Genomic DNA, 55,915 nt, shown 5'->3' with positions numbered 1-55,915 from the left:
AGAAGTCGCGACCGGCGCCGTCTCCCGCTGCGAAGGCCGCATAGATCTGCTGCGCGAGGCGGCCCATCTGCGCATCCGTCGACGTCTGCTCGATGGCCTGCAGCGCGAGCCCGAGGTCCTTCGCCATCAGGGCGCCGGCGAAACCAGGCTGGTAGTCGCGGTTCGCCGGGCTGGTCGGCACAGGACCGGGGACGGGGCAGTTCGTCGTGATCGACCAGCACTGGCCGGATGCCTGCGACACGACGTCGTACAGCGCCTGGTGCTCGAGTCCCAGCCGCTCGCCGAGCACGAAGGCCTCGGCGACCGCGATCTGCGAGACCGCGAGGACCATGTTGTTGCACACCTTCGCCGCCTGGCCGAGGCCGGGTCCGCCGCAGTGCACGATCCTCTTGCCCATCGCTTCGAGCAGCGGCAGCGCCGCGGCGAAGTCCTCGTCTGATGCACCGACCATGAATGCGAGCGTGCCGTTCTCGGCCCCGACGACGCCGCCGGACACCGGCGCATCGATGTTGCGGTGCCCCGCGGCGGTCGCGAGCTCGTGCGCCGTGCGCGCCTCGTCGACCGCGATCGTCGAGGACTCGATGAACAGCGTGCCGGGCCGGGCCGCCGCGAGCAGTTCGGTGCGATACGCCTCGATCACGTGCTTCCCGGCGGGGAACATCGTGATGACGACATCCGCATCGGTGACGGCATCCGCACCGCTCGCCGCGACGGGGATGCCGGCGGCCTCCGCCGCGAGGATCGCCGCCGGGACGAGATCGAATCCGCGCACCTCGTGCCCTGCCCGCAGCAGGTTGACGGCCATCGGCAGCCCCATGTGCCCGAGGCCGAGGAACGCGACGACCGCCCGTGCGGGTGCCGCGCTCATGACGCGCTCCGCATCGACGCGGAGCCGGCCGGCCGCAGCATCTCGCGTCCGACGATCAGCCGCATGATCTCGTTCGTGCCCTCGAGGATCTGGTGCACCCGCAGATCGCGGACCACCTTCTCGATGCCGTAGTCCTGCAGGTAGCCGTAGCCGCCGTGCAGCTGCAGTGCGCGGTTGGCGACGTCGAACCCGGCATCCGTCGCGAAGCGCTTGGCCATCGCGCAGCGCATCGTCGCATCCGGCGCGTGCTCGTCGACCGCCTGCGCGCCGTCGCGGACCATGAGCCGCGCGGCCTGCAGGTCGGTGCGCATGTCGGCGATCGCGAACATGATCGACTGCTTCTCGGCGAGCGGCTCTCCGAAGGCGAGGCGCTCGTGCACGTACTGCACTGCGCGGTCGAGCGCCCACTGCGCCCCGCCGATCGAGCAGGCGGCGATGTTCAGGCGTCCGCCGTTGAGCGCCGACATCGCGATCGCGAACCCCTTGCCCTCGTCTCCGAGCATGGCGGATGCCGGGACCCGCACCCCATCGAGCACGACCTGGCGGGTGGGCTGCGCGTGCCAGCCCATCTTCTTCTCCAGTGCGCCGAAGCTCAGGTGCTCGGCGTCGCCCGGCACGAGGAAGGCGCTGATGCCGCGGGCGCCGGGCTCGCCCGTTCTGGCCATGACCACATAGACGGCCGCCTCGCCGGCTCCGGAGATGAACTGCTTGACGCCGGTGAGCACGAAGTCGTCGCCGTCGCGCACGGCGCTCGTGGAGATGTTCGCGGCATCGGATCCTGCACCCGGCTCGGTGAGGCAGTAGCCGCCGAACTGCTCCATGCTGGTGAGCGTCGGCAGCCATTCCTCGCGCTGCGTGTCGTCTCCGTAGGTGTCGATCATCCACACCACCATGTTGTGGATCGAGATGTACGCGGCGACCGCGGGGTCTCCCTTCGCGAGCTCCTCGAAGATCGCGACGGTGTCGGAGCGGCTGAGGCCGGTGCCGCCGAACTCCTCGCGCACGTAGATGCCGCCGAGCCCCAGCTCGCCGGCTCGGCCGAGGGACTCGCGCGGGAAGATGTGCTGCTCGTCGCGCTCGGCGGCGAAGGGGGCGAGCTCGGCATCCGCGAACTCCCGGACCGCGTCGAGGATGGCCTCGCGCTCTTCGGCGGTGGTGGTGATGGTGGTCATTGTCATCGTCTCTGGGTCCCTGAGCGTGTCGAAGAGTGGGTCAGTGCATGGTGGGGATCACGAAGCTCGCGCCCTCGCGGATGCCCGCCGAGGGCCAGCGGCTCGTCACGGTCTTCGTCTTCGTGTAGAAGCGGAAGGCGTCGGCGCCGTGCTGGTTGAGGTCGCCGAAGCCGCTCTTCTTCCAGCCGCCGAAGGTGTAGTACGCGATCGGGACGGGGATCGGCACGTTCACCCCGACCATGCCGACCTCGACGCGGGCAGCGAAGTCGCGGGCCGCGTCGCCGTCTCGTGTGAAGATCGCGACGCCGTTGCCGTACTCGTGCTCTGAGGCCATCCGCAGTGCCTCGTCGTAGTCGGCGGCACGGGCGATCACGAGCACCGGCCCGAAGATCTCCTCGCGGTAGATCGCCATGTCGGTCGTGACGTGGTCGAACAGCGTCGGTCCGAGGTAGAAGCCCTCCTCGTACCCCTCGACCGAGAATCCGCGACCGTCGGCGAGCAGCGTCGCACCCTCGTCGATGCCCTGCTGGATGTAGCCCTTGACGCGTTCGACGGCGGCGCTGCTGACGAGCGGACCGTAGTCGACGTCGGCGGCGAGCGCTGGGCCGATCCGCAGCCGGGCGACGCGCTCCGAGAGCTTGGCCGCGAGGGCGTCCGCCGTCTCCTGACCGACCGGCACCGCGACCGAGATCGCCATGCACCGCTCGCCGGCCGAGCCGTAGCCTGCGCCGATCAGCGCGTCGACGGCCTGGTCGAGGTCGGCGTCCGGCATCACGATCATGTGGTTCTTCGCGCCGCCGAAGCACTGCGCCCGCTTGCCGTGTGCGGCGGCCGTGGCGTAGATGTACTCGGCGATGGGCGTCGACCCGACGAAGCCGACGGCGCGGATGCGGTCGTCGGTGAGCAGCGTGTCGACGGCCTCCTTGTCTCCGTGCACGACGTTGAGGACGCCGGCGGGAAGCCCGGCCTCGAGGAACAGCTCGGCGAGGCGCACCGGCACCGAGGGGTCGCGTTCACTCGGCTTGAGCACGACGGCGTTGCCTGCGGCGAGCGCGGGCCCCGCCTTCCACAGCGGGATCATGGCCGGGAAGTTGAACGGGGTGATCGCTGCGACGACGCCGAGGGGCTGACGCATCGAGTACACGTCGATGCCCGCTCCGGCTCCGGTGGAGTACTCGCCCTTCAGCAGGTGCGGGGCCCCGGCTGCGAACTCGATGACCTCGAGGCCGCGCTGGATGTCGCCCTTCGCGTCGTCGACGGTCTTGCCGTGCTCGCTGGCGAGGAGTTCGGCGAGCGACTGCATCTCGCGCTGGACGAGGTCGAGGAAGCGCAGCAGCACACGAGCACGCTTCTGCGGGTTGGTCGCCGCCCACTCCAGCTGCGCGGCTGCAGCGTTCGCGATCACCTCGCGGACCTCGTCGGCGGATGCCAGCGGCACACGGGCCTGGACGGCGCCGGAGCTGGGGTCGAACACGTCGGCGAAGCGTCCGGCATCTGGGGTGCGGTGCGTTCCGCCCACGAAGTGCGGGATCGTACGAGTCATTTTGCGACTTCCCTCCGTGCCATCGTTGGCACATTGGGGAGTTTACTTCGCCCTCCGCAGAATTACTAGGACATCCACGTAAATCCCTCTCCGGCGATCTCGCGTGTTCCATGGGCGTTCACCGTCCGGTCACCTTCGTCGATTACAACTGCAGGTGCGCGGAAGACTCAGACCGGAACGGGTAGTCACGGATTTCCGCGCCGCGGAGAGCGGATCCCGCTCCCGCCGCGGTGCCCACACCGCAGGACCCCCGCCGAATCGGGTCGGCGGGGGTCTTCTCCGTCTGCGCTGGTTCCGTCTGCGCTGGTTCCGTCTGCACGGGCCTCAGAGTCGTTCGATGATCGTGGCGTTCGCCATGCCGCCACCCTCGCACATCACCTGCAGGCCGAGGCGTCCGCCGGTCGCCTCCAGGTGATCGACGAGCGTGCCGAGCAGGCGGGTGCCTGACGAGCCGAGCGCGTGCCCGAGGGCGATCGCGCCCCCGCGAGGGTTGAGCTTCGCGGCATCCGCTCCGAGCTCTGCCGCCCACGCCAGTGGCACCGATGCGAATGCCTCATTCACCTCGTAGGCGTCGAGGTCGTCGATCGAGAGGCCGGCGCGCTCCAGGATGCGCTTCGTCGCCGGGATCGGCCCCGTCAGCATCATGAGCGGGTCGTCGCCGACCACCGCGAAGGAATGGAAGCGGGCGCGCGGCGTCAGGCCGAGCTGCGCAGCACGCTCGGCGCTCATCAGCAGTGCGGCGGATGCTCCGTCGGTGAGCGGCGAGGAGTTGCCGGCAGTGATCCGCCAGTCGAGTTCGGGGAACCGGGCAGCGAGCTCCTCGGTGCGGAACGCCGACGGCAGTCCGGCGAGTCGCTCGGCCGTCGTTCCGGCGCGCACGGTCTCGTCGGCACCCGCATCCGGCGCCTCATCGACGGCGATCACGGTGCGGTCGAAGAACCCCGACTCCCAGGCATCGCTCGCGCGACGGTGCGACTCGGCGGCGTAGGCGTCGAGCTGCTCGCGGGTCAGCCCCCACCGCGCGGCGATGAGTTCGGCGGAGACCCCCTGATTCACCAGCCCATCGGGGTACCTGGCGCGCAGGCGGGGCGACATCGGCGACCCGCCGACGCCCGACGAACCGAGCGGCACCCGGCTCATCGACTCGACCCCGCCGGCGATCACCACGTCGTAGGCGCCGGCCATGATGCCCTGGGCAGCGATGTGCACGGCCTGCTGGCTCGAGCCGCACTGCCGGTCGATGGATGCCGCCGGCACGGTCTCGTCGAAGCCGGCGGCGAGCACGGCCTGTCGCGCGATGTTCGTCGACTGCTCACCGACCTGGCTCACGCAGCCGAGCAGCACGTCGTCGATCTGCCTGGACTCCAGTCCGGTGCGTGCGAGCAGGGCCGCGAGCGTGCCGGCGGCGAGGTCGACCGGATGCACCTCCGACAGCGCTCCCCCCGGCTTGCCGCGCCCGACGGGCGTGCGGACGACATCGACCAGAACCGCTGCAGTGCGTGTGCTCATGCCACCATTGTGCGCCAGCGCAGGGGCGGGAAGGCTCATGGGTGGGGCTGAATGTACCCGTCTTCCACTGCGCGGCGGTAGAGGTCGACCTTGGTCACCGCGGGTCGACCGGCGGCGGCATACTTGCTGCGCACACGGCGGACGTGATCGAGCACGGTCTCACGCGTGATGAAGAGCGCCTGCGCCACGTTGTCGGCCGTCGCACCGGCCGCGTAGCGGCTGAACACCTCGGACTCCCGCGCCGACAGTGCGATGCGGGCGGGTGTCGAGGGGACTCGCGCGATCGACGCGGTCCAGTCCCCCCGCGGGAGTTCACCGCGGACAGCGGCCCGCAGCGCGACCATCAGGCGCGGCACCTCGTCGGCCTTGTCGACCATGCCGACCGCGCCGGCTCTGGCTGCCGCCCGGATCACGGCGAGCGGCTCCAGCGACGCGTGCACGAGCACGCGCGCACCGGCGCCGACCAGCGCTGCGACATTGCGAGCCGGCGTCGAGCCGTCGGAGAGCGTCAGATCGAGGAGGATCACATCCGTCCGCACCTTGGCGGCGAGCAGTTCGGCGACGGACCGCCCTGCGGCGACCACCTGGAATCCCGGATGGCTCTGGATGATCGCCGTCACCCCCACCAGCATCGCTCGATGATCATCGATGACTCCGACCCGCACGACCATTCGTTCCCCGTTCCCCCGGTGACGGACCGGGGCGAGCTGACATGGTGGGCTCGCCCCGGTCCACGGGACGCACGAAGAGGCACCCCAGAGCATGACTTCGAAGCGGCGAGTTCGTGACGCCGATTCTGCACTCGTGTCGGTCACGCCGAATAGAATCGATGTCGCGCCGCGACCCTGGCGCAGCCCCCGTTCGGCGTGTCCGCGATCCGGCCGCCCCGTCACCCGAGGACCCGCCATGTCCAGCGATTCCATCACCGTCTCCATCCGCCGCGAGGTCGATCCCGACCGCATCAACGAGGCGACCGCCTGGGTGCAGCGCGGCGTGAACAAGGCCAACCAGTACCCGGGATTCCTCGGCTCCGGGTGGGTGCGCGCCGGCGCAGACTCGCACGTCTGGCACATGCTGTACCGCTTCGCCGACGAGGAGACCCTGGTCGCCTGGGAGGACTCGGCGGAACGCGCATCCTGGTTGGAGACGGGTCAGGGACTCGTGCTGAGCGAGCGCTCGCGACGACGCAGCGGGATCGAGGGATGGTTCGACGATCCGGCCACCGGCACGATCACGGTGCCGACCGGCGACGGCACCGACTCCGTCTCGGTCGGCAGCGCACCGCCCCGGTGGAAGCAGGCCGTCACGATCTGGCTCGGCTTCTTCCCGGTGAACCTCGCGTTCACCGCCGCGATGAGCCCGGTCCCCGGGTGGGATTCGCTGCCGTTCTGGCTGCGCGTGCTGGCGACGACCCTCGTGCTGACGCCGATCATGACGTACTGGGTGCTCCCCTTCGTCACGCGCTCCCTGCGCACCTGGCTCGCGCGCTGAGCCTTCCGCTCAGATCACGCCGACCGCGGTGAAGGCCAGCTCGGCAGCGCCGAGCAGCAGCCGGTCGGCCGCGAGGGATGCCGGCAGGATGCGCAGCTCCTCGGCGTTCTCCGCCATCGCGGCTGCGCTGACCTGTTCGGCGAAGCCATCGGGATCGAGCTCGACGAGCAGCGCCAGGAATCCGCCGAGCACGACGACCGCCGGATCGAGGATGTTCACGGCATCCGCGAGCGCCTGCGCGAGGATGCCGCGCTGGCGCCGGCACTCCGCACCGACAGCCTCGTCCGTGGAGGCGGCGATGGCTGCAGCGAGCCCCGCGTCATCCGCGCCGGTCAGCCCGAGCACGTCGAGGAGGCGGGCCCTGCTGACCTCGTCCTCGAGGGTCGCCGCGTCGTCGGTCCGCACCCGGTTCTGTCCGAACTCGCCCGCGTAGCCGCCGACGCCGCCGACCGCGATGCCGTGCACGATGATCCCGCCGCCGATGCCGGAGGGGCCGCCGTTGAGGTAGACGACGTCATCGGCTCCTCGTGCGGCGCCGAACAGGTGCTCGGCCAGCGCGCCGAGACTCGCGTCGTTGCCCACGGCGACCGGGAGTCCCGTCGCCGCGGCGATCGAGGCGCGCACCGGGGCATCCACCCAGCCGAGGTGCGGGGCATTGCGGACGAGACCGTCGGCCTGACGCACCAGACCGGGAACCGCGACGCCGATGCCGACCACACGCGACCCGCGCAGCTCACCGTGCGACCAGCGCGCGATCACCTCGGCGACCAGCGCGGTGACGGCCTCGGCCGACGGCAGCTCGATCTCGATCCGTTCACGCGCCGAGATGCCGCGGGCGAGGTCGATCGCGGCGATCTCGACGGCGTCGACCTCCGGGTTCACGGCGATCACGACCGTCTGCGGGGCCGCCTCGACCACGGGAGACGGCCGACCGACGCGTCCGGCGGGGTCGGGGTCGCGCTCGACGACCCACCCGTCCGCGACGAGTTCGGCGACGAGATCTGCCACGGTCGAGCGGTTCAGCCCGGTCGCCGCGGTGAGCTGGGCGCGCGATCGCGGGCCTTCGAGGTGCACCCGCCGCAGTAGGCGGGCGAGGTTGCGTGCGCGGACGCCGTCGCCGGCATCCTTCACGGCAGCGATTCCGCTGGGCTCCGTCGAAGCATCCGTCGCCACGTGCCCTCCTTCTCGTCCGGCGTCCCAGTCTAGGAGGCTGGACATCCCGGCCCTCAGCCTATATGTTGTTGCTCACAACAATTGAGAGCGGTCGCCGCCGCGCCCCCATGCGAAGGAGCATCATGAGCCTCACCCCGACCCGCGCCGACAAGTTCTCGTTCGGACTCTGGACGATCGGCTACAACGGCACCGATCCCTTCGGCGGACCCACGCGACCCGCACTCGACGTCGTGCACGCGGTCGAGAAGCTCTCCGAGCTCGGCGCCTACGGACTCACCTTCCACGACGACGACCTGTTCGCCTTCGGTTCGACGGATGCCGAGCGGCAGACCCAGATCGACCGCCTGAAGGGCGCGCTCGCCGACACCGGCCTCGTCGTGCCGATGGTCACCACCAACCTCTTCAGCGCCCCGGTCTTCAAGGACGGCGGCTTCACCTCGAACGACCGTCAGGTTCGTCGCTTCGCGCTGCGCAAGGTGCTGCGCAACCTCGACCTCGCCGCCGAACTCGGCGCCAAGACGTTCGTGATGTGGGGCGGCCGCGAGGGTGCGGAGTACGACTCCGCGAAAGACGTCCGCGCCGCACTCGAGCGCTACCGCGAGGCCGTGAACCTGCTCGGCGACTACGTGACCGACAAGGGCTACGACATCCGCTTCGCGATCGAGCCGAAGCCGAACGAGCCCCGCGGCGACATCCTGCTGCCGACGCTCGGCCACGCGATCGCGTTCATCGACTCCCTCGAGCGGCCTGAGCTGGTCGGCGTGAACCCGGAGGTCGGGCACGAGCAGATGGCCGGACTCAACTTCACCGCCGGTATCGCGCAGGCGCTCTTCCACGGCAAGCTGTTCCACATCGACCTCAACGGGCAGCGCGGCATCAAGTACGACCAGGACCTCGTGTTCGGGCACGGCGACCTGCACAACGCGTTCTCACTCGTCGACCTGCTCGAGAACGGCGGCCCGTCGACAGGCTCAGGGACCCAGCCGGTGCCGGCCTACGACGGCCCCCGCCACTTCGACTACAAGCCCTCGCGCACCGAGGACGAGACCGGGGTCTGGGACTCGGCCGCCGCCAACATGCGCACCTATCTGCTGCTGAAGGAGCGCGCTGCCGCCTTCCGCGCCGATCCGGAGGTGCAGGAGGCGCTGGCCGCCGCGAAGGTCGCCGAGCTCACGACCCCCACCCTGAACGAGGGCGAGTCCTACGACGACCTGCTCGCCGACCGCACTGCCTACGAGGACTTCGACACCGACGCGTACCTCGGCGGCAAGGGCTTCGGCTTCGTGCGTCTGCAGCAGCTCGCGACCGAGCACCTGCTCGGCGCCCGGTGATCCGCTGATGGCACTCGTCCTCGGCGTCGACTCCTCGACGCAATCGTGCAAGGTCGTCGTGGTCGACGCCGAGACGGCTGCAGTGGTGCGCAGCGGTCGTGCCGCACACCCCGACGGCACCTCCGTCGACCCGAACGCGTGGTGGACCGCGCTGAACGCGGCGATCGCCGGGGCGGGCGGACTCGACGGCATCGGCGCGTGGGCCATCGGCGGACAGCAGCACGGCATGGTGGCGCTCGATGCGTCGGGCACCGTCATCCGTGACGCACTGCTCTGGAACGACACCAGGTCGGCGGATGCCGCGGCCGACCTGGTCGCGGAGTTCGGCGCGCAGGAACTGGCCGACCGCACCGGTGTGGTGCCGGTGGCATCGTTCACGATCTCGAAGCTGCGCTGGTTGCGCGACCACGAACCCGAGCACGCAGAGCGGGTCGCGGCGGTCGCGCTCCCCCACGACTGGCTGACCTGGCGACTGCGGGGGTACGGGCCTGCAGGGGCGGATGCTGCGCCGCTCGGCCCGGTGCTCGAGGAACTCGTGACCGACCGATCCGATGCATCCGGCACCGGATACTGGAGCGCCGCGACCGGGGAATACGACCGGGAGCTGCTGGTCGCCGCACTCGGGCACGATGCGGTGCTGCCGCGCGTGCTCGGCGCCGAGGAGTCGGTGCAGGATGCGGCCGGACGCGCGGTCGCTCCCGGTGCCGGCGACAACGCCGCTGCCGCGCTCGGCCTCGGCGCGGATCCCGGTGACGTCGTCGTGTCGATCGGCACGAGCGGCACGGTCTTCGCGGTGAGCCAGGAGCCGTCGGCGGATCCGTCCGGCATCATCGCCGGCTTCGCGTCTGCCGACGGCCACTTCCTCCCGCTCGTGTGCACGCTGAACGCGGCGCGGGTGCTCGACGTCACGGCGACACTGCTCGGCGTGGATCACGAGGAGCTCAGCCGACTCGCACTCGCGGCACCTGCCGGATCGCACGGCCTGACGCTGGTGCCGTACTTCGAGGGAGAGCGCACTCCGAACCTGCCGGATGCGACCGCGACGCTCAGCGGCATGACGCTCGCCTCGACCACGCGCGAGAACCTGGCACGGGCCGCGGTCGAGGGGATGCTGTCAGGACTCGGCGCCGGGCTCGATGCGCTGCGTGCGGCAGGGGTGCCGCTGCGGCGGGCCCTGCTGATCGGCGGCGGCGCGCAGTCGGCTGCCGTGCGGGAGATCGCACCGCTGGTGCTCGGCATCCCGGTCGAGGTTCCGGCTGCGGGCGAATACGTCGCGCTCGGCGCTGCGCGACAGGCCGCCGGGCTGGTCTAGGCAGGGCGCGGGCCGCCGCCGCGGTTCCGGTCGCAGTTGCTGCCGCCTCGGCATCCGACTCCCCTGTTCCGGTCGCGATTGCTGCCGCCTCGACATCCGAGGAGCGGCAGCAATCGCGACCGGAACAGCGGCAGTGCCGTCAGATGCCGAAGATCCGCCAGGATGCCGCGTGCGTCGCACCGGGAGCGAGCGTCACGAGGTCGACACCGGAGTTGAAGGCGTCGGGCGGGCACGTCATGGGCTCGACCGCGAGGCCGATGCGGTGCGTCTCCTGACGTGCCGGGGTGTCGGCCGTGTGCACCTGCACCCACGGGCAGCGCTCGTCCCACGCCATGCCGACACCCTGACCGTCGGCGGCAGTCAGGCGCACCTCGGCGACCCCGTCTGCACGGCTCAGCTCGGTGAAGGCGTGATCGATGAAGACGTCGGCGATCGGGCGCGGCGTGCGGAAGTCCCACTCCGGATGCTCCGTCACGGGCTCGACCGCGACGGGGCTCAGCCGGTCAGGGGTGACGGTGAGGACCTCGGATGCCGGAAGGGTGAGCGTCCAGTCGTCCACCCGCCCGGAGGGTCCAGCCACGAGGTACGGGTGCGGCCCGGTCCCCCAGGGCGCAGCATCAGCCCCGACGTTGTGCGCCGTCACCGTCTGGTGCAGACCATCGGTGTCGAGCCGGTATTCGACCTCGACCTCGACGCGGAACGGATACCCGGTCTGCGGCAGGATCACCGCCGCCAGCACGACCCGGTCGTCGAGCACGAGCCGGTCTTCGAACTCGGCCCAGGCGAGCAGTCCATGCAGCGCGTGGCTGCGTTCGGGCTCGGTCAGCGGCAGCTGAAGCTCCTCGCCCTCGAAACGGTACCGGCCGTCGACGATGCGGTTCGGCCACGGCGCGAGCGTCGCGCCGCGGTAGCCCGGACGCACCTCATCCGCACCGAAGGGCACGACGAGGTCGCGGCCGTCGATCGTGAGCGTCCGCAGCGTCGCACCGATGCTCGCGATGTTCGCCTCGTAGCCGTGGGCGGCGAGGCGAAGCTGGCGACCGGAACGGGGAAGCATCACAGGCCCTTCGACAGGCTCAGGGACCCAGGGTGGGAACGCAGGCTCAGGGACCCAGGGTGGGGGCCCTTCGACAAGCTCAGGGACCCAGGGTGGGGGCGCGGGCTCAGGGACCGAGGCATCAGAGGCCCTGCGCCAGGCGGTAGTACGCCTGGTTCCAGCGGACCTGCTGCTGGAACTCCGGCAGCGTGGTGCTGTCGTCGATCACGAGCAGCTCGATCTCGGCCATGTCGGCGAAGTCACGGAACGCGTCGAGGCCCACCGCAGTCGACATGACCGTGTGGTGCGCAGCGCCGGCGGTGAGCCAGGACGCAGCACTCGTGGTGAAGTCGGGCTGCGGCTTCCAGACTGCGCGACCGACCGGCAGCTTCGGCAGCGAGGCCCGCGGCGGCACGTTCTCGACCACGTTCGCGGTCAGACGGAACCGGTCGCGCATGTCGCTGAGGGCGACGACGATCGCGGGGCCGGGGTCGGCCGTGAACACGAGGCGCACCGGGTCGTCCTTGCCCCCGATGCCGAGCGGGTGGATCTCGAGCGTGGGCTTCGCGGTCGTGAGCGACGGCGACACCTCGAGCATGTGCGCGCCGAGGATCAGCTCGTCGCCCGGCGTCATGTCGTAGGTGTAGTCCTCCATGAGGCTCGCACCGCCGGGGAGCCCCGAGCCCATGACGTTCGCGATACGCACCAGGATCGCGGTCTTCCAGTCGCCCTCGGCACCGAAGCCGTAGCCCTCAGCCATCAGGCGCTGCACCGCGAGGCCGGGCAGCTGCTTCAGCGCGCCGAGGTCTTCGAACGAGGTGGTGAACGCACCGAAGCCGCCCTCCTCCAGGAAGGAACGCAGCCCGATCTCGATCGCCGCGCCGTCGCGCAGCGACTCGTGCCGCTCACCGCCGCGGCGGAGCTCGGGCGCGACCTCGTACAGCTCCTCGTACTCGGCGACGAGCGAATCGATGTCGGCAGCGGATGCCGCGGCCACGGCATCCGCCAGCTCGTTCACGCCCCACGTGTTGACCTGCACGCCGAAGCGCAGCTCGGCCTCGGTCTTGTCACCCTCGGTCACCGCGACGAAGCGCATGTTGTCGCCGAAGCGCGCGAGCTTGAGGTCGCGGGATGCCGCGAGTCCTGCAGCCGCACGCTGCCAGGTGCCCAGCTCGCGCCGAAGACGCGGGTCGGAGGCGTGCCCGACGATCGTCTTGCGCGGCACGCCGAGGCGCGTCTGGATGTAGCCGAACTCGCGGTCGCCGTGCGCGGCCTGGTTCAGGTTCATGAAGTCGAAGTCGATGTCAGCCCAGGGCAGCTCGACGTTCGCCTGCGTGTGCAGGTGGGCGAGCGGCTTCTGCAGCGCGTCGAGACCGGCGATCCACATCTTCGCGGGGCTGAACGTGTGCATCCAGGCGACGAGCCCGATCACGCGGTCGTCGGCGTTGGCCTCGAGCGCGGTGCGCTTGATGGCGGCAGAATCCGTCAGCACCGGCTTCCAGACGATCTTGACCGGCACCTCGGACGACTCGTCGAGCAGCCGTGCGATCTCCTGCGACTGCGTCGCGACCTGCGCGAGCGTCTCGGGTCCGTACAGGTGCTGGCTGCCGGTGAGGAACCAGACCTCGTAGCCGTCGAGGGAGGTGGTGAGTGCCATGAGGTGCCTTTCGGAGTTGGTTGCCGGCCGGGAACTGGGTCGCTGGCCGGGAGTTGGTCGCTGGCCGGGAACTGGGTCGCTGAGCCTGTCGAAGCGCTACAGCGAGTCGACGGCGGCGGCCTCGATGGCGAGGCCAGCCCGGTAGCGGTCGAGGTAGGAGGCGAAGCCGGCGACATCCGCCGGATCGGGGTCGACGGTGGACAGGGATGCCGTGGCGAAGACGCGCTGATCGAGGTACTCGACCAACGACACGTCACCGGCGTGCGAGAGATACGACGCGAGCACCGCGATGCCCCATGCGCCACCCTCCGCGGCGAGCTCGCCGACCGCGACGGGTGCGTCGAGTGCGCCGGCGAGGAACCGCTGTGCGACCCCGGCGGTGCGGAACATGCCACCGTGCGCGAACATCCGGTCGAGCTGCACGCCCTCGGCCGCGAGCACCTGCATGCCGAGCGCGAGCGTGCCGAACACGCCGTAGACCTGGGCCCGCATGAAGTTCGCGAGCGTGAACGCGCTCTCCGGCGTGCGCACGAACAGCGGGCGCCCCTCGAGCAGTCCGGCGATCGGCTCGCCGGCGAGGTGGTTGTAGGCGATCAGCCCACCGGCATCCGCCTCACCCTCGAGCGCCTCGCGGAACAGCGCATCGAAGGCGGCATCGTCGCTGACCGGCTGGCCTGCGACCGCAGCGAAGCGCGTGAACAGCCCAGCCCAGGCCGCGAGCTCGCTGGCGCCGTTGTTGCAGTGCACCATGGCGACCGCGTCGCCCGCCGGTGTGGTGACGAGATCCAGTTCGTGGTGCACCTCGGCCAGCGGATGCTCCAGCACGACCATCGCGAAGATGCTCGTGCCGGCGCTGACGTTGCCGGTGCGGGGGGCGACGGAGTTCGTGGCCACCATGCCGGTGCCGGCGTCGCCCTCGGGCGGGCACAGCGGGATGCCGGGGCGCAGCGCGCCGCTCGGGTCGAGGAGCGCGGCGCCGTGCTGCGTGAGCGTGCCGGCAGCCGCGCCGGCAGGGAGCACGGCCGGCAGCAGCTGTGCGACAGGTGCGGGCAGCCGGTCGCCGATGAGGGCGTCGTAGGCGCGCAGCATCCGCTCGTCGTAGTCGCCGGTCGCGGAGTCGATCGGGAACATCCCTGAGGCATCGCCGACGCCGAGCACCCGCTCGCCCGTGAGCTGCTCGTGCACGTAGCCGGCGAGGGTGGTGACGCTCGCGAGCTGCGCGATGTGCGGTTCGGCGTCGAGCACTGCCTGGTGCAGGTGCGCGATCGACCACCGCAACGGGATGTTCACGCCGAACAGCTCACCCAGCTCGGCGGATGCGGCACCGGTGCTCGTGTTGCGCCAGGTGCGGAACGGCACGAGCAGCTCGCCCGATCCGTCGAACGCGAGATAGCCGTGCATCATGGCCGAGACGCCGATGGCACCGAACGTCTCGGGGCGGATACCGTGGCGCTCCTGCGCGTCGTCGATCAGCGCCGCGTAGGCCGACTGCAGCCCCGACCACACCTCGTCGATCGCGTAGGTCCAGCGGCCGTCCTCGAGGCGGTTCTCCCAGGAGAACGAGCCGGTGGCGAGCACCTCGGTCGCATCGGACCCGATCAGGCACGCCTTGATGCGGGTGGAGCCCAGCTCGATGCCGAGGCTGGTGCGGGCTTCGCGGATGTCGTCGGCGGCGGATCCCTGTCCACCGGCCTGGGGCGCTGCGCTCTGCGGAAGGGTCATCGCCGGGTGTCCTCGCTCTGGCCGTACACGTTCTGGTAGCGGTCGAACAGGCTGTCGATCGCGGACTGCGGGATCGGGATCAGCGGGCCGGCCTCGCGGGCGAGGTGCACGGTGCGCGCGACATCCTCGACCATGACGGCTGCCTTCACGGCATCCTTCGCGTCGCTGCCGATCGTGAACGGACCATGGTTCTGCATGAGCACCGCGCGGGATCGGTGGCCGCTGAGCGTCTCGACGATGCCGCGCCCGATCGAGTCGTCGCCGATGATCGCGAACGGGCCGATCGGGATCGGGCCCCCGAACTCATCGGCCATGGCGGTGATCACGCAGGGGATCTCCTCGCCGCGCGCGGCCCATGCCACGGCGTAGGTCGAGTGCGTGTGCACGACGCCGCCGACGGCCGGCATGTGGCGGTAGACGTAGGCGTGCGCTGCGGTGTCGCTCGACGGGGAGCGCTCGCTGCCCGGCGTGCCAGGGATCACGGCACCGTCGAGGTCGCACAGGATCATGTTCTCGGGCGTGAGGTCGTCGTAGCTCACACCGCTCGGCTTGATCACGAACAGGTCGGCGCCGGGCACTCGGCCCGAGACGTTGCCGCCGGTCCAGACGATCAGGCCGTAGCGGACCAGTTCGCCGTGCAGGCGGGCGACATCTGCCCGGACGGTGGCGATCGCGCGCTCGACGGCGGGATCGAAGGTGGGGGCGTCGTTGCTCACAGCTGCCTCAGGTGGGTCGGATCCGGCCACTGTGACCGGTCACAGAAGTCTGTCACGGGCGGGTTCGGCACGTCAAGGCGCCGGGTCGCCCGGCTGGCCCGTGCGCGGCGGGGCGACCGAGGCGCGTGCGACCAGGACGGGGGCGACCGGGGCGAGCGCGGATGCCGCACCATCCGCAGCGCCGATCACGACGGCGACCGCGCGGCGGGCGAGCTCCTCGAAATCCTGGCGGACGGTCGTGAGCGCCGGCCAGTAGTACGCAGCATCGGGGGTGTCGTCGAACCCGACGACACTCACGTCGCCCGGCACGGCGAGCCCGACCTCGTGCAGGGCGCTCAACAGCCCGAGCGCCATCTGATCGTTGGCCGCGAACACCGCGGTGGCGCCCGAGCGGCGCACGGCATCGACCGCGGCGTGGCCCGATCCCGCCGACCAGTCCCCCGCGATCACCGGGCCGGGGGCGAGCCCGCGGGCGGCGAGCTCGGTGGCGTAGCCGACGGCACGTGACTCGGCCTCGAGCCAGTCGACGGGACCGGCGAGATGAGCGATACGGGTGTGCCCGGCATCGGCGAGCGCGGCCACCGCCAGTCGGGCCCCTGCCGCCTGGTCGACCGAGAGTCCGGTGGTGCCGAGTCCGGCGGAGTGCAGGGTCACCACCGGCACATCGATACGCAGGGCGGCGAGCGCCTCGAGCGTCTGGGTGTGCGGCGCGACGACGACGATGCCCTCGACGCCCTGCACGACGAGGTGATCGACCGCCGCGACGACGGCTGCGGCATCTGCGGCATCCGCGAAGGCGGCGCTGACCCAGTACCCGGCCTCGCGCGCCGATGCCTCGAGTGCGGCGAGGCTGCGAGAGGGACCGTACTGCAGCGCATCGGAGGCCAGGACCCCGAGCGTCCGCGAACGGCGGGTGCCGAGGGCGCGGGCCGCGTTGTTCATGCGATACCCGAGCTCGGCCATCGCGGCGCGCACGCGTTCCTTGGTCTCGGCGGCGACGTCAGGGTGATCGTTCAGCACGCGTGACACCGTCTGCCGAGACACCCCGGCGCGGGCGGCGACGTCTCGCACACCGATCGGTCGGCGCTGGTCGCTGCTGGTGTCACTCACGCCGACGAGTGTACGACGACCGGAGCCACGGGCCCGTCGCCGTGGCACGCTGGTCACATGCGCATCGCTCTCACTGGATCATCCGGCAAGCTCGGCAGCGTCGTCGCACGGGAACTCCGCGCGAACGGCTTCGAGGTCATCGGCATGGACGTCACCGGCACCCGCGGACCCGACTTCGTGCAGGTCGACCTGACCGACTACGGCCAGGTCGTCGACGCCTTCACCGCGGTCGGGGATCGGCACGACGGCATCGACGCCGTGGTGCATCTCGGGGCGATCCCGGCGCCAGGCATCCGCAGCGATGTCGCGACCTTCCACAACAACATGCCGGCCACGTTCAACGTGTTCTGGGCGGCGGTGCGCCTCGGCATCCGCCGTATCGTCGCCGCCTCCAGCGAGACCGTGCTCGGCCTGCCGTTCGACGTGCCGCCGCCCTACGTGCCGGTCGATGAGGACTACCCGGCGCGACCCGAGTCGGTGTACTCGCTCGTGAAGACGCTCGAGGAGCAGTTGGCGACCGAGCTCATGCGCTGGCACCCGGAGGTGTCGATCACCGCGTTGCGATTCTCGAACGTGATGGTGCCGGAGGACTACGCCGAGTTCCCCTCTTTCGACGCCGACGCCCTTCGACGCAAGTGGAACCTCTGGGGCTACATCGATGCGCGCGACGGCGCCCAGGCGGTGCAGCGTGCGCTCGAGCACGCGGCCCCCGGGTTCGACAGGTTCATCATCGCGGCGGCCGACACCGTGATGTCGCGACCGAACGACGAGCTGCTCGCCGAGGTGTTCCCCGACGTGCCGGTGCAGCGTGCCTTCGGCGCGAACGAGACGCTGCTGTCGATCGACAAGGCCCGCCGCGTGCTCGGGTACGACCCGCAGCACTCCTGGCGCGACCACGTGTAGCGGGCAGCCCCCTCGGCCCCTGAGCCCCCTGGGTCCCATGGGTCCCTGAGCCTGTCGAAGGGCCCGCCCCATGGGTCCCTGAGCCTGTCGAAGGGCCCGCCCCTTGGGTCCCTGAGCCTGTCGAAGGGCCCGCCCCAAGGAGCCGCTACAGCCCGAGGCGCTCCAGGTACGGGTTCACCAGGCGGCGCTCCGGGTCGAAGCGGGCCGCGAGCGCGGCGAAGTCATCCCACCGCGGATACCGCGAGCGCGTCTCGGCGCCGTCGAGCGTGAAGACCTTGCCCCAGTGCGGGCGGGCGGTCTCCGGCAGCGCCGCCTCGATCGTCGGCAGCAGCGCGCGGACCGCCTCCTCCTCCGGCTTCCAGGTGAAGTGGATGCCGACCGCATCCGTCCCGTTCGACGAACTCAGCCACAGGTCGTCCGATCGCACGGTGCGGATCTCGTTCACGAGCAGCAGCGGCGCGATCTGCCCGGCGAGCGTGCGCACGGCTTGGATCGCCGCCACCGCGTCGGCGCGCGGCACGAGGTACTCGGTCTGGATCTCGGCGCCGGCCGACGGGGTGAACTCGAGCTTGAAGTGCGCGAGCCGCTCGAACCAGGGGCCGGCGACACCGAGCTGTTCGGTGCAGGCGATCGGATCGACGCCGAGGATCGGATGCCGCTTGCTCGTCGCCGGCTCGGCGCCGAGTCGCTCGAACAGCGATTCCCGCGCGGCCTCTCGCGCTTCGGGCTGACGTTGCTTGACCCAGATCTGGTCCACGAAGTCGGTGCGTTCCCAGGTCGAGAAGAGGCTCACGCTGGTGCCGATCGAGGTCACCTCGTCGAAGTCGGCGAGCACGGCATCCCAGCTCGGGTGCTCGAACACGTGCTGGGCGACCTCGTACGTCGGCTCGACGTCGAGTGTCACGTCGAGCACGGCGCCGAGCGCGCCGAGGCTCACGACGGCACCGTCGAAGTCGTCGTCGCCGCGCTCCAGCGTCCGCGTCTCTCCGGCGGGCGTGAGGATGGTGAGACCGCGCACCGCGCTGGCGAGCGAGCCGATCGCGTCGCCTGAGCCGTGGGTGCCGGTGGCGATGGCGCCGGCGATCGAGATGTGCGGCAGCGAGGCGAGGTTGGCGAGCGCGAGTCCCTCGGCGTCGAGCAGTGGGGCGATGTCGCCGTAGCGCGCGGCGCCCGACACCCGAACGGCGGTCCTCGTGGGGTCGATCTCGAACACTCGGGGCAACCGGTCGAGCGCGATGAGCACGCCGTCGGTGTCGGCGATGTCGTTGAAGCAGTGCCGCGATCCGAGCATCCGCACCGGTCCACCCTGCGCGAGCAGTCCGCGGAGCTCGTCGACCGACTCGGGGTGTGCGATCGTCGAGGCCCGGTACGTGAGGTTGCCTGCCCAGTTGTGTTCGGTGGTCATGGCGCCATGATAGCCACGCCTCCGGTCTCTCCATCGATGTACTGCGCCCGATGACAGCCCCGCCGATAGGCTGACCGGATGACAGCGATGCCGCCGCCCCGCGCCACGATGAAAGACGTCGCTGCGCTGGCCGGGGTCTCGACGAAGACCGTCTCGAACGTGGTCACCGGCACCGTTCCGGTGAACGAGAACACGCGCGCCAAGGTCGAATCCGCGATGGCACAGCTCGACTTCGTGCCCAACCTCAGCGCCCGCGGGTTGCGCAAGGGACGCTCCGGCATCATCGCCGTCGCCCTCCCCGACCTCGCCACGGCGTTCTCGGCCGAACTCGTGCACCGCATCGTCGAGGCAGCGCACGCGCGGGGTCTCGCCGTGCAGATCGAGGAGACCGCCTCCGAGCCGGAGCGGGAGAAGGAACTCGTCTCGCGCGCCAGGGCGCACCTGGTCGACGGGCTGATCCTGAACCCGATCCGCCTCGAGGACAGCGTCCTGAAGTACGCCGACCGACTGCCGCCGCTCGTGGTGATCGGCGAGGTCGAGCAGAACCGCGCCGACCACGTGCGCATCGACAGCAGGCAGGCCGCCGCCGACGCCACACGCCACGTGCTGTCGCGAGGCGCGACGCGGGTGGCGGTCGTCGGCGCCGACGATGATTCATCCGCCGCGACGGCCACCAGCCGCCTGCGCCTCGAGGGCGTGCACGATGCGCTGCGCGAGGTCGGCATCCCCCGCGATCCGGCGCTCGAGATCAACCGGCTGCCGTGGTCGATGGGCGGCGGAGCGGATGCCGTGCGCACGCTGCTCGCCCGCCGCGTGCCGTTCGACGCGATCGTGGCGTTCACGGATTCCCTGGCGCTCGGCGCCCTGCACGCGCTGCATGACAACGGCATCCGCGTGCCCGACGACGTGATCGTGACCGGCTTCGACGACGTCGAGTTCTCGCGGTTCACCTCACCGGCACTGACCTCGGTCGCATTCGACCGCCGGGCGTTCGCCGTCGCGGCGCTCGGACTCCTCGAGTCGCGCATGGACGACCGCAGCGCCCCTCCCCGGTCGCTCACCCTGTCGCACCAGCTCTTGGAGCGCGCGAGCACCCAGGGGCGCCCCGCCGGCTATCGCCCCTGACGCAGCATCCGTCCCGCCGCTCGTTCCGGTCGCACTTCGTGTCGCCTCCGCGGCAAGGACGCGGCAGCAACTGCGACCGGAACCGAGAAGCGGATGCCGCAGCGGCAGCAACTGCGACCGGAAGCCGCCGCGCCTGCCCGATCTCCCGCTTGCGCGTCCGATTACATCGATGTAATGATGGGGCGTCCACCTCACGGTCACGAAGGAGTGACGATGACGCCCCCGCTCGATCTGTCCCGCAGGCAGTTCCTCACTGCCGCCTCACTCGCCGCCGGCACGGCGCTCCTCGCCGGCTGCGCCCCCGGGGCCGTCTCCGGCTCCAGCACCGAGACCCTGCAGTTCTGGCATCTGCTCTCCGGCGGTGACGGCGTCACGATGTCGTCGCTGCTCGATCAGGTGAACGGCGCGCAGTCCGCGTTCCGCATCCGTCCGACCGTGCTCGCCTGGGGCACGCCGTACTACACGAAGCTCGCGATGGCCGGTGCCGGTGGCCGCGCACCCGACGTCGCCATCATGCACGCCACCCGCACGGTCGGCTGGGCACCCGGCGGCCTGCTCGACACCTGGGACCTCGACCGCCTCGCCGAGCTGGGCGTCGACGAGTCGACCTTCCCGAAGCCGATCTGGGAGAAGGGCTTCGTCGGCGAGCACATGTACAGCGTCGCGCTCGATGCGCATCCCTTCGTGCTCATGTTCAACACGGATGTCTGCGATGCGGCCGGCGTGCTCGACTCCGACGGCAGGCTGCAGGCGACGAACTCGCCGGAAGCGTTCCTCGACCAGCTGCGCACCGTGAGCGGCACCGCGTCTGGCCACGCGCTCTCCTACGGCTATCTCGGCGACGGCGCCCAGATGTGGCGCCTCTTCTACGGGCTGTACGCGCAGCACGGACTCACGATGGAGCTGCCGATCGGCGGCAAGGCAGTGATCGACAAGGATGCCGCGGTCGAATCGCTCACCTTCATGCAGACGCTGCTCGACGGCGAGATCGCCGCGGCGCAGAACGACTATGGCAGCGCGATCGCCGAGTTCGCGACCGGCAAGAGCGGCATGCTGATGACCGGCGTGTGGGAGCTGCGCACGATGCAGGCCGCCGACCTCCCGTTCGACGCGACCATGATCCCGACGCTCTACGGCACCCCAGCGGTCTACGCCGACTCGCACTCGTTCGTGCTGCCGCACCAGGCGAACGCCGATCCGGCGAAGCGCGACCTGACGTATCAGTTCGTCGCCGACATGCTGAAGAACTCGTTCGGCTGGGCCGAGGCAGGCCACATCCCAGCGTTCCTGCCGGTCACGCAGTCTCCCGAGTACGACGACCTGATCCCTCAGGCGCACTACGCCGAGGCCGCCGAGCACGTCGTGTACGACCCGACCGCGTGGTTCACCGGCTCAGGATCGAGCTTCCAGGGCGAGTTCGGCGCAGCGGTGCAGGGCGTGCTGCTGAACGGCGACGACCCGGCTGCCGCGATCGACCGCTTCGAACGACGCGTCAACACCCTGCTCGCCCAACCGAATCCGGCCGACCCAGAGGGGAAGTGGAACGCATGAGCACCGCGACCTCCAATGCAGACGACACCCGCACGATCGTCACCGGCAAGGCATCCGACTTCCGGGCTCGTCGTGCCGGCTCCCGCAACCGCGAGCAGCTCGTCAGCTGGGTGTTCCTCGCACCGTTCCTGATCGCGTTCGTGCTGTTCCTCGCCTGGCCGATCATCCACGGCATCTACCTCAGCTTCACCGACCAGTCGCTCACCGGCGCCGGCGGCGGCTTCGTCGGATTCGCGAACTACGCCGAGGCGCTCACCGACCCGATCATGTGGCAGTCCATGTGGAACACGGTCTGGTTCACCCTGCTCTCGACCGTGCCCCTCGTCGCGATCGCGCTGCTGATGGCGGCGCTCGTCGATCGCGGGCTCCCCGGTCAGTGGCTCTGGCGGCTGTCGTTCTTCATGCCGTACCTGCTCGCCTCGACCGTGATCTCGCAGATCTGGGTCTGGATCTTCAACCCGCAGATCGGCGCGGCGAACAACATCCTGGAGTTCTTCGGACTCGAGCCGCTCGCGTGGCTGCAGAACCCGGAGACGAACATGATCTCGATCGTGATCGCGACCGTCTGGTGGACCGTCGGCTTCAACTTCCTGCTGTACCTCGCGGCCATGCAGAACATCCCGGCCCAGCAGTACGAGGCGGCATCCCTCGACGGTGCCGGCGCGTGGCGTCAGTTCTGGTCGATCACGCTCCCGCAGCTCGGGCCGGCGACCGTCCTGATCCTGATCCTGCAGATCCTCGCATCGCTCAAGCTGTTCGACCAGGCGTACCAGATGCTCGGCGGGGTCGCGAGCGACACCACCCGCTCCATCGTGCAGTACATCTACGAGGCCGGTTTCGTGAGCTACCGATTCGGATACTCGGCAGCCATCTCGTACGTCTTCTTCGCTCTCATCGTCATCCTCGGCGTCGTTCAGGCCCTGATCTCGCGCCGCCGGAAGGAGCAGTTCTGATGTCCTCCACCACCCTCACGCCGACCGAGACGCTCACGGTCCCGAAGCCCACCCGCTCCCGCCGTCCGCACCTGCCGGGCCAGAAGCCGTTCGGCCCGCTGCGCGTCACCGCGTTCATCGTGCTGGCCCTGCTCGCGATCGGCTGGCTGCTGCCGTTCCTCTGGGCGGTCGCGACCGCCTTCAAGACCGAGACGGATGCCGCATCCGGCGATCCCGGATGGATCGGTGCGACCGGTCCGACGATCGAGGCGTTCACCGCGATCCTCTCGCAGGGCAACGTGTACACCTGGGCGCTCAACAGCCTGTTCACCTCGGTGGCGATCACCCTGATCACGCTGACGATCTCGGCCCTCGCCGCCTACGCCTTCTCGCGCCTCGACTTCACGGGACGCAAATGGCTGTTCGTGGTGATCATCGCCTCGATCGTCGTGCCGCCGCAGGTGCTGATCATCCCGCTGTTCTACGAGATGCTCGCGTTCAACCTGATCGACACGTACTGGGGTCTGATCCTGCCGCAGGTCGTCGCACCCGCGATGGTGTTCATCCTGAAGCGGTTCTTCGACGCGATCCCGATCGAGCTGGAGGATGCTGCGCGCGTCGACGGTGCGAGCCGGCTGCGCATCTTCTGGTCCATCGTGCTGCCGCTGTCGCGGCCGATCCTGGCATCCGTCGCGATCTTCGTGTTCATCGGCGCCTGGAACAACTTCCTCTGGCCGTTCCTCGTCATCAACGACACCACGCTGATGACGCTGCCGGTCGGACTCCAGACGGTGATCAGCGCCTACGGCGTGCAGTACGCGCAGGTCATGGCCCAGGCCGTGCTCGCGGCGCTGCCGCTCATCATCGTGTTCATCATCTTCCAGAAGCAGATCGTCAAGGGAGTCGCGACCAGCGGCTTCGGCGGTCAGTAGTCCCCCCACCCGGCCACAGAGCCAGATACAAGGAGAGCAATGTCTCAGGCCCGCATCACCATCGACCGCGACTTCACGATCGCCGATGTCCCCCGCAGACTCTTCGGCTCGTTCGTCGAGCACATGGGGCGCTGCGTCTACACCGGCATCTACGAGCCGGGCCACCCGCAGGCGGACGAGCGCGGGTTCCGGCAGGACGTGCTGGCCCTGGTGAAGGAGATGGGACCGACCGTGGTCCGCTACCCCGGCGGCAACTTCGTCTCCGGCTACCGCTGGGAAGACGGAGTCGGCCCGGCAGCCGATCGGCCGGTGCGCATCGACGGCGCCTGGCACACGATCGAGACCAACGCCTTCGGCCTGCACGAGTTCATGGACTGGGCGAAGGAGGCCGACGTCGAGGTCATGGAGGCCGTGAACCTCGGCACCCGCGGCGTCGAGGAGGCCCGTGCGCTCGTCGAGTACGCGAACCATCCCGGCGGCACGTACTGGTCGGATCTGCGTCGCAAGAACGGCGCGGAGCAGCCCTTCGACATCAAGCTGTGGTGCCTCGGCAACGAGCTCGACGGCCCGTGGCAGATCGGCGGCAAGACCGCCACCGAGTACGGCCGGCTCGCGCAGGAGTCCGCCAAGGCGATGCGCCTGGTCGACCCCTCGATCGAGCTCGTCGCGGTCGGGTCATCCGGCCGCTCGATGCCGACCTTCGGCAGCTGGGAGCACACGGTGCTCTCGCACGCCTACGACGAGGTCGACTTCATCTCGATGCACGCGTACTACCAGGAGCACGACGGGGACGCCGAGTCGTTCCTCGCCGAGTCCACCGACATGGACGCGTTCATCGAGGGCGTCATCGCGACGGTCGATGCGGTCAAGGCCGCCGGCAAGCACACCAAGCAGGTCGACATCTCGTTCGACGAGTGGAACGTGTGGGACCAGGTGCGCTACAACGACATCGAGGCGAAGGAGATCGAGAAGGCAGGGTGGCGGCAGCATCCGCGACTCATCGAGGACACGTACAACGTGACCGATGCCGTTGTCGTCGGCACCCTGCTGAACAGCCTGCTGCGACACGGCGACCGGGTGAAGATCGCGAACCAGGCGCAGCTCGTGAACGTGATCGCGCCGATCCGTTCGGAGGAGGGCGGATCCGCCTGGCGGCAGACGAGCTTCTGGCCCTTCGAGCGCATGGCGCGCCTGGCGACCGGCCGCATCCTGCGTCTCGCGGTCACCGCACCGCAGATCGAGACGAAGCGCTACGGCGGGGTCGACTCGATCGACGCGGCGGCGACCTGGGACGAGGCGACCGGCCGGCTGGTCGTGTTCGTCGCGAACCGCTCGCTCGACGAGGCGAACGACCTCACGATCGACCTGCACGGACTCGGCGATGTGCGCCTGCGTCAGGCCGAGACGCTGACGGTGCCGGAGGGCGGTGACCGCCACACGTCGAACCTGGAGACGACGCCCGACAGCGTGCACATGGTGCCGCTCGGTGCAGCCGAGGTCGTCGGCGGTGCCGTGCGGGCCACCCTGCCGGCGCTGTCGTGGTCGGTCATCGAGCTCGAGGTGACGCGGGCCTGAGCCGTGTCCGACGCTTCGACGGGCTCAGCGACCCATGGGTCCCTGAGCCTGTCGAAGGGCTGGGTCCCTGCCCCCGCCGGGTCCCTGAGCCTGTCGAAGGGCTGGGTCCCTGAGCCTGTCGAAGGGCTGGGTCCCTGAGCCTGTCGAAGGGCTGGGTCCCTGAGCCTGTCGAAGGGCTACGTGCGCATCTTCCCCGACTCCACCAATGACAGCGGATCGGCGATGTCCTCCAGCGACTTCCCCGCAGCGCTGACCCCGAAGATGCCGCAGATGATCCCACCGAAGATCATGATCGCCGCGCCGAGCACGTACCCCCAGAACAGCGGGCCGCGGTCTCCCGTCTCCGCGCTCTGGCCGATGAGCGATCCGTACAGCACCGGCGCCACCGCGCCGACGAGCTGACCGATCGAGAAGACGTACGAGATCACCTGGCTGCGCAGCTCCAGCGGGAAGATCTCGCTGACCGTGAGGTAGGCAGCGGATGCTCCGGCCGAGGCGAAGAAGAACGATGCGCACCAGAACGCCGTGTGCGTGCCGGCGTTCAGGACGCCCGCGTTGAACAGGAACGCGCTCACGAGCAGGATGCCGCCGGCGAGCGTGTATGTCGCGAACAGCATCCTCCGCCGACCCCAGGTGTCGAAGAAGTGGCCGAGCACGAGCGCGCCGGCGAGGTTGCCGACCGCGAAGATGATGAAGTACTGCGACGCCGAGGCCGGCGGGGTGTCGTAGAAGTTCTCGAGCACCAGCGCGTACGTGAAGAAGATCGCGTTGTAGAGGAACGACTGCGTCACCATCATGGTGATGCCGACCAGGGTGCGCCGCGGGTACTTCCGGAACAGCACCTTCACGATGACGAGGAACGGAACCTGTCCGTACTCCTTGACGGTGATGGCTTTGCTCTCGTCGACCGGAGGGATGTCCTTGCCCTCCCTGCGGATGCGCTCCTCGATGTCGTCGACGTTGCGCTCGGCGGCATCCTCGCGTCCGTGCGTCATCTGCCAGCGCGGGCTCTCCGGGATGTGCCGACGCAGCCAGATGATGAGCAGGCCGAGCACCGGGCCGAGGAAGAAGCTGAGCCGCCAGCCGATGTCGGCCGGGAGGATGTCGGTGTTCAGGAAGAACATGTTCGCGACCGCTCCGAGGGCGGCGCCGCCCCAGTAGGTCCCGTTGATGGCGATGTCGACGCGACCGCGGTACTTCGCTGGGATGATCTCGTCGATCGCCGAGTTGATCGCGGCGTACTCTCCGCCGATGCCCGCTCCGGCGACGAACCGCCAGATGTAGAAGAACCACGGAGCGAAGGCCAGGCCGGCGACCGCGGAGCCGACGAGATACACCGCGAGCGACAGGATGAAGAGCTTCTTGCGACCGAGGCGGTCGGTGAGGCGGCCGAAGACGAGCGCCCCGAACACCTGCCCGAGCAGGTAGCACGTGCCAGCGAGGCCGACTTCGGCCGGCCCCATGCCGAGCGTGGCCGCGTAGCCGTTCGCGGCCACGATCTGCACTTCGAGGCCGTCGAGGATCCAGGAGAACCCGAGTCCGACGACGATCATCCAGTGGAATCGCGACCACGGCAGGCGGTCGAGTCGTGCCGGGACGAGCGACCTGACCTCTTTGACGGACACGTCGGATGCAGACATGGAGCCTCCTTCTCACGGGGAACGCCATCGCCCCGGCATCCGTCTTACTCCTCCCCACGAGCCCGACGCACAGGATTGACCGAGGGGCGGCGCCCGCGCTAGGCCTCTGCCCCCACTGGGTCCCTGAGCTGTCGAAGGGCCTATCCCGCTTGGGTCCCTGAGCCTGTCGAAGGGCCCGCCCCGCCGGGTCCCTGAGCCTGTCGAAGGGCTGGGTCCCTGAGCCTGTCGAAGGGCCCGGACGCAGGACTCAGCCGGCGGCCTCCTCCGGACGCTCGAGCACGTCGATCGCCGAGGTGTCGGGCTCGTACTCGTCGATGTGCCGCTCGTCGGCACCGTCATACAGCGACAACGGGCGGATCAGCGCGTTCGACGACTGCTGCTCGATGATGTGCGCTGTCCAGCCGGTGATGCGCGCCGCGACGAAGAGCGGCGTGAACGTGAGCGTGTCGAAGCCGATGAGGTTGTAGGCAGGACCCGACGGATAGTCGAGGTTCGGGTAGATGCCCTTGCGTCCGACGAACTCGCTCTCGAGCTTCTCGTACAGTTCGCCCACGGCCGGCTTGTCGTAGTGCTCGACGAGCGAGTCGAGCGCGGCCTTCATGGTGGGCACGCGCGAATCACCGCGCTTGTACACACGGTGCCCGAAGCCCATGATCTTGCGCTTCTCGGCGAGCGCTGCGTCGAGCCAGCCCTCGACCTGGTCGGCCGTGCCGATCTCGTCGAAGATGTGCATGACGGCTTCGTTGGCGCCTCCGTGCAGCGGTCCTTTGAGCGCGCCGATGGCGCCGACCACGGCGGAGTACAGGTCGCTGAGCGTCGACGTGATGACGCGGGCCGTGAACGTGGAGGCGTTGAAGGAGTGCTCCGCGTACAGGATCATCGAGCGGTTGAACGCGTCGACCACCACGGGATCCGGATCTTCGCCGAACGTGAGCCAGAGGAAGTTCGCGGCGTAGTCGAGGTCGTCGCGCGGCTCCACGGGCTCGAGTCCTCGACGTCGACGCTGCCCGTACGACACGATCGCGGGGAGGGCGGCGAACAGCGTGAGGCTGCGTTCCTGGTTCTCCTCTGGTGTGCCGACGGCATCCAGCACGTTGGCGATGCCGGCGGTCTCGATCGCGCCGATCACGCTCACAGCGGTGCGCACCTCGTCCATCGGGTGCGAATCCAGCGGCAGCCGGTCGATCGCGTCCTTGACGACGGGCGACAGCGCGCGGTGCCTGCGCTCGGTCAGTCGGAAGGCCGCGAGTTCGTCGGCGGTGGGCAGCTCACCGTTCCACAGCAGGTACGCCACAGCCTCGAACGGCTGCGTCGCGGCCAGCTCCTGCACCGGGTAGCCACGGTAGAGCAGGCTGTTCGTCTCGGGGTTGACCTTCGAGATCGCGGTCGTGTCGACGACGACCCCGGCGAGGCCCTTCTTGATGTCCGGCTCGGTCATGTCACTCCTTCGTGGTTACGGCTCGAGTGTGAAGTTGAAGACGCCGGAGTCGAAGTGGTTGTACGACTCGTAGTCGATCAGCTCGTACAGCTCGGCGCGGTGCTGCATCTCGCCGAGTCTCGAGGTCAGATGCCCCTCGTCGTTCAGCGTATCGAGCGCACGGCCCGCCGCGCCCATCGCGGTGCGAAGCAACGACACCGGCCAGATGACGATGTTGACCCCGGCGCTCTGCAGCTGGGAGGTCGAGAACAGCTCGCTCTTGCCGAACTCGGTCATGTTGGCGAGGATCGGCACGTCGAGTGCAGTTGCCATCGCCTCGAATTCGTCGAGCGTGCGCATCGCCTCGGGGAAGATCGCGTCGGCACCGGCATCCACCAGCGCCTTGGCCCGGTCGATCGCGGCATCCAGCCCCTCGATCGCACGGATGTCGGTGCGCGCCATGATGAGGAAGTTCGGGTCGCGCCTGGCGTCGGCAGCGGCTCGGATGCGCTTGATCGCCGTGTTCTCATCGACCACGCTCTTGCCGTCGAGGTGACCGCAGCGCTTCGGGTTGATCTGATCCTCGATGTGGGTGCCGGCGAGTCCGGCATCCTCGAGCTCCTGGATCGTGCGGGCGACGTTCATCGGCTCGCCGAAGCCGGTGTCGGCGTCGACGATCGCCGGAAGGTCGGTCATGCGCGCGATCTGCTTCGCGCGGCCAGCCACCTCGGTGAGCGTCGTGAGTCCGATGTCCGGCAACCCGAGGTCAGCCGAGAGCACGGCGCCCGAGATGTAGACGCCGTCGAAGCCCTTCTGTTCGATCAGGCGCGCGCTCAACGGGTTGAACGCGCCGGGGAAGCGCAGCAGCTCGCCGCTCGCGAGACGCTCGCGGAAGAGGCGGCGCTTCTCTGCCGGCGTGACGGTGGAGTACAGCATCAGGACCTCCGGTCGTTCGCGTGGATGGGATGCTTCGACAGGCTCAGCAACCCATAGGTCCCTGAGCCCCGCAACCCAGGGGTCCCTGAGTTCCGCACCCGCTGGGTCCCTGAGCTTGTCGAAGGGCCCGAGCCCCGCACCCCATGGGTCCCTGCGCCCCGCCCATGGGTCCCTGAGCTTGTCGAAGGGCCTGAGCCCCGCCCCTGGGTCCCTGAGCTTGTCGAAGGGCCTGAGCCCCGCCCATGGGTCCCTGAGCTTGTCGAAGGGCCCGCGACACGCAGCATCAGAACAGCCCCTTCGGGGCATCCGCCGACTCGAGCAGGCCGGGCTTCGCGACGATCGACAGCTCGCCGACCTCGGCGGCCGTGAGCTCGGGCAGTCGCTGCACGAGTGCCAGGAAGCGCTCGATCTCGGCCGCCTCGAGCACCGGCTCGGCGAGCAGACGGAACTTCGCGATGTAGTTGTCGCGGGCGAACGGTCGGGCACCGAGCGGATGCGCGTCGGCGACCGCGATCTCGTCGACCACGGTCGACCCATCGGCGAGCAGGAACTCGACGCGACCGCCGAACGCCTTCACGTCCGGGTCTTCGGAGTGGTAGCGGCGGGTCCACTCCGCATCCTCCGCCGTGGTGATCTTGTGCCACAGCTCGACGGTGTCCGGTCGTGCTGCGCGAGACGGAGCGTAGGAGTCGACGTGGTGCCAGCCGCCGTCCTGCAGCGCGACCGCGAAGATGTACGGGATCGAGTGGTCGAGCGTCTCGCGGGACGCCGTCGGGTCGTACTTCTGCGGGTCGTTCGCGCCGGAGCCGATCACGTAGTGCGTGTGGTGGCTGGTGTGCAGCACGATCGACGCGATGTTCGCGGGGTCGCGGAGCGCCGGGTTCTCGGTGCCGAGCTTGCGGGCAAGGTCGATCCAGGCCTGCGCCTGATACTCGGCCGAGTGCTCCTTCGTGTACGAGTCGAGGATCGCGCGCTTGGGCTCGCCGGCGGCGGGCAGCGGCACCTCGTACGCGGCATCCTTGCCGTCGAGCATCCAGGCGATCACGCCGTCTTCGCCCTCGTAGATCGGGGCAGGGCTGGTCTGTCCGCGCATCGCTCGGTCGACCGCCTCGACGGCCATCTTGCCGGCGAACGCCGGGGCGTGCGCCTTCCAGGTCGAGATCTCGCCCTTGCGGCTCTGCCGGGTGGCGGTCGTGGTGTGCAGCCCCTGACCGACGGCCTGGTAGATCGTCTCGACGTCGAGGCCGAGCAGGGTGCCGATGCCGGCGGCAGCCGAGGGGCCGAGGTGGGCGACGTGGTCGATCTTGTGCGTGTGCAGGCAGATCGCGCGCACGAGGTCCATCTGGATCTCGTAGCCGGTCGCGATGCCGCGAACGAGCGCACGACCGTCCTTGGCGGCGTGCTGGGCGACCGCGAGGATCGGCGGGATGTTGTCACCGGGGTGCGAGTATTCGGCCGCGAGGAACGTGTCGTGGTAGTCGAGCTCGCGCACGGCCACGCCGTTCGCCCACGCCGCCCACTCGGGGCTCGTACGGTGGTCGAGTGCCGCGCCGAACAGGTTCGCGCCGACGCCGCCGGTCGAGACGGGGTGGCTGAACGCCTGAGCGCGGGCCGCGTTGATCGGGCCGCGGGTGAGGGATGCCGCGGCGACCGAAGCGTTGTCGATGATGCGGTTGATGATCATGTCGACGACAGCCTGCTCGACCTCGACCTGGTCGGCTGCGACCTCGGCGATCTTCCAGGCGAGCTGGTCTTCCCGGGCGAGGTTCTCGTCGCTGCGGTGCACGCGGACGTGGTGGGTGGTGGTCATGAGCGTCCTTCGTTGGTGCTGGATTCGAGGGTCTCGAGGATTCCGGTGAGCGCATTGTGCAGGTGCACGTGCGTGGCGTGGGCGGCGAGGTCGCTGTCGCGGGCGGCGAGCGCCTGGGCGATCGTACGGTGCTCGGCGATGGATGCCGCGAGTCTGGCCGGACGGTCGCGCGCCATGCGCCGCACGCGCACGAGGTGGGTGCGGACGGTGCGGAGCGCTGCCGCGATGTAGTCGTTGTCGACGGCGGCGTCGAGGGCGGCGTCGAAGCGTGCGATCAGCGCGTAGTAGGCGTCGCGGCCTGCTGCGGCGGCGAGGTCGACGTGCGCGAACTCCTCGGCGAGCGCGGCGAACAGGGCGGCGTCTCCCCTGCTGGCGGCGAGGCGGGCCGAGGTCTCCTCGAGCGCGCGGCGGATCTCGAACAGGGAACGGATGTCGTCGGCATCCAGGTCTGCGACGACCGTGACGCGCGGGGACTGCTGCACGACGAGGCCGTCGGCGATGAGTCGGCGCAGCGCCTCGCGCAGCGGTGTGCGGCTGACGCCGAGGCGTTCGGCCTGCTCGACCTCGCCGAGCACGGCGCCTGCGGCGAGCGCACCGGACTGGATGTCGTCGAGCAGTGCGGCGTACGCGCGGTCTCCCGCTGTGGTGCGCTCCGCTGCCAGACTCATCCCTCGAGTGTATACACAAAGCCGCCTCGCGGCTCCCTCGTTTGCTTCAGTTCGTCTCGCCGTATACATTCTCCCGCCACCCCGCCACCCCACCACCCGCCGAGCCACCCCTTTTCGCGCGAGCGGCCCCCAAAATGCGCGCACGCAAAGGGGCCGCTCGCACACAGAGGGCCGGGTCGGCAAAGGGTGTCGGGGCAGAGGGTGTCGGCGGCAGAGGAAGGGGGGCAGAGGAGGGGGTCAGCGCGGGGCGGATGCCGCGTCGGGCACGGGCTCCACGAACTCCGCCGGCGCCGGCTCGCCGAGCTTCACCACCACGACCCCGACGAGCACGAGCACCCCGCCGAGCATCTGCAGCAGGTCTGGCAGCTGACCGAGCAGCAGCCAGCCGAAGAGCAGTGCGGCGATGACCTCGGCGAGCGCGATGAATGAGGCCAGGCGCGAGCCCAGCATCCGTGTCGAGGCGATCCCGAGCACGTACGCGAGGGCCGTCGCGATCAGGCCGATCGCGAGCACCGGGATGAACCACGGCACGGTGCCGAAGCGGTAGGTGATGTCCTGGGTGGTCCAGGCGATCGGCACCACCCCGACGAGCCCGGCGACGGTCAGGCCGAGCGCGCCGAGCAGCAGCCCGCCGCCGGCGAGCGCGATGGGCGGCAGCCCGGTGTCGGCCTTGGCCGACAGGATGAAGTACGCGGCCGCGCCGACCATGGCGCCGAGCGCCCAGAGGATGCCGGCGCCGTTGACGGTCGCGCCGGTGACGATGTCGAGCATCAGCACGAGCCCGATGAAGGCGATGATCGCACCGAGGATGCTGCGGCGGGTCGGGCGTTCACCGCGTCGCAGCCAGAGCCACAGCACCACGGCGACCGGGGCGGTGTATTCGATGAGCAGCGCGAGACCGACGTCCATCACGGCGACCGCCTGGAAGTAGCAGAGCTGCGTCGCGGCGACCGCGAGCAGGCCGTACGCCGCCATCATGCCGAGGTTGCGACGCAGCACACCCCAGCGGCCGCGCAGCGAGATGACCGCGGGGACGAGCAGCACCAGCGCCGCGACCCAGATGCGAGCGGTGACGGCGGCACCTGGCGTCCAGCCGGCGTCGATCAGGCCGCGCGCCCATCCCCCGGACATCCCGAAGGCGAAGGCCGCGCCGATCGCGAGCGGCAGCCCGAGTCGCACGCCCGGCACCCGCACGCTGTCATTGCTCACAGTGCTCATGGGAGGTGACGCTACTCCGCGCCGATGTAAGATGTCAACATGATCTTCACCGATGACACGGAGCACGCTCTCCGGTCGGCCGTCTGGCTCGTGAACTCTGCGGAGGATCCGGACACCCTCGCCGACCTCGACGACTACCGCGCGTTCTTCGAGGAGTTCCCCTATACCGGTCGCATCGACCGCGACGCCGAGGAACTCGCCTCGCTCCGGGCATCCCGCCCCCGCCTCCGCGCGATGCTGCTGGCCCCACGCGACGAGATGGTCGAACACGTGAACGACGCCCTCGCGGCATCCGTCCTCACCCCCAGGCTCGTGCGCCACGGCGAGATGGACTGGCACCTGCACGCCGTCGCCGATGAGCGCCCCCTCGTCGAGCGGGTGCTCATCGAGACCGCGATGGCGTTGATCGACGTCATCCGCGCCGACGAGGGTTCCCGCATCTCGATCTGCGACGACGACACCTGCCAGGCGCTTGCCCTCGACCTCTCCCGCAACCGCTCCAAGCGCTACTGCTCGACCGTCTGCGCGAACCGCAACGCGGTCGCCGCCTACCGCGCCCGCCGCGCCGAGGCCTGACGCAGCCGGCGGGCGGCCCCGCCCCTCCGCTCCGGTCGAACTTCCTGCCGCCCGCCAGCCGCAGAGGCGGCACCAACTGCGACCGGAACCCGACCGAAACCCGACGGAACCAGACCGGAACCGCCCACTGGACGCCAACCTGTCATCACAGGTATGCTCACTTGTTATTACAGGTTGGGAGCGCGCGAGCGCGAGCAGCCGAGCAATGACGCCCGCCGCAAGGAGCACCGATGCCCGAGTTCCACACCCCGCCGATCGCTCCGATGGCGATCGCATTCGACGCCGAGAAGCTGACCCTCTCCCCCGAGGGGCCGACGCTCACCCGTCGCATGTCCGACCTCGAGGGGCTCTTCGTCGACACCGAGGCGTGGGCCGCGGCATCCACCGGCGATGATCCAGTCGTCTACACCGTCGTGAGCTCGCCCGTTCCCGAGGTCGACCGCGAGCTCCCCCAGTCGATCACCACGATCATGCCCGGCGACACCTCGGGCGAACTGTGGATGACGAAGGGACACCAGCACCCGAACCACCAAGGGGAGATCTACCTCGCGCTGAACGGCCGCGGCGGACTCCTGATGTTCGACGGCGAGCGCACCGAGTGGCTCGACATGCTGCCGGGCACGATCGGCTACATCCCGCCGGGCTGGGCGCACCGCTCGGTGAACACCGGCGACGAGCCGTACTCCTTCCTCGCGGTCTACCCCGGCGGAGCCGGTCACGACTACGGCTGGGTGCTCGAGCACGGCATGGGCTCCCGCGCCTACCGCGGCACCGACGGCGCTGTCGACCTCCGCCCGTACTCGGCCTGACCGCTCATGATCATCGCGCACGACCTCGGCACGACCGGCAACAAGGCCTCGCTGCATCATCCGGACGGACGCCTGGTCTCGTCCGTGACCGTGCCGTACCCGGCGCACTTCGCGGCCGGCGGCATCGCCGAGCAGGATCCGGATGACTGGTGGGACGCCGTGGTCGAGGCGACCCGCGCGCTGCTCGCCGCGACCGAGACCGCCCAGGCAGACGTCGCCGGCGTCGTGGTGGGCGGACAGATGATGGGCGCGGTGCTGCTCGATGCCGACGGCGCCCCTGCCCGTCCGGCGATCATCTGGGCGGACACCCGTTCCGGTGCGCAGCAGCGCGAGCTCGAGGCCGCGCTGGGCGCGGAGCACGCCTACGGCATCCTCGGGCACCGCCTGAATCCCACGTACTCGGTCGAGAAGATCATGTGGGTGCGCGACAACGAGCCGGATGTCTGGGCGCGCGTCCGCCGCGTGTGCGTCGCGAAGGACTTCATCGTGCTGCGGCTCACGGGTCGTCTCGCGACCGACCGCTCAGACGCCTCGGGCACGAACGCCTACGACCAGGCAGCCGGCACGTGGTCGGAGGAGGTGCTGCAGGCTGCACGCCTCGACCTCGCGCTCTTCCCCGAGATCCTCGAGTCGACGTCGATCGCAGGCAGGTTGACGGATGCCGCGGCCACAGCCCTCGGTCTGCACACGGGTGTGCGCGTGGTGATGGGCGGCGGCGACGGTCCGCTCGCGGCCGTCGGCTCGGGTGTGGTCGCGCCAGAGGACGGCGCCTACGTGTGTCTGGGCACCTCGTCGTGGATCTCGTTCGCGGCGGATGCTCCGCTGCACGACCCGGCGATGCGCACCTTCACGTTCGACAACGTCGTGCCCGGCTCGTTCGTGCCCACCGCGACGATGCAGGCCGGCGGTGCGTCGGTGCAGTGGATCGCCGAGGCGCTCTCGCCCGACCCGGCGCATCCCGAGACCAGCCGTCTCACGGCCGAGGCAGCAGGCGACCTCGACACCGAGGACCTGTACTTCCTGCCCTATCTGCTCGGCGAGCGCTCCCCGCACTGGGATCCCGATGCCCGCGGCGCCTTCGTCGGCATCGGCCGCCACCACACGAGGGCGCACCTCGTGCGTGCCGTGCTCGAGGGCACCGCGTTCAACCTGCTCACCTGCATCCGGGCGTTCCGCGCATCCGGGGCGACGATCGACCGGATCGACGCGGTCGGCGGCGGCGCGCAGAGCGACGCGTATCTCGCCGTGCTCGCCGACGTCTGGGGGGTCCCGGTTCGCCGCCGCACGATCGTCGAAGAGGCGAACAGCCTCGGCGCAGCCGTCACCGGCGCGGTCGGCCTCGGTCTGGCCGAGTTCTCGGCGGCGCGCGCACTGAGCGAGGTCACGGCGGAGTTCACGCCGGATGCCGCTCGGCACGCCGCCTACGCGCAACGGCACGCACGCTTCGACGACGCGTACACCGCGCTCGCACCGTGGTTCGCCGGGAAGCCCTCCGCCGGAGCATCGCGCTGATGGGCGTCATCCTGGTCACGAGCCGCTCGTTCTCCGACGGCGACCTCGATCTGGTGCAGCGCGCGAGCCAGGCGGGGCACCGCATCCTCCGCGGGCCTGCGCATCACGAGCTCGAGGAGCTCCGCTCGCTGCTGCACGGGGCGGATGCCTGGATCGCCGGCACCGGGCCGGTGACCGACGAGCATCTCGCCGCAGCCCCACGGCTGCGCGTGATCGCCCGCTACGGCGTCGGCACCGAATCCGTCGACCTCGACGCGGCCCGCCGCCGCGGCATCCCCGTCACCAACACCCCCGGCGCGAATGCCGGTGCTGTCGCCGACCACGCGATCGGCCTGATGCTCGCCGCCCTCCGCTTCGTGCCGGACGGCGACCGCCGGGTGCGCTCGGGCGACTGGGGTGTGCGCCGCGGACGCGAGCTCGGCGCCGCGACGGTCGGCATCGTCGGCTTCGGTCGCATCGGTCAGGGCGTCGCGAAGCGGTTGAGCGGCTTCGGCTCGCGCGTGCTCGCCACCGACCCGTTCCTGCCTGCAGACGTGGTGCGCGCGCACGGCGCAGAACCGGTCGAGATCGACGACCTGTTCCGCCGCGCCGACCTGATCTCACTGCATGCGCCGGGCGGTCAGCTGCTCGTCGACGCGGCTCGCCTCGCCTCGATGCGCCGAGGGAGCGTCGTGGTGAACACCGCACGCGGCGACCTGATCGACGAGGCCGCTGTGGCCGAGGCGCTCCGCGACGGCGGGCTCGCCGGCTTCGCGGCAGACACCCTGCACGGCGACACCGCCGCGACGCACAGCCCGCTGCTCGCTGCCGAGCTCGCCGACCGCGTCATCGTGACGCCGCACCTGGGGGCGCAGACCACCCAGGCCGTCGACACCATGGGGTCGCTGTCGCTCGACGACGTGATCGCCGTCCTCAAGGGCGCAGAGCCCGCCCACCCCGTCACCGCCCGCTAGGAGTCCACCGATGACCTCGTCCCCCCTCACCACGGAAGACGCAGCCGTCGACACCGCACCCGTCGGCCACATGGGCTTCGTGGGTGTCAGCACCGGCTCGTCGTCGATCATGCAGGTCTTCCCCCGCTGGGCCGAGGTGCTCGGACTGCCGACCCGCAACCTGATCGGCCACGACCTGCCGATCGACGCGACGCCGGAGCAGTACGTCGCGATGGTCGAGCAGATCCGCGACGACCCGAACCACCGCGGCGCACTCGTCACGACGCACAAGATGCACGTGTACGCCGCGGCATCCGAGCTGTTCGACGAACTCGACCCGTTCGCCGTGTCGTGCAACGAGATCTCGAGCATCTCGAAGCGCGGAGACCGATTGATCGGACGCGCGAAGGATCCCATCACCGTCGACCTGGCCCTGCACGACTTCCTGCCGGCCGACCACTTCGCCCGCACCGGCGCGGAGGTCGTGATCCTGGGCGCCGGCGGCTCGGGCACCGCACTCAGCTGGGCGCTCGCGGAGCGCGGCGATGCGCCGTCGCGCGTGACCGTGACGGCCCGCGACGATAAGGCGCTCGAGCACCTCCGCGCCGTGCACGAGCAGCACGGCACGGCATCCGACCTCATCCGCTACGTGCGCACCGACACCCCGGCGGAGGCCGCGGCGCTGGTCGCCGCAGCACCCGCCGGCTCCGTGATCGTCAACGCCACCGGGCTCGGCAAGGATCGCCCCGGCTCTCCGCTGCCGGACGACGTCGTCTTCCCCGAGCAGGCCTACGTCTGGGAGTTCAACTACCGCGGTTCGCTCGAGTTCCTGCACCAGGCCAGGGCGCAGGAGACCGCTCGATCGCTGCACGTGGTCGACGGCTGGCGCTACTTCATCCACGGCTGGTCGCAGGTGGTCGCCGACGTGTTCGAGCTCGACCTCACGCCCGAAATCGTCGAGCAGCTCGCCGAGGCAGCGGACTTCGCACGACGATGATCCGCACCGTCCTCGGCGACCTCGACCCCGCGCAGCTCGGCACGACGAACACGCACGAGCATCTGTTCCAGGTCAGTCCGCTGCTGCCCGGCGACGAGCTCGACGACGAGCAGCGCTCCGGTGAGGAAGCGCGGATGCTGCGCGACAGCGGCTTCGCCGCCATGATCGACGCGACCCCGTACGGCCTGGGGCGCGACCCGGAGGCGCTCGCCCGCATCAGCGCCGCCACCGGACTCCGCATCGTCGCCACGACCGGCCGGCACCGCGAGGCGCACTATGCCGCTGAGCATCCGACCAGGCAGTGGAGCGTCGAGCAGCTCACCGAGCTCTTCGTGCACGACATCACCCGCGGCATGCCCGTCGCCGACGCGGCGGTCGAATCGGCATCCGAACAGCAGGCCGTCGCGGTGCACGACGGTTCGCCGGTGCGCGCCGGCATCCTCAAGGGCGGCATCGACTACTGGCACATCAGCGGCTTCGAGCGCACCACGCTGCTCGCCCTCGCCGCGGCGCACCGTCGCACCGGGGCCGCGATCATGGTGCACCTGGAGTTCTGCACCGGCGCGCACGAGGTGCTCGACCTGCTCGCGGCGGAAGGCGTGCCGTCGAACCGCGTCCTCCTGGCCCACGCAGACAGAGACCCGGATGCCGGCCTGCACACCTCCCTCGCGGAACGCGGCGCCTTCCTCGGCTACGACGGCTTCGCGCGACCGCGCACGCGCTCAGACGCCGAACTGCTCGACCTCACCGCCGAGGTCGTGTCGCGCGGGGCCGGCGATCGCGTGGTCCTCGGCGGCGATGTTGCCAGGCGGACGCGCTACATCGCCTATGGCGGCATGCCGGGGCTCGCCTTCCTCGGCACCCGATACCTCCCGCGTCTGCGAGCACTGGTCGGCGACGGAGCGGTCGATCGGATGCTGGTCGCGAATCCCGCGCGACTCCTCACCCTTTCGCACTGACGCTGCGAGCGAATCACGGTGCCCGAATCTCCATGCAGACCGATATCCCGCCATACTGAAGAGGAGCCCCGAAGGAGCCCCATGTCTGAGCCGACCATCCTGCACGCCACGTTCACGGCACGTCCGGGAACGAGTGACCGTGTGGCCGCTCTCCTCCGGGACTTCGCCTCGGAGGTGCGGTCTGAAGACGGCAACATCGTGTTCGACGCCTCACGTCTCGCCGACGACCCTGACCGGTTCTTCGTGTACGAGGTCTACCGCGATGACGAGGCTTTCCAGGCGCACCTCTCCTCCCCGACGGGAGCACCGTTCAACGCCGAGCTGCAGGAGCTGATCGTCGAACCGGCGTCCCAGCTCACGTTCCTGCAACGCATATGAGCGTCCGACGGCACCTCCGTCGCCCCATGCCCCCGGAGTCCCCACACCCCTCCGTGTAGGAATCCGGGCGAAAGGCACGGATGCCGGGAAGATCCCCCCTCTCCCCGGCATCCGTGTATCGACCTCGTGCCGAGCAGAACTCGCGAGGCACACGGAGAAGCCCCCCACCTGCCGGTGGGGGGCTTCTTCGATCTCAGTGGGTCCGGATCACTCGTAGAGCACCGCTGCGATCTTCGGGTCCTCGAGGTTCGTCTTGTCGTACCAGTACGAACCGGTGTCGTAGAACTTCTCGACCGAGTCGCCGTTGGCTGCGTCGTAGGCCGCCTGGACGACCTGCTTGCCGATGCCGATCGGGTCCTGCGTGATGGCGCCGGCCATGGTGCCGTCCTTGATCGCGTTGATCTGGGCGGCTCCCGAGTCGAAGCCGACGATCGTGATCTTGCCCTTCTCCAGGCCGAGCTCGTTCACGGCGTTGACGACGCCGATGGCGGAGCCCTCGTTGGTGCCGTAGATGCCCTTGAGGTCGGGGTGCGCCGCGATCAGCGTCTTCGCGATGTCAGCCGACTTCAGGTGGTCGCCGTCGCCGTACTGGATGTCGACGATCTTGATGTCGGGGTAGTCGGCCTCGATCTTGTCGACGAAGCCGTCGCGACGCTCGACACCGGTCGAGTTGATCTGCGAGTGGCCGACGATCGCGACCTCGCCCTTGCCGCCGATCAGGTCGGCCATGTGCTCTGCTGCGAGCGCACCGGCGACCTTGCTGTCGGTCGCCGAGAGGCTGAGTCCGACGTCGCCGTCGCACGGAGCGTCGAAGTAGACGACCGGGATGTCCTTCGCCTTGGCCTGCTCGAGCGGGGCGACGCACGCCTCGGGGTCGAGGGCGGCGTAGGCGATGGCGTTCGGGTTCTTGTCGATCGCAGCGGTCAGCATCTCGAGCTGCTGCGCGATCTCGGTCTCGGCGGCTGGGCCCTCGAACGTGATGCGAACACCGAGCTCTTCGGCCTTCTCCTCAGCACCCTTCTTGACCGCCTGCCAGAACTGGTGCTGGAAGCCCTTCGAGACGAGTGCGATGTACATCTCTCCGTCGCCGCTGCCGCTGCCGCCGCCCGAGCCTTCTTCGATCACGTCGCCGCCGCCGGCACAGCCGGCGAACACCAACGCGGATGCTGCGACGAGTGCCGCGAATGCGGTCTTCTTGCCGAATTTCATGGAAACTCCATTGTTCTCTGTGAGTGCCGGTCAGGACCGACGGGGATGTCTTGGTGCGTATTCAGTTCGTGGTGCGTATTGAGTTGGGTCGGGTGGAGGTGCAGGTCAGGTCCGCTGGCGGTTGCGCAGCGAGTCGAGGAACACGGCCAGCAGCACGACGATGCCGACGACGATGTTCTGCCACTCGGACTGGATCGACATGATGCGCAGACCGTTGACGAGCACGCTCATGATCAGCGCACCGATCACGGTGCCGAGGATCGAGCCTCGTCCGCCGAGCAGCGAGGTGCCGCCGATGATGACTGCGGCGATCGCCTGCAGCTCGTAGCCGGTGCCGATCTGCGGCTGGGCCGAGTCGAGGCGGGCGGCGATCACGATGCCGGCGATGCCGGTGAAGGCGCCGGCGAACATGTAGATCAGGATCGTCCAGCGACGCGTGTTCACGCCCGAGAGGCGGGTGGCCTCCTCGTTCGAGCCGATCGCGAACGTGTAGCGGCCGAGAAGGGTCTTCGACAGCACGAGCCAGGCGATGATCGCGGCCACGGCGGTGATCAGCACGGCGTTCGGGATGCCGGGGATGATCACGCCGAGTGCGATCTTCTTGAAGTCGGGTGCCGAGGTGGAGAAGTAGATCGGCGAGACGTTCGAGATGACGAGGGCGAGTCCGCCGGCGATCATCATCATCGCGAGCGTCGCGATGAACGGAGGGAGCCGGAGGAACGTGATGTTCACGCCGTTCACGAGCCCCATCAGCACGCCGGTCAGCACACCGCCGATGACGCCGACCCAGACCGGGAGCCCCATGTTCGTCACGAACACACCCGTCATGACGGCGCAGAGCGCCATGCCGGTGCCGATCGAGAGGTCGATGCCGCCGGTGATGATGACGAAGGTCGTGCCGAGCGCGAGGATGCCGATGACGGCGGTCGACAGCAGCACGGTGGCGATGTTGCTGAAGGTGAAGAAGTTCGGGCTGGCGATCGAGAAGAAGATCACCAGCACGATCAGGGTGCCGAAGGCGAGCGACTGCTGGAGCTGGCGCTTGAGGAACCCGCCGATGTCGCGCTTGTCGGTGTTCTCGTTGAGCGCGGTGTTGATGATCGTCGTCGTCGACGACCCGGACTGCTGCGGGCTGCTCATCAGTCTTCCTCCCCGTGGGCTGCGAGTTGCATGATCTTCTCCTGGCTTGCTTCCTCGTTGCGGAGCGTTCCGGTGATGCGGCCGTTCGCGAAGACCGCGATGCGGTTCGCGACACGGAGGATCTCCGGGAGCTCCGATGAGATGACGATGATGGACTTGCCCTGGTCAGCGAGCTGCTGCATCAGGCGGTAGATCTCTTCCTTGGCGCCGACGTCGATCCCTCTGGTCGGCTCGTCGAAGATGAGGATGTCGCAGTCGCGCATCAGCCAGCGGGCGATGACGACCTTCTGCTGGTTCCCTCCGGAGAGGAGCTTGACGACCTGGTTCACCGACGGCGTCTTGACCCGCAGCTGCTGCACGTACTCCTTGGTGCGGTTCTTCGCCTTGCTGTCGCCCATCCAGCCGATGCCGTTGGCGTACGACTCGAGCGAGGCGAGCACGGTGTTGAACGTCACGTCCTGCTCGAGCATGAGACCGAGCAGCTTGCGGTCCTCGGAGAGGTATCCGACGCCGTGCTTCACGGCATCCGCCGGCTGCGAGATCCGCACCTGCCGTCCGCTGATGGCGATCGACCCGGCGTCGCGATGGTCGGCGCCGATGACCGCTCGCGCGGTCTCGGTGCGACCGGCGCCCATGAGGCCGGCGAATCCGAGGATCTCGCCGCGGTGCAGCTGGAAGGAGACGTCCTTCAGGAGCTCCTTGGTCGACAACCCCTGCACGTCGAGGACGATCGGGTCGTTGGCGTGGTCGCGCGCCTGCGGGCGGGTTCCCTCGTCGATCACGCGGCCGACCATCATCTCGATGATCTTCGGGATGCTGACCTCGGACTTCTCGAGTGATCCGATGTATGAGCCGTCGCGGAGCACGGTGACCCGGTCGGCGAGACGACGGAGTTCGTCCATGCGGTGCGAGATGTAGACGATGCCGGTGCCGCGCGCCTTGAGCTGCTCGATCAGCACGAACAGGGTCTCGACCTCGGAGTCGGTGAGTGCAGACGTCGGCTCGTCCATGATCAGGACCTTGGCGTTGAACGACAGCGCCTTGGCGATCTCGACCATCTGCTGCTCGGCGACCGTGAGCTCGCCGACGAGCTGCTTCGGGTTCAGGCGGATGTCGAGCCGGCCGAGGAGCTCGGCGGTCTGCACGTTGAGCTTGCGCTCCGACAGGAACGGCCCGGTCTTGGGCTCACGGCCGACATAGATGTTCTGCGCCACGGTGAGATCGGGCATCAGGTTGAGTTCCTGATGGATGATCGTGACGCCGAGCTCCTGCGCCTGCAGGGGGCTGGTGAGCTCCACCTCCCGACCCTCGAACGTGATCGTGCCCTCGTCCTTGGTGTAGATCCCGGAGAGGATCTTCATGAGCGTGGACTTGCCTGCGCCGTTCTCGCCGACGAGCACGAGCACCTCGCCGGAGCGCACCTCGAGGTGCACGTCCTTGAGCGCCTGCACACCGGGGAATCCCTTGCTGATGCCATCGACTTTGAGAATGGGATCACTCATGTGCTCACCTGCTTCCTTGAAGGTTCGGAACTTCCGCCGCCTGCGGGTCGAGCCGCAAACATCGGATCAATTCTGCACTTCCGCAACTTTCTGCGCAAGTTGTATCTAAATGTATCTATTGCCGACCCGGATGGGAAGACCTGTAATAACATCTTGGCCACGGCTCGCTCAGGACCCGCGGATCGCGCTCAGTGCAGTCGGATCGACTCGACGGCGATGAGCTTGTCGCGGATGAACGCGTTCGCGTGTGCGCCGAGCTCTTCGTTGTCGGTCCAGAGGTTGCGCCAGATGCCGAGCATCCGGCTCAGATCCGGCGCGACCACCGCCGACGAGAACGACTCGAAGACGATCGGACCGTCGTAGCCGATGCGTCCGAGCGCCTTGAAGAAGGTGTCGAAGTCGACCGTGCCGGTGCCGAGATAGCCGCGGTGACTCTCGCCGATGTGCACGTACCGCAGGCTGGGCTGCGCATCGAGGACCGGCGCGAACATATCCGACTCCTCGATGTTCATGTGGTACGTGTCGAGGTGGATGCCGAGGTTCGGCCGATCGATCTCGGCGAGGTAGGCGATGGCCTGGCGCGCGGTGTTCAGCACATTGGTCTCGTAGCGGTTGACCACTTCGAGCGAGACCGAGATGCCGCGCTCTGCTGCGTGGTCGGCGACCTTCGCGATCGCGCGGCGGCTGCTCGCGAGCCCTTCGGCGGTGACCGGCTCCATGTACTTCTTCATGGCGCTGTAGATCACGCCGCAGAAGTGCGTGCCGCCGAGCTCGGCGAGCACATCGACCGCGCGGAGCAGCAGGGCTTCCCCGGCCGCGACGATCTCGGGGTCGCTGCTGGTGACATCCGTCGCCTCCGACAGCCCGAGCGATGCGCTCACGGCGAGGTCATGCTCCTCCAGCGCGGCCTTGGCGGCGGCGACATCGAAGGAGAACGGATCCATCAGCGGGAACTCGATGAGGTCGAAGCCGGCTTCCTTCGTCTTCTCCACCGAGAGCCGGATGCCGTCGGCATCGAAGTTCCCGGTCCAGACGAGCCCGTGACATCCGATGTTCATGAGACCTCTCGGAGACGGGTGTGGGGCACCATCGCCTCGGCGACTTGGCACGTGCCAAGTTGCGCTAGGTCACAAGCTACGTCGGCGCATCTCGGACTGTCAAGAACTTTCTTGGCACGTGCCAAGTCGACGGGATACTGTTGTGCCGACCGCTCATATGCGCATGCGCGACCACCGAGACGAAGGAGCCCCGATGCCGGCCAGCGTGAAAGACGTGGCGGCACTCGCCGGAGTCTCGTCGTCGACGGTCTCGAACTACCTGAACCACCCGCACGTGCTCGGCGCCGCCAGCCGCGAACGCGTCCGGGCCGCGATCGAGGAGCTCGGCTTCGTGCCGAACGAGTCCGCTCGGCAGCTTCGCGCCGGCTCCAGCAGGGCCCTCGCGCTGATCCTGCTCGACGCCTGGCTGCCGTACTTCAACGAACTCTCGCGCGGCGTGGAAGACGTCACGCGCGAGGGCGGCTGGTCGCTGTTCTTCAGCAACAGCAACCGCGACAGCGAGCAGGAGCGCCGCAACATCGAGATGTTCGAGGCGCACCGGGTGCAGGGCATCGTGATCTACCCGCACGACGACGTCGTGCCGCAGCTCGAACGGCTGGCAGACCGCGGCATCCGATCGGTCGTCGTCGGCCCGATCCCGGCGTCGTCGAAGGTCGCCTCCGTGCTGTTCGACGACCACGGCGGCGGACGCCTCGCCGGCGAGCACCTCCTGTCGATCGGACGCCGCCGCATCCTGTTCCTCGGGAACCCGACCGTCAGCCAGTCCAACGATCGGCTGGCCGGCCTGCAGGATGCCGCGGGCGGCACCGACGCCGAGGTCACCGTGCACGATGTGCCGGCCCTGATCACGGAAGAGGGCCTCCGCGCCGCCGAGTCGATCATCGCGATGCCGGTGTCACAGCGACCTGATGCCGTCTTCGCCGCCAACGACATGGTGGCCCTCGGGGTGCTCACCGGACTGCTCCGGCACGGCGTTCGCGTGCCGGAGGACATCGCCCTGGTCGGCTTCGACGACGTCGACCAGGCACATCAGAGCGTCGTGCCGCTGACGAGCATCCGCCAGCCGGGCTACGAGATCGGCCGTGCGGCCGGCGCCGTCCTGCTGCAACAGCTCGCCGCGCCGGACGCTCCGCCACCGGCCATGACGCCGTTCGCCGCCGAGCTCATCGTGCGCGAGTCGACCGTCGGGCGCTGAACGCGGCGAGGCTCGCCCGGTCGGCGTTCACAATTCAGCAAGATTCTCGTACGCCCGCCCGAAACCGGCCGATCCGGGCCATTCGCGGCCGTTCTTGCTGAATCATGAACGCGACGCGTGCCCGACGACGCCCTTGCGCAGCAGCGCGTTGCCGTATTTCCGCGTCTCGCCGGTGCGCACGAGCAGATACGCGGTCTTCGCCAGGTCGTAGTAGGCGAAGCGCTCGACGAAACGGGTCGTGTCGACCGTGGTTCCAGCCGCCCGCATGAGCTCGTGCTGCACGTCGAGCACCTCGCCGTCGGCCGAGGTCATCAGGTCGATGCCCGGCGCATCGTCGAGCGGCAGCACCGTGCGGATGGCCGCCACGACCTCCGGCGTCGTCGCGCCAGGCAGATCGACGACCCGCTCACCCAGCCCCCACGCCGGGAAGTGCGCATCGGCGATCACGACCGAATCGGAGTGCCCCATCCGGTCGAGATGCAGCAGCAGCTCGCCGGTGAGCAGCGGGTGGATTCCTTCGAGCACGGTGGCTCCTCTCGGTCAGACGGTCGGCGGTCGGTCGGTCAGGTCGACGGGCGGTCAGGCCGTGGCCGGGATCAGCCGCTCGGACGCGAGGTGCTCCCACAGCGCAGCGGGGATCTCGAGCGCGGCGTACTCGGCGTTCTGCTGCAGCTGTGCGGGGCGGCTGCCGCCGACGACGACCGACTGCACCTCGGCGGCCTGCAGCGGGAACTGGATCGCGGCCGCAGGCAGAGGCACCCCGTGGTCAGCGCACACGGCTGCGATCCGCACCAGCCGGTCCCACAGCGCATCCGGGAGCTGGCCGTACTCGTAGCGCCCGTCGCGGCGCGGCTCGTTCGATGCGAGGAGTCCTGAGTTGAAGACGGATGCCGCCACGATCCCGGTTCCGGTCTCACGGCACGCCGGCAGCACGTCGACGGCAGCGGGCTGCTCGAGCAGTGTGTAGCGGCCGGCGACCATGATCAGGTCGAGGTCGGCGGAGCGCACGGCGGCGGCGAGCGCATCCGCCACCATCGATCCGATCCCGATCGCAGCGACCTCGTCGTCGGCCCGCAGCTGCTCCATCGCGGGGAACGCCTCGGCGAGTGCGAGGTCGAGGTCGTGCCGCTCAGGGTCGTGCAGGTACAGCAGGTCGATGCGCTCGATGCCGAGCCGCTCGCGTGACTCGTCGAGGCTGGTGCGGATGCCGTCGGCCGAGAAGGCCCACACGCGCTGCAGGTCGTCCGGCACGTGGAACTCGTTCGCCGTGTCGAGGCCGCCGGCGTGCTCGGGGTTCGGGCGCAGTAGGCGCCCCGCCTTGGTCGACAGCACGAATTCGTCGCGCGGCTTCGTCTGCAGGAAGGCACCGAGGCGTCGCTCCGACAGCCCGAGTCCGTAGTGCGGTGCCGTGTCGAAGTATCGGATGCCGCTGTCCCACGCGGCATCCAGCACGGCCCAGGCCTCGTCGTCGCTCAGCGCACGGAACAGGTTCCCGACGTTCGCTGCACCGTACCCGAGCGACGGGATGCCGAGGGGGAACGCCTCAGGAGACGACATGTGCGCCCGTCCAGGTGTACTTCGCGATGCTGTCCGCTTTCATCTCCATGCTCGCGCCTGGTTCGGTCGGCGCCATGTACGACCCGCCCTGGATGTCGGTCGGCACGACGAAGTGCTCGTGCAGGTGGTCGACGAACTCGATCAGACGCCCCTCGCGGGTGCCGGTGACGGCGACGAAGTCGAACATCGACAGGTGCTGCACGGCCTCGCACAGGCCGACACCGCCGGCGTGCGGGCAGACCGGCACCCCGAACTTCGCGGCGAGCAGCAGGTTGGCGATGTTCTCGTTGACGCCGGCGACGCGAACGGCATCGATCTGCATGACCGAGATGGCCTCGGCCTGCAGCAGCTGCTTGAAGATGACGCGGTTCTGCGCGTGCTCGCCGGTGGCGACCCGGATGGGCGCGATGCCGCGGGCGATCTCGGCGTGCCCGAGCACGTCGTCCGGACTCGTCGGCTCCTCGACCCACGCAGGGTTGAACTCGGCGAGCGCGTTGACCCACTCGATCGCCTCCGACACCTCCCAGCGCTGGTTCGCGTCGATCGCGATCGGGAAGTCGGGACCGCACACCTCACGCGCCTTGCGGAAGCGTCGGATGTCGTCGTCGAGGTCGGCGCCGACCTTCAGCTTGATCTGCGTGAACCCGTCGGCCATCGCCTCGCGGGCGAGGCGTTCGAGCTTCTCGTCGGAGTACCCGAGCCAGCCGGGGCTCGTGGTGTATCCCGGGTAGCCGGTGGCGAGCAGCTCGCGCTCGCGCTCGATGCGACCCGGCTCCGCCGCCCGCAGGATCTCGAGCGCGTCCTCGGGCGTGAGGGCGTTCGTGAGGTAGCGGAAGTCGACGAGGTCGACGATCTCCTCCGGCGTCATCCGCGCGAGCAGCTGCCAGAGCGGCATCCCTGCGCGCTTCGCCTTGATGTCCCACAGCGCATTGATGACCGCGCCGATCGCCATGTGCATGACGCCCTTCTCCGGGCCGAGCCAGCGCAGCTGCGAGTCGCCGATGATGTCGCGGAACGTCCCGCCCATGTCATCCAGCAGCGGCTCGATCTCGCGTCCGACCAGGTGTCCCGCGAGCGCGTCGATCGCGGCGACCTGCACGTCGTTGCCGCGACCGATCGTGAAGACGAACGCGTGACCGGCGATGTCGTCCTCGGCGTCGGTGCGCACGATGACGTAGGCGGCCGAGTAGTCGGGGTCGGGGTTCATCGCATCCGAGCCGTCGAGACTGAGCGACGTGGGGAAGCGGATGTCGGTGGTGTCGAGTGCGACGATACGGCTCACGGGGGTTCCTCTCATGCGCGAACGAAACTCACGCAGACCTCTTGGAGTGTAAACATCCGATGTCTATACTGTCAACGACGCAGGTCGCTCTGGAGCGGCCGACCGACGAAACAGGAGAATCATGAAGTTCGCGCGGCTAGGCGACCCTGGGGCCGAGATCCCCGTCCTCGTGGAAGGGGACCATTTCTTCGACCTTCGGGCCGTGACATCCGATGTGAACGGTGACTTCCTCGCCGGTGACTTCCGTGCCGCCGTCACTGCGGCACACGCGGCAGGCGAGCTCCCGGAGCTGGCCGATGCGGCATCCCTCCGGGTCGGCGCACCGATCGCCCGCCCGAGCGCGGTCATCTGCATCGGCATGAACTACGCGGCCCACGCGGCCGAGTCCGGCTCGCAGCCGCCGAGCATCCCGATCATCTTCCTGAAGACCCCGAACACGGTCGTCGGCCCCTATGACACCGTCACGATCCCGCGCGGCAGCGAGAAGACCGACTGGGAGGTCGAGCTCGGCATCGTCATCGGCGCCCGCACCTCCTACCTCGACTCACCGGAGGAGTCGCTCGCGCACGTCGCCGGCTTCGTCGCCGCGAACGACGTCTCCGAGCGCGCCTTCCAGATCGAGGTCTCCGGCGGACAGTGGTCGAAGGGCAAGATCGCTCCCGGGTTCAACCCGACCGGTCCGTGGCTGGTCACCCCCGATGAGGTCGACCACCAGGCACTCGGGCTGCGCAGCTTCGTGAACGGCGAACCGCGGCAGGACTCGAACACGAGCGACATGATCTTCACGGTCGAGCACATCGTGCACCACCTCTCGCAGTACGTGACCCTCGAGCCGGGCGACCTGATCCTCACCGGCACCCCGCAGGGCGTCGCGCTGTCCGGCAACTTCCCCTACCTCGCCGCGGGCGATGTGGTCGAGGTCGAGATCGACGGCCTCGGTCGTCAGCGCCAGGAGTTCGTCGCATGGGAGGCGAAGAAGTGACCGGCCAGCTCGACGGACTCGTCGCGATCGTCACCGGCGGCGCATCCGGCATCGGTGCCGCGATCGCGCAGCGCCTGCACGACGACGGCGCGCAGGTCGCCGTGCTCGACCGCGACATCACGCACGCCGGCGAGGCCTTCGCCGCGTTCACCGCCGACATCTCCGACCGTGCGAGCGTCGATGCGGCCGTCGCCTCGGTGGCAGCGCAGTTCGGACGCATCGACATCGTCGTCAACAACGCGGGCATCGGCGCGACCGGCGACATCACCGCGAACGACGACGACGAGTGGGCCCGCGTGCTCTCGGTCAACGTCACCGGCATCGCCCGCGTCACCGGGGCGGCCCTCCCCTGGCTGCGGAAGTCGCCGGCGGCGGCGGTCTGCAACACGGCATCCATCGCCTCGACGACCGGCCTGCCGCAGCGCGCGCTGTACAGCGCCTCGAAGGGCGCGGTCACGGGTCTCACCAGATCCATGGCCGCCGATCACCTGCGCGAGGGCATCCGCGTGAACGCCGTCAACCCCGGCACCGCCGACACCCCCTGGGTCGGACGGCTGCTCGACGCGGCATCCGATCCGGCCGCCGAGCGTGCCGCACTCGAAGCTCGCCAGCCGCACGGACGCCTGGTGCAGCCACAGGAGGTCGCGGCCGCGGTCGCCTACCTCGTCAGCCCAGCCGCCGGGTCGACGACCGGCACGTTCATCGAGGTCGACGGCGGAATGGCGCAGCTGCGCCTGCGCGACGCCTGAGCCGTCCCGGCCGGCTTCCGGTCGCAGTTGCTGCCGCCTCGTCCGGTCGCGTGTCGGTTCCGGTCGCAGTTGCCGCCGCCTCCCGCGCGTCGGGGCGGCACGAACTGCGACCGGAACCGAACGCCCCGGCCGCCTGTGGAGAGCCGAACCGGCATCCGTCCGAGCCTGCGATCGTGGCGCGATGACCCGACCACGCCCGTTGCCCGCAGAGCTCGGCACCTCATTCACGGTACGACAGGCATTGGATGCCGGAACGGATGCCGGTCGCCTCCGCCGACGCGACCTCGAGACCCCGTTCCGCGGCGTGCGGACGAGGGTCCGCTCTCCCGCCGATCACGACGAGCTCGATCCCTTCGCACGACAGCAGCTCGAGCGCCGCATCCGCGCGTACGAGTACGGCCCCCGGCTGCGAACGGATCAGTTCCTGAGCCACGAGAGTGCCGTCGCCATCTGGGGCGGCCCGACGCCGCTGGCCGTCTCCGGCGGGAGGCCGGCGGATGGCCACCTGCTTCCGGTGCACGTCAGCACCCTCGGCGATGGTCCGCTCGTCCGAGCATCCGGCGTGCGATCGCCTCGGCTCCGGGCGCCTGCTGCACGCCTCGTCCGGCCCCCTGGTCTGACTGTCGCGAGCCCGGAGGTGACGTTCGCCGGCCTCGGGATGTGGAGACTGATCGATCTCGTCGCTCTCGGCGACTACTTCTGCCGGGTCCAGCGGCCCGGATTCGGGCGACCGGATGCCGGTCGCGCCCCGTACTCCACGGTCGAGCTGCTGCGAGGTGCTGTCGAGGACGGGCGCCGGGTCGGCGCCGCTCGGCTGCGACAGGCCATCGACCTCATCCGCGAGGACTCCTGGTCGGCACGCGAGTCGGAGCTGCGGTGCCGCATCGTCTGGTCAGGGCTGCCCGAGCCGGAACTCAACATCGATGTCCACGACGACCACGGCAGGTTCATCGCCTGCATCGACCTCGCGTATCCCGCGCAGAAGGTCGGCATCGAGTATCAGAGCCTGCTCCACGCTCGGCGCTATGCGGAGGATGTCGAGCGTCTCGCCGCGCTCCGGGCTGCTGGATGGACGGTGATCGAGGTCACGAGCGTCCTGCTCGCGCGCCCCGATGCGCTGATCGATCGGATCCGAGGCGCCCTCGCTGCGTCGCCGGCGCCGCAGTGACCCGCTTCCGGTCGAAGTTGCTGCCGCCTCCGCGTCGACCGGGCGGCACGAACTGCGACCGGAGCGCGGGCGGACCCGAACCGGGCGGCACGAACTGCGACCGGAACCGAACGCCCAGAGGGCGGCCCAGCGTCAGCGATCCCCGCGAAGCCACCTCCGGATGCCGCGGCGCTCGCGCTCCGGCGCCTCGGGTGCAGCGGCGGTGCCGTAGAACCGCTCGGCATTGCCCCAGAGGATCGCGTCGACATCATGCCCCCGCGCGTTCGCCCAGGCGACAGTGACGTCGAGCCAGCGCGTGCGGGCGGTCGGCTGGTAGGTCGCCGATCCGTCCTCTGGCGCATGCGGATCACCCGTTTCGGCCGGACCGATCGCCGACACCGGCCAGTCGCTCCCCCACAGCAGCCGCTGGTCGCCGAACGCGTCGGCCGCCGCATCCAGGAAGGGCTCGAGCTGCGCTGCGCTCCAGGTACCGCCGGCCTCGGCCGGAAGTCCGGAGAGCTTGCAGACGGTGTTCGGATGCCGCGCCAGCTCGTCGAGGTCGCGCACCCATTCCGGCGACGGCCCCACCGGAGCATCCGCCGTGCCGACCACCGGCTTGCCGAGGTGATCGAGCACGATCTGCAGCTCGGGGATGGCGCCGGCGAGGCGGGCGATGTCCGGAACCTGCGATGCGCGGATGCAGGCGTCGAAGGTCCAGCCGCGCGCGGCGAGCTCACGGGCGCCGGTCACGAACGCCATCGACATCGCGAGCCCGTCATCGTCGTCCTGCAGCACGTGCCGCACGCCGCGTACGAGCGGATGCGCTGAGAGCTCGCCGAGATGCGTGACGGTGTCGACGCCGCGGTCGAGTCGAGCGCCGGCGACGATGCCGACCACACCCAGGGCATCGGCGTGGTGCTCGACCCAGCGCACCTCGTCGAGGAACTGCTCGGCGACCGTCTCGGCCTGCACGAAGATCGCCCGCTCCTCGCTCGCCCCGGCCAATCGGTCCTGGTCGAGCTCGGGCTGAGCGAAGCGGTGAGCGTAGGGCCCGTCCAGCCATGTGTACGTCAGGACGTCCTCGTCCCAGAGGTGCAGATGTGAATCGATGACGCGCATGCGACCATCCTGCCTCAGACATCCGACCAATGGATAGGATGTCGATATGGCAGTGACGGACGAGGCGATCGAGAAGATCAAGGCCATGATCGTGTCGGGTGAGCTGGCTCCCGGCGATCGACTTCCTCCGGAGAAGGAGCTGTCTGAGCGCCTCGGCCTCTCCCGCAACTCGATGCGCGAAGCCGTGAAGGCGCTCGAGGTGATCCGGGTGCTCGACGTGCGCCGCGGCGACGGCACCTACGTGACGAGCCTGGAGCCGCACCTGCTGCTCGAGGCGATCTCGTTCGTCGTCGACATGCACGACGACGGCTCGATGCTCGAGATCTTCGCGGTGCGACGGATGCTGGAATCGCAGGCCACCGGACTCGCCGCCACCCTCGGCACCGGTGAGGAGATCGCCGAGCTGATCGCCGAGGTCGAGGCGATCGATGCCTCCGTCAGCATCGAGGAGCTCGTCGAGCACGACATCCGCTTCCACCGGGAGATCGTCCGGATGGCCGGCAACGCCTACCTCGCGAGCCTGATCGAGCACCTCAGCAGTCAGACCGTGCGCGCTCGCGTGTGGCGTGGCCTCACCGAGGGCGGCGCGGTCGAGCGCACGCTGTCGGAGCACCGCGCCATCGCCGATGCGATCGCGCAGCACGACCCCTCACTCGCCACCTCCCTCGCGACGGCTCACATCGCCGGCGTCGAGCGGTGGCTGCGCCAGGCGGCATCCGCCTGACCGCTCGCCCCCTGGGTTCTTGAGCCCTTGGGCCCCTGAGCCTGTCGAAGGCCCCTCCCCAGCTGGGTCCCTGAGCCTGTCGAAGGGCTGGGTCCCTGAGCCCTTGGGTCCCTGAGCCTGTCGAAGGGCTGGGTCCCTGAGCCTGTCGAAGGGCTGAGCCCCCCGAAGGGCCAAACCCGTCAGGCCCCGAGCCGCACCATCGCGGCGTCGAACTCCGCCGCCGAGCTGTCGCTGACCGCGTCGAACAGCACCTGATCGATGACGTCGGGGGCGGCGGTGAAGTACGGCACGCCGGCGAGCCGCAGGCCCGTGATGTCGTCGGCGGAGCGCAGCGAGGCGGCGAGCACGTTCGATCCGCTGCCGGCGCACACCTCCTGCATCCGGGCGATCACGGTGTCGCCGTCGATCCCGGCATCCCGCATCCTGCCGAGGTACGGCGCGATGTAGTGCGCGCCGATGCTGGCGCAGGCGAGCGCCTGGGCGACCGAGTACACGGCGGTCACGAGCACGGTGGCGCCGTCGCGCACCAGGGCGGATGCCGCGGCGAACCCGGCGGCCGTCGCCGGCACCTTGACCGCGACGCGGTCGCCGAGCGCACGGATGCCTTCGGCGTTGCGCAGGAACGAGGCGGTGTCGCCGCCCCAGGTCTGGAAGAAGATCTCGCCGGCGCCCTCCGACTCCCAGCGCGCGTAGAGGTCGGGGATCTCCGCTGCGGCGCGTCCGCCGCGCTCGAGGATCGTCGGGTTGGTCGTCACCCCGTGCACCACGCCGGCGACGAGGAGGGGGGAGACCCGGTCGGTGTCGGCGCTGTCGACATAGAGTCGGGGTGCGATCGCAGTCATCGGATCTCCTCAAGGGAACCTGTCGTTACAGGTTCGGCTTCGGCTAATGTAATGACAGGCGACCCGCGATGTCAAAGACGTCGAGGCCGCCCAGCATGCTGTCGAAGAAGATCAGGAGCGACATGGCCCCCGCACATCCAGGCGACCGTTCGGGTGTCGTCATCGTCGGCAGCGTGACCGCTGATGTGACCACCTTCTCGCAGCGCCTGCCCGCCCGCGGAGAGACGATCCTCGGCGATCAGTTCACCCTCATGCTCGGCGGCAAGGGCGCGAACCAGGCGGTTGCGGCCGGACGCTCCGGCGCCCGCACGAGTTTCGTCGGCTGCGTGGGCGACGACCTGTTCCACGACCTCGTGGTCGCCGGTCTCAGCGAGGCCGGGGTCGACCTGACGCATCTGCGCACCGTGCCTGGTCCGACCGGCATCGCGCATATCCGTGTCGACGCCTCGGCGCAGAACGACATCGTGATGGTGCCGCTCGCGAACGCCGCCCTCAGCACCGAGCAGATCGACGCTGCACTCGCCGCCCTCGCCCCGACCACGTCGGTCCTGCTCACGCAGCTCGAGACGCCGTCGGCCCTCACGGCGCACATCACGGCGAGGGGTCGCGAGCACGGCATGACCGTGATCCTCGATCCTGCCCCTGCGGCGACGCTGCCGGCCGAGGTCTGGCAGAGCATCGACATCGTGACGCCGAACGAGACCGAGGCCTCGCTGATCAGCGGCATCGAGGTGACGGATGCCGCATCGGCCGAACTCGCCGGACGCTGGTTCCTCGATCAGGGCGTCGGCGCGGCCGTGATCACGCTGGCCGGGCAGGGCTCGTGCGTCGTGACAGCGGAGGGCACGACCGTGGTCGCACCGTTCCCGGTCGAGCCCGTCGACACGACCGCCGCGGGCGACGCGTACGCCGGCTATCTCGGCGCCGCGCTCGCGAACGGCCGCACCCTCACCGAAGCCGTGCGCCTGGCGACGGCCGCCGGCGCACTGACCGTCACGAAGCAGGGCGCCTCGCCCAGCCTGCCGTTGCGGGCCGAGGTCGACGCCTTCCTCACCGACCGTGAATCCGCGCACGCCGCGAACTGAGAACCGGAGCACCTGATGCGCAAGTCCGCCACCACGATCAACCCCGCACTGTCTCGCGTGATCAGCGAGACCGGGCACACCGACATGCTGGTCGTGACGGATGCCGGGCTGCCGATCCCGCCGGGCGCGGAGCGGATCGACCTCGCCTACCGCCCCGGCGCTCCCGCGTTCCTCGATGTGCTCGACACCGTGCTCGCCGAGCTGGTGATCGAGGGCGCGACGGTGTCGGAAGAGGTCGCCACGCAGAGCCCAGAAGTGCTCGCCGCGCTGCGTGAGCGCTTCGCCGGGATGGACTTCGAGATCACGCTGATCCCGCACGTCGAGTTCAAGTCGCTCACGCACGGCGCTCGTGCGTTCGTCCGCTCCGGCGAGTTCACACCCTATGCGAACGTCATCCTGCACGCGGGGGTGGCGTACTGACATGACCATCACCGACGACGCGATCGACCGCCATTCCGCAGCACCCATGTACGACCAGCTGCGTCAGCTGATCATCGACGGCATCGCCCGCGACGGGCTGCAGCCGGGCGACCCGCTGCCGGGCGAGCACCGCCTGTGCGAGCGCTACGGCATCTCCCGCACCGTGGTGCGTCAGGCGCTCGCGCAGCTCGAGCACGAAGGACTCGTCGAACGGGTCAAGGGCAAGGGCACGTTCGTCTCGCGCCCTCGCACCAGTGAGAGCCTCGTGCACACCCTGGTCGGCCTGTACGACGATGTCGAGCGGCGTGGCGGCCACGTGCACAGCGACGTGTTGCGGCACGAGCGCACTGCGGCGGATGAGGAGATCGCGCGCGCGCTCGAGGTGCCGGTCGGCGCTCCCCTCGTCGTGCTCGAACGCCTGCGGCACGTCGACGGCGAGCCCTGGTCGCTCTCCACGACCTGGATGCCGGAGCACGTCGGCGCCGGCACGCTCGACGTCGACCTGGCCGAGCGCTCGCTCTACCGGCTGCTGGCCGAGAACGGCGTCATCGCGACGAGCGGCGTCCGCTCGGCCGAGGCGACCGTCGCGACCCACGAGCAGGCGCAGCACCTCGGTGTCAGCGCCGGTTCAGCGCTGCTGCGGCTGCGCAGCGTGAGCCGTGGCGAGGGCGGCGCGCCGATCGAGTACTTCGTGGCGTATCACCGCGGCGACCGCTCGCGCTTCGAGTTCCAGTTGCAGCAGGAGCAGTCGCAGGCTTCGCTGCTGCACATCGACGGCGACGGCGGGGCATCCCGTGCGGGTACCGTGAGCTGAGACGAGCAGGGCACACGCGCACCGGGGGGACGCGATGAACGACGACCAGACAGCAGACGCCGATCCGAACCGGGTCGTTCCGCCTGCACCATCGGATGCCGCGACGCCGTCGTCCTGGACCGCGCCGAGGATCGCCCCGCTGGCTCCCCCGCTCAGCGGCGCGGCCCCTCCCCTC

At 69.5% G+C, this 55,915-nt stretch carries 51 protein-coding genes (1 of these 51 cut by a window edge); 24 read left to right on the top strand and 27 right to left on the bottom strand.

The genetic code is table 11. From position 1 onward, the window contains the following. The 5 genes from mmsB to RS83_RS18880 all read right to left on the bottom strand — a co-directional run. Positions 1–868 carry the 5' portion of a 3-hydroxyisobutyrate dehydrogenase gene (mmsB, locus tag RS83_RS02140; protein ID WP_045277865.1) on the bottom strand. It extends 38 nt beyond the left edge of the window, so the window shows 868 of its 906 coding nt (coding positions 1–868); it begins with the start codon at positions 866–868; its stop codon lies beyond the left edge, outside the window. Then, entirely contained in the window at positions 865–2,046 is a 1,182-nt protein-coding gene (locus RS83_RS02135; RefSeq protein ID WP_045277864.1) for an acyl-CoA dehydrogenase family protein, read from the bottom strand. The genes mmsB and RS83_RS02135 overlap by 4 nt, the downstream gene beginning before the upstream one ends. A 34-nt stretch (positions 2,047–2,080) precedes the next feature. Next, positions 2,081–3,583, bottom strand: coding sequence for a CoA-acylating methylmalonate-semialdehyde dehydrogenase (locus RS83_RS02130; protein ID WP_045277863.1), 1,503 nt, complete (start codon positions 3,581–3,583; stop codon positions 2,081–2,083). Between the two features lie 324 nt (positions 3,584–3,907). Continuing rightward, a complete protein-coding gene (locus tag RS83_RS02125; protein WP_045277862.1) occupies positions 3,908–5,092 on the bottom strand; it encodes a thiolase family protein in 1,185 nt (394 codons plus the stop codon). A gap of 35 nt (positions 5,093–5,127) precedes the next feature. After that, positions 5,128–5,712: a helix-turn-helix transcriptional regulator gene (locus RS83_RS18880; RefSeq protein WP_197072046.1), complete on the bottom strand. Its 585-nt coding sequence runs from the start codon at positions 5,710–5,712 to the stop codon at positions 5,128–5,130. 286 nt (positions 5,713–5,998) lie between these two features. Here RS83_RS18880 and RS83_RS02115 point away from each other — a divergent pair, with 286 nt between their 5' ends. Further along, the gene (locus RS83_RS02115) at positions 5,999–6,583 is read left to right on the top strand and encodes an antibiotic biosynthesis monooxygenase (RefSeq protein WP_045277860.1); all 585 of its coding nucleotides are present in this window, start codon (positions 5,999–6,001) and stop codon (positions 6,581–6,583) included. 9 nt (positions 6,584–6,592) lie between these two features. On the opposite strand, the gene RS83_RS02110 is transcribed toward RS83_RS02115, so the two are convergent. After that, on the bottom strand, positions 6,593–7,756 hold the full coding sequence (locus tag RS83_RS02110; protein WP_230115319.1) for an ROK family transcriptional regulator: 1,164 nt from the start codon (positions 7,754–7,756) through the stop codon (positions 6,593–6,595). Positions 7,757–7,878: 122 nt separating this feature from the next. On the opposite strand from RS83_RS02110, the gene xylA reads away from it, so the two are divergent. Both xylA and xylB (RS83_RS02100) read left to right on the top strand, forming a co-directional pair. Beyond that, complete coding sequence (gene xylA, locus RS83_RS02105; RefSeq protein WP_045277859.1) at positions 7,879–9,087, top strand: xylose isomerase; 1,209 nt, start codon at positions 7,879–7,881, stop codon at positions 9,085–9,087. A gap of 7 nt (positions 9,088–9,094) precedes the next feature. Further along, positions 9,095–10,399, top strand: coding sequence for a xylulokinase (gene xylB / locus RS83_RS02100; RefSeq protein WP_045277858.1), 1,305 nt, complete (start codon positions 9,095–9,097; stop codon positions 10,397–10,399). Positions 10,400–10,538: 139 nt separating this feature from the next. Here the strand turns inward: xylB (RS83_RS02100) and RS83_RS02095 are convergent, their stop codons facing one another. From RS83_RS02095 to RS83_RS02075, 5 genes are all read right to left on the bottom strand, one after another. Beyond that, positions 10,539–11,456 carry an aldose 1-epimerase family protein gene (locus tag RS83_RS02095; protein WP_045277925.1) on the bottom strand — a complete coding sequence of 306 codons (918 nt, stop codon included), beginning with the start codon at positions 11,454–11,456 and terminating at the stop codon, positions 10,539–10,541. Between the two features lie 121 nt (positions 11,457–11,577). After that, positions 11,578–13,092, bottom strand: a complete 1,515-nt coding sequence (gene araA / locus RS83_RS02090) for an L-arabinose isomerase (protein ID WP_045277857.1) — start codon at positions 13,090–13,092, stop codon at positions 11,578–11,580. A gap of 96 nt (positions 13,093–13,188) precedes the next feature. Continuing rightward, positions 13,189–14,814 carry a xylulokinase gene (locus RS83_RS02085; protein WP_045277856.1) on the bottom strand — a complete coding sequence of 542 codons (1,626 nt, stop codon included), beginning with the start codon at positions 14,812–14,814 and terminating at the stop codon, positions 13,189–13,191. Next, positions 14,811–15,530 (bottom strand): L-ribulose-5-phosphate 4-epimerase, encoded by a 720-nt coding sequence (locus tag RS83_RS02080; RefSeq protein ID WP_045277855.1) that lies wholly within the window; start codon positions 15,528–15,530, stop codon positions 14,811–14,813. Before RS83_RS02080 ends, RS83_RS02085 begins: the two co-directional genes overlap by 4 nt. A 72-nt stretch (positions 15,531–15,602) precedes the next feature. Further along, on the bottom strand, positions 15,603–16,640 hold the full coding sequence (locus tag RS83_RS02075; protein WP_045277924.1) for a LacI family DNA-binding transcriptional regulator: 1,038 nt from the start codon (positions 16,638–16,640) through the stop codon (positions 15,603–15,605). Positions 16,641–16,697: 57 nt separating this feature from the next. On the opposite strand from RS83_RS02075, the gene RS83_RS02070 reads away from it, so the two are divergent. Beyond that, the gene (locus RS83_RS02070) at positions 16,698–17,543 is read left to right on the top strand and encodes an NAD-dependent epimerase/dehydratase family protein (protein WP_045277854.1); all 846 of its coding nucleotides are present in this window, start codon (positions 16,698–16,700) and stop codon (positions 17,541–17,543) included. 145 nt (positions 17,544–17,688) lie between these two features. Here the strand turns inward: RS83_RS02070 and RS83_RS02065 are convergent, their stop codons facing one another. Further along, positions 17,689–18,948 carry an FAD-binding protein gene (locus RS83_RS02065; RefSeq protein ID WP_045277853.1) on the bottom strand — a complete coding sequence of 420 codons (1,260 nt, stop codon included), beginning with the start codon at positions 18,946–18,948 and terminating at the stop codon, positions 17,689–17,691. 78 nt (positions 18,949–19,026) lie between these two features. Between RS83_RS02065 and RS83_RS02060 the strand changes: the two genes are divergently transcribed. From RS83_RS02060 to RS83_RS02040, 5 genes are all read left to right on the top strand, one after another. After that, positions 19,027–20,073 (top strand): LacI family DNA-binding transcriptional regulator, encoded by a 1,047-nt coding sequence (locus tag RS83_RS02060; RefSeq protein WP_045277852.1) that lies wholly within the window; start codon positions 19,027–19,029, stop codon positions 20,071–20,073. Positions 20,074–20,286: 213 nt separating this feature from the next. Next, entirely contained in the window at positions 20,287–21,624 is a 1,338-nt protein-coding gene (locus RS83_RS02055; RefSeq protein ID WP_045277851.1) for an extracellular solute-binding protein, read from the top strand. After that, positions 21,621–22,577: a carbohydrate ABC transporter permease gene (locus RS83_RS02050; protein WP_045277850.1), complete on the top strand. Its 957-nt coding sequence runs from the start codon at positions 21,621–21,623 to the stop codon at positions 22,575–22,577. The genes RS83_RS02055 and RS83_RS02050 overlap by 4 nt, the downstream gene beginning before the upstream one ends. Further along, on the top strand, positions 22,577–23,488 hold the full coding sequence (locus tag RS83_RS02045) for a carbohydrate ABC transporter permease (RefSeq protein WP_045277849.1): 912 nt from the start codon (positions 22,577–22,579) through the stop codon (positions 23,486–23,488). The genes RS83_RS02050 and RS83_RS02045 overlap by 1 nt, the downstream gene beginning before the upstream one ends. 39 nt (positions 23,489–23,527) lie before the next feature. After that, positions 23,528–25,063: an alpha-N-arabinofuranosidase gene (locus RS83_RS02040; RefSeq protein WP_045277848.1), complete on the top strand. Its 1,536-nt coding sequence runs from the start codon at positions 23,528–23,530 to the stop codon at positions 25,061–25,063. Positions 25,064–25,239: 176 nt separating this feature from the next. On the opposite strand, the gene RS83_RS02035 is transcribed toward RS83_RS02040, so the two are convergent. The 6 genes from RS83_RS02035 to RS83_RS02010 all read right to left on the bottom strand — a co-directional run bounded on the left by RS83_RS02035 (position 25,240) and on the right by RS83_RS02010 (position 32,752). Further along, on the bottom strand, positions 25,240–26,703 hold the full coding sequence (locus tag RS83_RS02035) for an MFS transporter (RefSeq protein WP_045277847.1): 1,464 nt from the start codon (positions 26,701–26,703) through the stop codon (positions 25,240–25,242). A 247-nt stretch (positions 26,704–26,950) separates the two neighbouring features. Next, the gene (locus RS83_RS02030; protein WP_045277846.1) at positions 26,951–28,141 is read right to left on the bottom strand and encodes a bifunctional 2-methylcitrate synthase/citrate synthase; all 1,191 of its coding nucleotides are present in this window, start codon (positions 28,139–28,141) and stop codon (positions 26,951–26,953) included. Between the two features lie 15 nt (positions 28,142–28,156). Then, a complete protein-coding gene (gene prpB / locus RS83_RS02025; RefSeq protein WP_045277845.1) occupies positions 28,157–29,056 on the bottom strand; it encodes a methylisocitrate lyase in 900 nt (299 codons plus the stop codon). A gap of 283 nt (positions 29,057–29,339) precedes the next feature. After that, the gene (locus RS83_RS02020) at positions 29,340–30,866 is read right to left on the bottom strand and encodes an MmgE/PrpD family protein (protein WP_045277844.1); all 1,527 of its coding nucleotides are present in this window, start codon (positions 30,864–30,866) and stop codon (positions 29,340–29,342) included. Further along, positions 30,863–31,534 (bottom strand): GntR family transcriptional regulator, encoded by a 672-nt coding sequence (locus RS83_RS02015; protein WP_045277843.1) that lies wholly within the window; start codon positions 31,532–31,534, stop codon positions 30,863–30,865. The genes RS83_RS02020 and RS83_RS02015 overlap by 4 nt, the downstream gene beginning before the upstream one ends. A 237-nt stretch (positions 31,535–31,771) precedes the next feature. Continuing rightward, positions 31,772–32,752, bottom strand: coding sequence for an EamA family transporter (locus RS83_RS02010; protein WP_045277842.1), 981 nt, complete (start codon positions 32,750–32,752; stop codon positions 31,772–31,774). 39 nt (positions 32,753–32,791) lie between these two features. On the opposite strand from RS83_RS02010, the gene RS83_RS02005 reads away from it, so the two are divergent. The 7 genes from RS83_RS02005 (at position 32,792) to RS83_RS01975 (ending at position 38,915) form a co-directional block, all read left to right on the top strand. Further along, positions 32,792–33,328 carry a CGNR zinc finger domain-containing protein gene (locus RS83_RS02005; RefSeq protein ID WP_045277841.1) on the top strand — a complete coding sequence of 179 codons (537 nt, stop codon included), beginning with the start codon at positions 32,792–32,794 and terminating at the stop codon, positions 33,326–33,328. A 230-nt stretch (positions 33,329–33,558) separates the two neighbouring features. After that, a complete protein-coding gene (locus RS83_RS02000) occupies positions 33,559–34,137 on the top strand; it encodes a glucose-6-phosphate isomerase family protein (RefSeq protein WP_045277840.1) in 579 nt (192 codons plus the stop codon). 6 nt (positions 34,138–34,143) lie between these two features. Further along, positions 34,144–35,649 (top strand): xylulokinase, encoded by a 1,506-nt coding sequence (xylB, locus tag RS83_RS01995; RefSeq protein ID WP_045277839.1) that lies wholly within the window; start codon positions 34,144–34,146, stop codon positions 35,647–35,649. Beyond that, positions 35,649–36,602: a phosphoglycerate dehydrogenase gene (locus tag RS83_RS01990; RefSeq protein ID WP_045277838.1), complete on the top strand. Its 954-nt coding sequence runs from the start codon at positions 35,649–35,651 to the stop codon at positions 36,600–36,602. The genes xylB (RS83_RS01995) and RS83_RS01990 overlap by 1 nt, the downstream gene beginning before the upstream one ends. A 10-nt stretch (positions 36,603–36,612) precedes the next feature. Continuing rightward, the gene (locus RS83_RS01985; protein ID WP_052678752.1) at positions 36,613–37,578 is read left to right on the top strand and encodes a shikimate dehydrogenase family protein; all 966 of its coding nucleotides are present in this window, start codon (positions 36,613–36,615) and stop codon (positions 37,576–37,578) included. After that, positions 37,575–38,537, top strand: a complete 963-nt coding sequence (locus RS83_RS01980; protein WP_045277837.1) for a phosphotriesterase family protein — start codon at positions 37,575–37,577, stop codon at positions 38,535–38,537. The genes RS83_RS01985 and RS83_RS01980 overlap by 4 nt, the downstream gene beginning before the upstream one ends. An 81-nt stretch (positions 38,538–38,618) precedes the next feature. Continuing rightward, a complete protein-coding gene (locus RS83_RS01975) occupies positions 38,619–38,915 on the top strand; it encodes a putative quinol monooxygenase (RefSeq protein WP_045277836.1) in 297 nt (98 codons plus the stop codon). 207 nt (positions 38,916–39,122) lie between these two features. On the opposite strand, the gene RS83_RS01970 is transcribed toward RS83_RS01975, so the two are convergent. The 4 genes from RS83_RS01970 to RS83_RS01955 all read right to left on the bottom strand — a co-directional run bounded on the left by RS83_RS01970 (position 39,123) and on the right by RS83_RS01955 (position 43,824). Continuing rightward, positions 39,123–40,124: an ABC transporter substrate-binding protein gene (locus RS83_RS01970; protein WP_045277835.1), complete on the bottom strand. Its 1,002-nt coding sequence runs from the start codon at positions 40,122–40,124 to the stop codon at positions 39,123–39,125. A 105-nt stretch (positions 40,125–40,229) separates the two neighbouring features. Next, positions 40,230–41,264 (bottom strand): ABC transporter permease, encoded by a 1,035-nt coding sequence (locus RS83_RS01965; protein ID WP_197072045.1) that lies wholly within the window; start codon positions 41,262–41,264, stop codon positions 40,230–40,232. Next, positions 41,264–42,766 carry a sugar ABC transporter ATP-binding protein gene (locus RS83_RS01960; RefSeq protein ID WP_045277834.1) on the bottom strand — a complete coding sequence of 501 codons (1,503 nt, stop codon included), beginning with the start codon at positions 42,764–42,766 and terminating at the stop codon, positions 41,264–41,266. Before RS83_RS01960 ends, RS83_RS01965 begins: the two co-directional genes overlap by 1 nt. Positions 42,767–42,954: 188 nt before the next feature. Continuing rightward, the gene (locus RS83_RS01955; protein WP_045277833.1) at positions 42,955–43,824 is read right to left on the bottom strand and encodes a sugar phosphate isomerase/epimerase family protein; all 870 of its coding nucleotides are present in this window, start codon (positions 43,822–43,824) and stop codon (positions 42,955–42,957) included. Positions 43,825–44,017: 193 nt separating this feature from the next. Here RS83_RS01955 and RS83_RS01950 point away from each other — a divergent pair, with 193 nt between their 5' ends. Beyond that, complete coding sequence (locus tag RS83_RS01950) at positions 44,018–45,019, top strand: LacI family DNA-binding transcriptional regulator (protein WP_045277832.1); 1,002 nt, start codon at positions 44,018–44,020, stop codon at positions 45,017–45,019. 102 nt (positions 45,020–45,121) lie between these two features. Here the strand turns inward: RS83_RS01950 and RS83_RS01945 are convergent, their stop codons facing one another. The 3 genes from RS83_RS01945 to RS83_RS01935 are packed head-to-tail and all read right to left on the bottom strand — an operon-like array spanning position 45,122 to position 47,858. Next, positions 45,122–45,544, bottom strand: coding sequence for an RbsD/FucU family protein (locus tag RS83_RS01945; protein WP_045277831.1), 423 nt, complete (start codon positions 45,542–45,544; stop codon positions 45,122–45,124). 54 nt (positions 45,545–45,598) lie between these two features. Then, a complete protein-coding gene (locus tag RS83_RS01940) occupies positions 45,599–46,576 on the bottom strand; it encodes an aldo/keto reductase (RefSeq protein WP_045277830.1) in 978 nt (325 codons plus the stop codon). Then, positions 46,563–47,858 (bottom strand): L-fuconate dehydratase, encoded by a 1,296-nt coding sequence (locus tag RS83_RS01935; RefSeq protein ID WP_045277829.1) that lies wholly within the window; start codon positions 47,856–47,858, stop codon positions 46,563–46,565. Before RS83_RS01935 ends, RS83_RS01940 begins: the two co-directional genes overlap by 14 nt. Before the next feature lie 121 nt (positions 47,859–47,979). On the opposite strand from RS83_RS01935, the gene RS83_RS01930 reads away from it, so the two are divergent. From RS83_RS01930 to RS83_RS01920, 3 genes are all read left to right on the top strand, one after another. After that, positions 47,980–48,840 carry a fumarylacetoacetate hydrolase family protein gene (locus tag RS83_RS01930; RefSeq protein WP_045277828.1) on the top strand — a complete coding sequence of 287 codons (861 nt, stop codon included), beginning with the start codon at positions 47,980–47,982 and terminating at the stop codon, positions 48,838–48,840. Next, entirely contained in the window at positions 48,822–49,589 is a 768-nt protein-coding gene (locus RS83_RS01925) for an SDR family NAD(P)-dependent oxidoreductase (RefSeq protein ID WP_045277827.1), read from the top strand. Before RS83_RS01930 ends, RS83_RS01925 begins: the two co-directional genes overlap by 19 nt. Positions 49,590–49,770: 181 nt before the next feature. Further along, positions 49,771–50,757 (top strand): hypothetical protein, encoded by a 987-nt coding sequence (locus tag RS83_RS01920; RefSeq protein ID WP_156153081.1) that lies wholly within the window; start codon positions 49,771–49,773, stop codon positions 50,755–50,757. Between the two features lie 132 nt (positions 50,758–50,889). Here the strand turns inward: RS83_RS01920 and RS83_RS01915 are convergent, their stop codons facing one another. After that, on the bottom strand, positions 50,890–51,855 hold the full coding sequence (locus RS83_RS01915) for an amidohydrolase family protein (protein ID WP_045277825.1): 966 nt from the start codon (positions 51,853–51,855) through the stop codon (positions 50,890–50,892). 46 nt (positions 51,856–51,901) lie between these two features. Here RS83_RS01915 and RS83_RS01910 point away from each other — a divergent pair, with 46 nt between their 5' ends. After that, positions 51,902–52,579 carry a FadR/GntR family transcriptional regulator gene (locus RS83_RS01910; RefSeq protein ID WP_045277824.1) on the top strand — a complete coding sequence of 226 codons (678 nt, stop codon included), beginning with the start codon at positions 51,902–51,904 and terminating at the stop codon, positions 52,577–52,579. A gap of 179 nt (positions 52,580–52,758) precedes the next feature. On the opposite strand, the gene RS83_RS01905 is transcribed toward RS83_RS01910, so the two are convergent. Next, positions 52,759–53,421 (bottom strand): transaldolase family protein, encoded by a 663-nt coding sequence (locus RS83_RS01905; RefSeq protein WP_045277823.1) that lies wholly within the window; start codon positions 53,419–53,421, stop codon positions 52,759–52,761. A gap of 122 nt (positions 53,422–53,543) precedes the next feature. On the opposite strand from RS83_RS01905, the gene RS83_RS01900 reads away from it, so the two are divergent. Genes RS83_RS01900 through RS83_RS01890 form a run of 3 tightly spaced genes read left to right on the top strand, consistent with a single transcriptional unit; the run spans position 53,544 to position 55,740 of the window. Continuing rightward, complete coding sequence (locus RS83_RS01900; RefSeq protein WP_045277822.1) at positions 53,544–54,506, top strand: ribokinase; 963 nt, start codon at positions 53,544–53,546, stop codon at positions 54,504–54,506. A 15-nt stretch (positions 54,507–54,521) separates the two neighbouring features. Continuing rightward, positions 54,522–54,926 (top strand): D-ribose pyranase, encoded by a 405-nt coding sequence (gene rbsD, locus RS83_RS01895; protein WP_045277821.1) that lies wholly within the window; start codon positions 54,522–54,524, stop codon positions 54,924–54,926. A gap of 1 nt (position 54,927) precedes the next feature. After that, entirely contained in the window at positions 54,928–55,740 is an 813-nt protein-coding gene (locus RS83_RS01890) for a GntR family transcriptional regulator (RefSeq protein ID WP_045277820.1), read from the top strand. Positions 55,741–55,915: the final 175 nt, after the last annotated feature.

Source organism: Microbacterium oxydans, assembly GCF_000956525.1.
Taxonomy (GTDB): Bacteria; Actinomycetota; Actinomycetes; order Actinomycetales; family Microbacteriaceae; genus Microbacterium; species Microbacterium oxydans_A.
Note: the sequence above shows the minus strand (reverse complement) of the source record. Positions and strands in the feature narration are given on the sequence as shown.

What these genes read in the sequence shown, in the direction of transcription:
- RS83_RS02135 (WP_045277864.1), bottom strand. Translation starts at nt 2,046, where the DNA reads ATGACAATGACCACCATCACCACCACCGCCGAAGAGCGCGAGGCCATC.
- RS83_RS02130 (WP_045277863.1), bottom strand. Translation starts at nt 3,583, where the DNA reads ATGACTCGTACGATCCCGCACTTCGTGGGCGGAACGCACCGCACCCCA.
- RS83_RS02125 (WP_045277862.1), bottom strand. Translation starts at nt 5,092, where the DNA reads ATGAGCACACGCACTGCAGCGGTTCTGGTCGATGTCGTCCGCACGCCC.
- RS83_RS02115 (WP_045277860.1), top strand. Translation starts at nt 5,999, where the DNA reads ATGTCCAGCGATTCCATCACCGTCTCCATCCGCCGCGAGGTCGATCCC.
- xylA (WP_045277859.1), top strand. Translation starts at nt 7,879, where the DNA reads ATGAGCCTCACCCCGACCCGCGCCGACAAGTTCTCGTTCGGACTCTGG.
- xylB (WP_045277858.1), top strand. Translation starts at nt 9,095, where the DNA reads ATGGCACTCGTCCTCGGCGTCGACTCCTCGACGCAATCGTGCAAGGTC.
- RS83_RS02095 (WP_045277925.1), bottom strand. Translation starts at nt 11,456, where the DNA reads ATGCTTCCCCGTTCCGGTCGCCAGCTTCGCCTCGCCGCCCACGGCTAC.
- araA (WP_045277857.1), bottom strand. Translation starts at nt 13,092, where the DNA reads ATGGCACTCACCACCTCCCTCGACGGCTACGAGGTCTGGTTCCTCACC.
- RS83_RS02085 (WP_045277856.1), bottom strand. Translation starts at nt 14,814, where the DNA reads ATGACCCTTCCGCAGAGCGCAGCGCCCCAGGCCGGTGGACAGGGATCC.
- RS83_RS02070 (WP_045277854.1), top strand. Translation starts at nt 16,698, where the DNA reads ATGCGCATCGCTCTCACTGGATCATCCGGCAAGCTCGGCAGCGTCGTC.
- RS83_RS02065 (WP_045277853.1), bottom strand. Translation starts at nt 18,948, where the DNA reads ATGACCACCGAACACAACTGGGCAGGCAACCTCACGTACCGGGCCTCG.
- RS83_RS02060 (WP_045277852.1), top strand. Translation starts at nt 19,027, where the DNA reads ATGACAGCGATGCCGCCGCCCCGCGCCACGATGAAAGACGTCGCTGCG.
- RS83_RS02055 (WP_045277851.1), top strand. Translation starts at nt 20,287, where the DNA reads ATGACGCCCCCGCTCGATCTGTCCCGCAGGCAGTTCCTCACTGCCGCC.
- RS83_RS02050 (WP_045277850.1), top strand. Translation starts at nt 21,621, where the DNA reads ATGAGCACCGCGACCTCCAATGCAGACGACACCCGCACGATCGTCACC.
- RS83_RS02045 (WP_045277849.1), top strand. Translation starts at nt 22,577, where the DNA reads ATGTCCTCCACCACCCTCACGCCGACCGAGACGCTCACGGTCCCGAAG.
- RS83_RS02040 (WP_045277848.1), top strand. Translation starts at nt 23,528, where the DNA reads ATGTCTCAGGCCCGCATCACCATCGACCGCGACTTCACGATCGCCGAT.
- RS83_RS02035 (WP_045277847.1), bottom strand. Translation starts at nt 26,703, where the DNA reads ATGTCTGCATCCGACGTGTCCGTCAAAGAGGTCAGGTCGCTCGTCCCG.
- RS83_RS02030 (WP_045277846.1), bottom strand. Translation starts at nt 28,141, where the DNA reads ATGACCGAGCCGGACATCAAGAAGGGCCTCGCCGGGGTCGTCGTCGAC.
- prpB (WP_045277845.1), bottom strand. Translation starts at nt 29,056, where the DNA reads ATGCTGTACTCCACCGTCACGCCGGCAGAGAAGCGCCGCCTCTTCCGC.
- RS83_RS02020 (WP_045277844.1), bottom strand. Translation starts at nt 30,866, where the DNA reads ATGACCACCACCCACCACGTCCGCGTGCACCGCAGCGACGAGAACCTC.
- RS83_RS02015 (WP_045277843.1), bottom strand. Translation starts at nt 31,534, where the DNA reads ATGAGTCTGGCAGCGGAGCGCACCACAGCGGGAGACCGCGCGTACGCC.
- RS83_RS02010 (WP_045277842.1), bottom strand. Translation starts at nt 32,752, where the DNA reads ATGAGCACTGTGAGCAATGACAGCGTGCGGGTGCCGGGCGTGCGACTC.
- RS83_RS02005 (WP_045277841.1), top strand. Translation starts at nt 32,792, where the DNA reads ATGATCTTCACCGATGACACGGAGCACGCTCTCCGGTCGGCCGTCTGG.
- RS83_RS02000 (WP_045277840.1), top strand. Translation starts at nt 33,559, where the DNA reads ATGCCCGAGTTCCACACCCCGCCGATCGCTCCGATGGCGATCGCATTC.
- xylB (WP_045277839.1), top strand. Translation starts at nt 34,144, where the DNA reads ATGATCATCGCGCACGACCTCGGCACGACCGGCAACAAGGCCTCGCTG.
- RS83_RS01990 (WP_045277838.1), top strand. Translation starts at nt 35,649, where the DNA reads ATGGGCGTCATCCTGGTCACGAGCCGCTCGTTCTCCGACGGCGACCTC.
- RS83_RS01985 (WP_052678752.1), top strand. Translation starts at nt 36,613, where the DNA reads ATGACCTCGTCCCCCCTCACCACGGAAGACGCAGCCGTCGACACCGCA.
- RS83_RS01980 (WP_045277837.1), top strand. Translation starts at nt 37,575, where the DNA reads ATGATCCGCACCGTCCTCGGCGACCTCGACCCCGCGCAGCTCGGCACG.
- RS83_RS01975 (WP_045277836.1), top strand. Translation starts at nt 38,619, where the DNA reads ATGTCTGAGCCGACCATCCTGCACGCCACGTTCACGGCACGTCCGGGA.
- RS83_RS01970 (WP_045277835.1), bottom strand. Translation starts at nt 40,124, where the DNA reads ATGAAATTCGGCAAGAAGACCGCATTCGCGGCACTCGTCGCAGCATCC.
- RS83_RS01965 (WP_197072045.1), bottom strand. Translation starts at nt 41,264, where the DNA reads ATGAGCAGCCCGCAGCAGTCCGGGTCGTCGACGACGACGATCATCAAC.
- RS83_RS01960 (WP_045277834.1), bottom strand. Translation starts at nt 42,766, where the DNA reads ATGAGTGATCCCATTCTCAAAGTCGATGGCATCAGCAAGGGATTCCCC.
- RS83_RS01955 (WP_045277833.1), bottom strand. Translation starts at nt 43,824, where the DNA reads ATGAACATCGGATGTCACGGGCTCGTCTGGACCGGGAACTTCGATGCC.
- RS83_RS01950 (WP_045277832.1), top strand. Translation starts at nt 44,018, where the DNA reads ATGCCGGCCAGCGTGAAAGACGTGGCGGCACTCGCCGGAGTCTCGTCG.
- RS83_RS01940 (WP_045277830.1), bottom strand. Translation starts at nt 46,576, where the DNA reads ATGTCGTCTCCTGAGGCGTTCCCCCTCGGCATCCCGTCGCTCGGGTAC.
- RS83_RS01930 (WP_045277828.1), top strand. Translation starts at nt 47,980, where the DNA reads ATGAAGTTCGCGCGGCTAGGCGACCCTGGGGCCGAGATCCCCGTCCTC.
- RS83_RS01925 (WP_045277827.1), top strand. Translation starts at nt 48,822, where the DNA reads ATGGGAGGCGAAGAAGTGACCGGCCAGCTCGACGGACTCGTCGCGATC.
- RS83_RS01920 (WP_156153081.1), top strand. Translation starts at nt 49,771, where the DNA reads ATGACCCGACCACGCCCGTTGCCCGCAGAGCTCGGCACCTCATTCACG.
- RS83_RS01915 (WP_045277825.1), bottom strand. Translation starts at nt 51,855, where the DNA reads ATGCGCGTCATCGATTCACATCTGCACCTCTGGGACGAGGACGTCCTG.
- RS83_RS01910 (WP_045277824.1), top strand. Translation starts at nt 51,902, where the DNA reads ATGGCAGTGACGGACGAGGCGATCGAGAAGATCAAGGCCATGATCGTG.
- RS83_RS01905 (WP_045277823.1), bottom strand. Translation starts at nt 53,421, where the DNA reads ATGACTGCGATCGCACCCCGACTCTATGTCGACAGCGCCGACACCGAC.
- RS83_RS01900 (WP_045277822.1), top strand. Translation starts at nt 53,544, where the DNA reads ATGGCCCCCGCACATCCAGGCGACCGTTCGGGTGTCGTCATCGTCGGC.
- rbsD (WP_045277821.1), top strand. Translation starts at nt 54,522, where the DNA reads ATGCGCAAGTCCGCCACCACGATCAACCCCGCACTGTCTCGCGTGATC.
- RS83_RS01890 (WP_045277820.1), top strand. Translation starts at nt 54,928, where the DNA reads ATGACCATCACCGACGACGCGATCGACCGCCATTCCGCAGCACCCATG.